The organism is Arthrobacter sp. TJ-263, from assembly GCF_058269155.1.
Window position 1 is genome coordinate 2,137,332 of sequence record NZ_JBZCNE010000001.1, and the last position, 56,319, is coordinate 2,193,650.

General features: G+C 67.2%; 54 protein-coding genes, 1 pseudogene and 1 riboswitch. Of the genes and pseudogenes, 23 read left to right on the top strand and 32 right to left on the bottom strand.

All coding sequences use genetic code 11. The features are described 5' to 3' along the window. The first annotated feature begins 130 nt into the window (after positions 1 to 130). On the top strand, positions 131 to 553 hold the full coding sequence (locus AC4D2F_RS10350; protein ID WP_490910456.1) for a MarR family winged helix-turn-helix transcriptional regulator: 423 nt from the start codon (positions 131 to 133) through the stop codon (positions 551 to 553). On the opposite strand, the gene dnaB is transcribed toward AC4D2F_RS10350, so the two are convergent. From dnaB to AC4D2F_RS10420, 14 genes are all read right to left on the bottom strand, one after another. Next, on the bottom strand, positions 550 to 1,926 hold the full coding sequence (gene dnaB, locus AC4D2F_RS10355; protein WP_394250533.1) for a replicative DNA helicase: 1,377 nt from the start codon (positions 1,924 to 1,926) through the stop codon (positions 550 to 552). The genes AC4D2F_RS10350 and dnaB overlap by 4 nt on opposite strands. A 756-nt stretch (positions 1,927 to 2,682) precedes the next feature. Next, complete coding sequence (gene rplI / locus AC4D2F_RS10360) at positions 2,683 to 3,132, bottom strand: 50S ribosomal protein L9 (protein ID WP_043442543.1); 450 nt, start codon at positions 3,130 to 3,132, stop codon at positions 2,683 to 2,685. A 15-nt stretch (positions 3,133 to 3,147) separates the two neighbouring features. Beyond that, positions 3,148 to 3,387 carry a 30S ribosomal protein S18 gene (gene rpsR / locus AC4D2F_RS10365; RefSeq protein ID WP_005273147.1) on the bottom strand — a complete coding sequence of 80 codons (240 nt, stop codon included), beginning with the start codon at positions 3,385 to 3,387 and terminating at the stop codon, positions 3,148 to 3,150. A 117-nt stretch (positions 3,388 to 3,504) separates the two neighbouring features. Continuing rightward, a complete protein-coding gene (locus AC4D2F_RS10370; protein WP_104167610.1) occupies positions 3,505 to 4,080 on the bottom strand; it encodes a single-stranded DNA-binding protein in 576 nt (191 codons plus the stop codon). A 60-nt stretch (positions 4,081 to 4,140) separates the two neighbouring features. Further along, entirely contained in the window at positions 4,141 to 4,446 is a 306-nt protein-coding gene (gene rpsF / locus AC4D2F_RS10375; protein ID WP_043442549.1) for a 30S ribosomal protein S6, read from the bottom strand. A 166-nt stretch (positions 4,447 to 4,612) separates the two neighbouring features. After that, on the bottom strand, positions 4,613 to 5,896 hold the full coding sequence (locus AC4D2F_RS10380) for a M18 family aminopeptidase (protein WP_490910457.1): 1,284 nt from the start codon (positions 5,894 to 5,896) through the stop codon (positions 4,613 to 4,615). Positions 5,897 to 5,971: 75 nt separating this feature from the next. Then, positions 5,972 to 6,676: a response regulator gene (locus tag AC4D2F_RS10385; protein WP_104167608.1), complete on the bottom strand. Its 705-nt coding sequence runs from the start codon at positions 6,674 to 6,676 to the stop codon at positions 5,972 to 5,974. Next, complete coding sequence (locus tag AC4D2F_RS10390; protein ID WP_490910458.1) at positions 6,624 to 7,946, bottom strand: sensor histidine kinase; 1,323 nt, start codon at positions 7,944 to 7,946, stop codon at positions 6,624 to 6,626. The genes AC4D2F_RS10385 and AC4D2F_RS10390 overlap by 53 nt, the downstream gene beginning before the upstream one ends. Positions 7,947 to 7,980: 34 nt before the next feature. Then, positions 7,981 to 8,868, bottom strand: coding sequence for an ABC-2 transporter permease (locus tag AC4D2F_RS10395; protein WP_104167606.1), 888 nt, complete (start codon positions 8,866 to 8,868; stop codon positions 7,981 to 7,983). Between the two features lie 2 nt (positions 8,869 to 8,870). Further along, on the bottom strand, positions 8,871 to 9,818 hold the full coding sequence (locus AC4D2F_RS10400) for an ABC transporter ATP-binding protein (RefSeq protein ID WP_490910459.1): 948 nt from the start codon (positions 9,816 to 9,818) through the stop codon (positions 8,871 to 8,873). A gap of 165 nt (positions 9,819 to 9,983) precedes the next feature. Further along, on the bottom strand, positions 9,984 to 10,769 hold the full coding sequence (locus tag AC4D2F_RS10405) for an ABC transporter permease (protein WP_181033661.1): 786 nt from the start codon (positions 10,767 to 10,769) through the stop codon (positions 9,984 to 9,986). A gap of 89 nt (positions 10,770 to 10,858) precedes the next feature. Then, positions 10,859 to 11,848, bottom strand: coding sequence for an ATP-binding cassette domain-containing protein (locus AC4D2F_RS10410; RefSeq protein WP_104167603.1), 990 nt, complete (start codon positions 11,846 to 11,848; stop codon positions 10,859 to 10,861). A gap of 34 nt (positions 11,849 to 11,882) precedes the next feature. Further along, positions 11,883 to 13,097, bottom strand: coding sequence for an MFS transporter (locus tag AC4D2F_RS10415; protein ID WP_490910460.1), 1,215 nt, complete (start codon positions 13,095 to 13,097; stop codon positions 11,883 to 11,885). A 176-nt stretch (positions 13,098 to 13,273) separates the two neighbouring features. Then, on the bottom strand, positions 13,274 to 14,956 hold the full coding sequence (locus AC4D2F_RS10420; protein WP_104167601.1) for an ABC-F family ATP-binding cassette domain-containing protein: 1,683 nt from the start codon (positions 14,954 to 14,956) through the stop codon (positions 13,274 to 13,276). A 274-nt stretch (positions 14,957 to 15,230) separates the two neighbouring features. Here AC4D2F_RS10420 and AC4D2F_RS10425 point away from each other — a divergent pair, with 274 nt between their 5' ends. From AC4D2F_RS10425 to AC4D2F_RS10450, 6 genes are all read left to right on the top strand, one after another. Beyond that, positions 15,231 to 16,547, top strand: a complete 1,317-nt coding sequence (locus AC4D2F_RS10425; RefSeq protein ID WP_490910461.1) for an ABC transporter substrate-binding protein — start codon at positions 15,231 to 15,233, stop codon at positions 16,545 to 16,547. 59 nt (positions 16,548 to 16,606) lie between these two features. Beyond that, positions 16,607 to 17,737, top strand: coding sequence for a carbohydrate ABC transporter permease (locus tag AC4D2F_RS10430; RefSeq protein ID WP_490910462.1), 1,131 nt, complete (start codon positions 16,607 to 16,609; stop codon positions 17,735 to 17,737). Beyond that, on the top strand, positions 17,734 to 18,636 hold the full coding sequence (locus tag AC4D2F_RS10435) for a carbohydrate ABC transporter permease (protein ID WP_104167598.1): 903 nt from the start codon (positions 17,734 to 17,736) through the stop codon (positions 18,634 to 18,636). The genes AC4D2F_RS10430 and AC4D2F_RS10435 overlap by 4 nt, the downstream gene beginning before the upstream one ends. After that, on the top strand, positions 18,636 to 20,093 hold the full coding sequence (locus tag AC4D2F_RS10440) for a GH1 family beta-glucosidase (protein ID WP_104167597.1): 1,458 nt from the start codon (positions 18,636 to 18,638) through the stop codon (positions 20,091 to 20,093). The genes AC4D2F_RS10435 and AC4D2F_RS10440 overlap by 1 nt, the downstream gene beginning before the upstream one ends. Before the next feature lie 42 nt (positions 20,094 to 20,135). Further along, the gene (locus AC4D2F_RS10445; protein WP_104167596.1) at positions 20,136 to 21,155 is read left to right on the top strand and encodes a LacI family DNA-binding transcriptional regulator; all 1,020 of its coding nucleotides are present in this window, start codon (positions 20,136 to 20,138) and stop codon (positions 21,153 to 21,155) included. Between the two features lie 118 nt (positions 21,156 to 21,273). After that, entirely contained in the window at positions 21,274 to 22,341 is a 1,068-nt protein-coding gene (locus tag AC4D2F_RS10450; protein WP_490910463.1) for a Gfo/Idh/MocA family protein, read from the top strand. A gap of 67 nt (positions 22,342 to 22,408) precedes the next feature. On the opposite strand, the gene AC4D2F_RS10455 is transcribed toward AC4D2F_RS10450, so the two are convergent. Further along, positions 22,409 to 23,137: a winged helix-turn-helix domain-containing protein gene (locus tag AC4D2F_RS10455; RefSeq protein WP_490910464.1), complete on the bottom strand. Its 729-nt coding sequence runs from the start codon at positions 23,135 to 23,137 to the stop codon at positions 22,409 to 22,411. 426 nt (positions 23,138 to 23,563) lie between these two features. On the opposite strand from AC4D2F_RS10455, the gene AC4D2F_RS10460 reads away from it, so the two are divergent. Together AC4D2F_RS10460 and AC4D2F_RS10465 are read left to right on the top strand one after the other, a co-directional pair. Then, the gene (locus AC4D2F_RS10460) at positions 23,564 to 24,007 is read left to right on the top strand and encodes a MarR family winged helix-turn-helix transcriptional regulator (RefSeq protein WP_104167593.1); all 444 of its coding nucleotides are present in this window, start codon (positions 23,564 to 23,566) and stop codon (positions 24,005 to 24,007) included. 217 nt (positions 24,008 to 24,224) lie between these two features. Next, positions 24,225 to 24,794 carry a P-loop NTPase family protein gene (locus tag AC4D2F_RS10465; RefSeq protein ID WP_490910465.1) on the top strand — a complete coding sequence of 190 codons (570 nt, stop codon included), beginning with the start codon at positions 24,225 to 24,227 and terminating at the stop codon, positions 24,792 to 24,794. A 197-nt stretch (positions 24,795 to 24,991) separates the two neighbouring features. Here AC4D2F_RS10465 and AC4D2F_RS10470 read toward each other — a convergent pair whose 3' ends face one another. The 4 genes from AC4D2F_RS10470 to gcvP are packed head-to-tail and all read right to left on the bottom strand — an operon-like array spanning position 24,992 to position 31,181. Further along, positions 24,992 to 25,801, bottom strand: a complete 810-nt coding sequence (locus tag AC4D2F_RS10470) for a methylenetetrahydrofolate reductase (protein WP_490910466.1) — start codon at positions 25,799 to 25,801, stop codon at positions 24,992 to 24,994. Positions 25,802 to 25,807: 6 nt separating this feature from the next. Further along, positions 25,808 to 27,181, bottom strand: a complete 1,374-nt coding sequence (locus tag AC4D2F_RS10475) for an L-serine ammonia-lyase (RefSeq protein ID WP_490910467.1) — start codon at positions 27,179 to 27,181, stop codon at positions 25,808 to 25,810. Beyond that, entirely contained in the window at positions 27,178 to 28,311 is a 1,134-nt protein-coding gene (gene gcvT / locus AC4D2F_RS10480) for a glycine cleavage system aminomethyltransferase GcvT (RefSeq protein WP_490910468.1), read from the bottom strand. Before gcvT ends, AC4D2F_RS10475 begins: the two co-directional genes overlap by 4 nt. Before the next feature lie 8 nt (positions 28,312 to 28,319). After that, complete coding sequence (gene gcvP / locus AC4D2F_RS10485) at positions 28,320 to 31,181, bottom strand: aminomethyl-transferring glycine dehydrogenase (protein ID WP_490910469.1); 2,862 nt, start codon at positions 31,179 to 31,181, stop codon at positions 28,320 to 28,322. 155 nt (positions 31,182 to 31,336) lie between these two features. Continuing rightward, a riboswitch (glycine riboswitch) is annotated at positions 31,337 to 31,440 on the bottom strand. 214 nt (positions 31,441 to 31,654) lie between these two features. Between gcvP and AC4D2F_RS10490 the strand changes: the two genes are divergently transcribed. From AC4D2F_RS10490 to AC4D2F_RS10500, 3 genes are all read left to right on the top strand, one after another. Continuing rightward, positions 31,655 to 32,707: an SGNH/GDSL hydrolase family protein gene (locus AC4D2F_RS10490; RefSeq protein ID WP_490910470.1), complete on the top strand. Its 1,053-nt coding sequence runs from the start codon at positions 31,655 to 31,657 to the stop codon at positions 32,705 to 32,707. An 88-nt stretch (positions 32,708 to 32,795) separates the two neighbouring features. Beyond that, positions 32,796 to 33,827: an LLM class flavin-dependent oxidoreductase gene (locus tag AC4D2F_RS10495; RefSeq protein WP_104167586.1), complete on the top strand. Its 1,032-nt coding sequence runs from the start codon at positions 32,796 to 32,798 to the stop codon at positions 33,825 to 33,827. A 217-nt stretch (positions 33,828 to 34,044) separates the two neighbouring features. Continuing rightward, positions 34,045 to 34,479, top strand: coding sequence for an Hpt domain-containing protein (locus AC4D2F_RS10500; RefSeq protein ID WP_104167585.1), 435 nt, complete (start codon positions 34,045 to 34,047; stop codon positions 34,477 to 34,479). Here AC4D2F_RS10500 and AC4D2F_RS10505 read toward each other — a convergent pair. Both AC4D2F_RS10505 and AC4D2F_RS10510 read right to left on the bottom strand, forming a co-directional pair. Beyond that, a complete protein-coding gene (locus tag AC4D2F_RS10505; protein WP_490910471.1) occupies positions 34,449 to 35,234 on the bottom strand; it encodes a response regulator transcription factor in 786 nt (261 codons plus the stop codon). The genes AC4D2F_RS10500 and AC4D2F_RS10505 overlap by 31 nt on opposite strands. 102 nt (positions 35,235 to 35,336) lie before the next feature. Then, positions 35,337 to 37,583: a putative bifunctional diguanylate cyclase/phosphodiesterase gene (locus tag AC4D2F_RS10510; RefSeq protein WP_490910472.1), complete on the bottom strand. Its 2,247-nt coding sequence runs from the start codon at positions 37,581 to 37,583 to the stop codon at positions 35,337 to 35,339. A 157-nt stretch (positions 37,584 to 37,740) separates the two neighbouring features. Here AC4D2F_RS10510 and AC4D2F_RS10515 point away from each other — a divergent pair, with 157 nt between their 5' ends. Continuing rightward, positions 37,741 to 38,526 (top strand): class I SAM-dependent methyltransferase, encoded by a 786-nt coding sequence (locus AC4D2F_RS10515; RefSeq protein WP_490910473.1) that lies wholly within the window; start codon positions 37,741 to 37,743, stop codon positions 38,524 to 38,526. 73 nt (positions 38,527 to 38,599) lie between these two features. After that, positions 38,600 to 39,001 carry a DUF7793 family protein gene (locus tag AC4D2F_RS10520; RefSeq protein ID WP_104167581.1) on the top strand — a complete coding sequence of 134 codons (402 nt, stop codon included), beginning with the start codon at positions 38,600 to 38,602 and terminating at the stop codon, positions 38,999 to 39,001. Between the two features lie 67 nt (positions 39,002 to 39,068). Here the strand turns inward: AC4D2F_RS10520 and AC4D2F_RS10525 are convergent, their stop codons facing one another. Then, positions 39,069 to 40,139, bottom strand: coding sequence for an ATP-binding protein (locus tag AC4D2F_RS10525; RefSeq protein WP_490910474.1), 1,071 nt, complete (start codon positions 40,137 to 40,139; stop codon positions 39,069 to 39,071). 103 nt (positions 40,140 to 40,242) lie between these two features. Here AC4D2F_RS10525 and AC4D2F_RS10530 point away from each other — a divergent pair, with 103 nt between their 5' ends. The 6 genes and pseudogenes from AC4D2F_RS10530 (at position 40,243) to otsB (ending at position 45,493) form a co-directional block, all read left to right on the top strand. Further along, entirely contained in the window at positions 40,243 to 40,569 is a 327-nt protein-coding gene (locus AC4D2F_RS10530) for an ArsR/SmtB family transcription factor (RefSeq protein WP_490910475.1), read from the top strand. Beyond that, positions 40,566 to 40,973 (top strand): toxin-antitoxin system YwqK family antitoxin, encoded by a 408-nt coding sequence (locus tag AC4D2F_RS10535; RefSeq protein ID WP_490910476.1) that lies wholly within the window; start codon positions 40,566 to 40,568, stop codon positions 40,971 to 40,973. The genes AC4D2F_RS10530 and AC4D2F_RS10535 overlap by 4 nt, the downstream gene beginning before the upstream one ends. 268 nt (positions 40,974 to 41,241) lie before the next feature. Next, the gene (locus AC4D2F_RS10540) at positions 41,242 to 41,679 is read left to right on the top strand and encodes a VOC family protein (protein WP_104167577.1); all 438 of its coding nucleotides are present in this window, start codon (positions 41,242 to 41,244) and stop codon (positions 41,677 to 41,679) included. Positions 41,680 to 41,890: 211 nt separating this feature from the next. Next, positions 41,891 to 42,787 (top strand): ketopantoate reductase family protein, encoded by an 897-nt coding sequence (locus AC4D2F_RS10545; protein WP_490910477.1) that lies wholly within the window; start codon positions 41,891 to 41,893, stop codon positions 42,785 to 42,787. 61 nt (positions 42,788 to 42,848) lie between these two features. Then, the gene (locus AC4D2F_RS10550) at positions 42,849 to 44,057 is read left to right on the top strand and encodes a cysteine desulfurase-like protein (protein WP_490910478.1); all 1,209 of its coding nucleotides are present in this window, start codon (positions 42,849 to 42,851) and stop codon (positions 44,055 to 44,057) included. 719 nt (positions 44,058 to 44,776) lie between these two features. Next, positions 44,777 to 45,493, top strand: a pseudogene (gene otsB / locus AC4D2F_RS10555) (trehalose-phosphatase). 37 nt (positions 45,494 to 45,530) lie between these two features. Here otsB and AC4D2F_RS10560 read toward each other — a convergent pair. Further along, positions 45,531 to 45,902 carry a recombinase family protein gene (locus AC4D2F_RS10560; RefSeq protein ID WP_490910479.1) on the bottom strand — a complete coding sequence of 124 codons (372 nt, stop codon included), beginning with the start codon at positions 45,900 to 45,902 and terminating at the stop codon, positions 45,531 to 45,533. Positions 45,903 to 46,208: 306 nt separating this feature from the next. On the opposite strand from AC4D2F_RS10560, the gene AC4D2F_RS10565 reads away from it, so the two are divergent. Further along, the gene (locus tag AC4D2F_RS10565; protein ID WP_490910480.1) at positions 46,209 to 46,826 is read left to right on the top strand and encodes a hypothetical protein; all 618 of its coding nucleotides are present in this window, start codon (positions 46,209 to 46,211) and stop codon (positions 46,824 to 46,826) included. Positions 46,827 to 46,899: 73 nt separating this feature from the next. Here AC4D2F_RS10565 and AC4D2F_RS10570 read toward each other — a convergent pair whose 3' ends face one another. The 5 genes from AC4D2F_RS10570 to AC4D2F_RS10590 all read right to left on the bottom strand — a co-directional run bounded on the left by AC4D2F_RS10570 (position 46,900) and on the right by AC4D2F_RS10590 (position 49,980). Then, positions 46,900 to 47,583 (bottom strand): hypothetical protein, encoded by a 684-nt coding sequence (locus AC4D2F_RS10570; RefSeq protein WP_490910481.1) that lies wholly within the window; start codon positions 47,581 to 47,583, stop codon positions 46,900 to 46,902. 57 nt (positions 47,584 to 47,640) lie between these two features. Beyond that, positions 47,641 to 48,132, bottom strand: coding sequence for a DUF421 domain-containing protein (locus tag AC4D2F_RS10575; protein WP_490910482.1), 492 nt, complete (start codon positions 48,130 to 48,132; stop codon positions 47,641 to 47,643). 42 nt (positions 48,133 to 48,174) lie between these two features. Further along, positions 48,175 to 48,582 (bottom strand): four-helix bundle copper-binding protein, encoded by a 408-nt coding sequence (locus tag AC4D2F_RS10580; protein ID WP_490910483.1) that lies wholly within the window; start codon positions 48,580 to 48,582, stop codon positions 48,175 to 48,177. A gap of 176 nt (positions 48,583 to 48,758) precedes the next feature. After that, positions 48,759 to 49,196 carry a DUF1622 domain-containing protein gene (locus AC4D2F_RS10585; RefSeq protein WP_490910484.1) on the bottom strand — a complete coding sequence of 146 codons (438 nt, stop codon included), beginning with the start codon at positions 49,194 to 49,196 and terminating at the stop codon, positions 48,759 to 48,761. Positions 49,197 to 49,557: 361 nt separating this feature from the next. Then, positions 49,558 to 49,980, bottom strand: coding sequence for a hypothetical protein (locus AC4D2F_RS10590; RefSeq protein WP_490910485.1), 423 nt, complete (start codon positions 49,978 to 49,980; stop codon positions 49,558 to 49,560). Positions 49,981 to 50,391: 411 nt separating this feature from the next. On the opposite strand from AC4D2F_RS10590, the gene AC4D2F_RS10595 reads away from it, so the two are divergent. Together AC4D2F_RS10595 and AC4D2F_RS10600 are read left to right on the top strand one after the other, a co-directional pair. Further along, positions 50,392 to 50,958 carry a hypothetical protein gene (locus AC4D2F_RS10595; protein ID WP_490910486.1) on the top strand — a complete coding sequence of 189 codons (567 nt, stop codon included), beginning with the start codon at positions 50,392 to 50,394 and terminating at the stop codon, positions 50,956 to 50,958. Positions 50,959 to 51,132: 174 nt separating this feature from the next. Next, entirely contained in the window at positions 51,133 to 51,741 is a 609-nt protein-coding gene (locus AC4D2F_RS10600) for a flavodoxin family protein (protein ID WP_490910487.1), read from the top strand. Positions 51,742 to 52,020: 279 nt separating this feature from the next. Here AC4D2F_RS10600 and AC4D2F_RS10605 read toward each other — a convergent pair whose 3' ends face one another. From AC4D2F_RS10605 to AC4D2F_RS10620, 4 genes are all read right to left on the bottom strand, one after another. Beyond that, positions 52,021 to 53,361: an APC family permease gene (locus AC4D2F_RS10605; protein ID WP_490910488.1), complete on the bottom strand. Its 1,341-nt coding sequence runs from the start codon at positions 53,359 to 53,361 to the stop codon at positions 52,021 to 52,023. 56 nt (positions 53,362 to 53,417) lie between these two features. Further along, entirely contained in the window at positions 53,418 to 53,915 is a 498-nt protein-coding gene (locus AC4D2F_RS10610) for a hypothetical protein (RefSeq protein WP_490910489.1), read from the bottom strand. Positions 53,916 to 53,986: 71 nt separating this feature from the next. Continuing rightward, complete coding sequence (locus AC4D2F_RS10615; protein ID WP_490910490.1) at positions 53,987 to 55,057, bottom strand: hypothetical protein; 1,071 nt, start codon at positions 55,055 to 55,057, stop codon at positions 53,987 to 53,989. Positions 55,058 to 55,157: 100 nt separating this feature from the next. Continuing rightward, on the bottom strand, positions 55,158 to 56,048 hold the full coding sequence (locus AC4D2F_RS10620; protein WP_490910491.1) for a metallophosphoesterase: 891 nt from the start codon (positions 56,046 to 56,048) through the stop codon (positions 55,158 to 55,160). Positions 56,049 to 56,319 lie beyond the last annotated feature (271 nt).

Sequence of the window (56,319 nt, forward strand, 5' to 3'; positions counted from 1 at the left end):
GAGCAACCTTCTTGCCCGTAGTGCAGGAATTATAATAAGCCTGCTGTCTATTTCGGGTATTGTTATCTAGAGTAAGTAGCAGGAACGAGCGGATTCACCCGCTGACGACCGAGGGGAAGGACACGCTATCGTGCCTGAGTTGAACGATTGGTCGACCAGCCGCCTGTTGACGACCGCGGCCCGCATTGTCGAGCATTCCTGGAACGAGAAGCTCCTGAGCATCGGCATCACGCACGCGGGTCTCACGACGCTGGGAGTACTCGAACGTGAAGGTACCCTCACCGGCGTGCGACTCGCCCAGCTGGTCCACGTCCAGGCGCAGACGGTGGGGCGTACGCTCGATCGCCTCGAGAAGCGGGGCCTCGTGACCCGGCTCCGTAATTCCGCCGATCGGCGCAGCCAGCGCATCACGATCACGTCGGCCGGGCTGAAGGCCCTGGAGCGGGCGAAGAACATCGAGAACGAACTGATGGCCGAGGACGGCCTCGCCTCCGAGGACCTGCGCGATCGCCTCAAGACGGTCATCCTCGAGCTCGGACCCAAGAAGGACTAGTAGCCCCCGCCGTCCGCGGCCATGTTGTTGAAGCGTGAGTAGTGGCCCTGGAACCCGACGACGAGCGTCTTGGTGGGACCGTTACGGTGCTTGGCGACGATGACGTCGGCCTCACCCGCGCGCGCCGACTCCTTGTCGTACACGTCGTCGCGGTGCAGCAGGATGACCATGTCGGCATCCTGCTCGATCGACCCCGACTCGCGCAGATCCGAGACCTGCGGCCGCTTGTCCGTCCGCTGCTCGGACCCACGATTCAGCTGCGACAGCGCCACCACCGGGACATTGAGCTCCTTCGCCAGCAACTTCAGGGCACGTGAGAACTCCGAGACCTCCTGCTGACGGGATTCCACCCGCTTCCCGGAGGACATGAGCTGCAGGTAGTCCAGCACCACGAGCTTGAGGTCGTGACGCTGCTTCAGCCGCCTGCACTTGGCCCTGATCTCCATCAGCGACATGTTCGGGCTGTCATCGATGAACAGCGGGGCGTCGTTCATGCGCCCCATGGTGGTGGCGATCTTCCCCCACTGCTCGTCCTTGATCGTGCCCTTGCGGAGATCCTGCAGCCCGATGGTGGCCTCGGCGGAGAGGAGGCGCATGGCGATCTCGTTGCGGCCCATCTCGAGGGAGAAGAAGACCGTGGTCATGTTGTGCTTGATCGCTGCCGACCGGGCCCAGTCCAGGGCGAAGGTCGACTTGCCCATCGCGGGGCGGGCGGCGACGACGATCATCTGGCCGCCGTGGAGTCCCTGCGTGAGCTCGTCCAGTTCGTAGAAACCGGTGGGCACGCCCGTCATGCCCTCGCCCTTGTGGCCGGCCGACTCGATCTCGTCGACCGTGCCCTCGATGATGTCCTTGAGCGCCACGTAGTCCTCGGCGGTGCGGCGTTCCGCCACCGCATACACCTCGGCCTGGGCGGCATTCACGAGGTCGTCCACCTCGCCGTCGTTGGAGTAGCCGAGCTGCACGATCTTGGTACCCGCGTCGACCAGCCTGCGCAGGACGGCCCGCTCCCGCACGATCTCGGCGTAGAAGCCCGCATTGGCCGCCGTCGGCACGGACTGGATCAGCGTGTGGAGGTAGGCAGGGCCGCCGATGCGTGAGATCTCGCCGCGCTTGGTCAGTTCGTCGGACACCGTGACGGCGTCGGCCGGCTCGCCACGGCCGTAGAGGTCGATGATGGCCTCGTAGATGCTCTCGTGGGCGGGCCGGTAGAAGTCCACGCCGCGAAGGACCTCGACGCAGTCGGCGATCGCGTCCTTGGACAGCATCATGCCGCCGAGCACGGACTGCTCCGCCACGAGGTCCTGCGGCGGCGTACGCGAGAATTCGGGGCTCCGGGTGTCCGATGATGAGTCTGCATGTGCGAGGGACACTGAGGGGCCTTTCTCCTACTGTCGAAGCGGTTGCGCCGAGGCGTCAACCGGACACCCGGGGCGGGTCCGACAGGAACAGGCCTATCACCCGACACCCTCACTTTTGGGAATCCCCCGCAACGCTAGTCCCCTCCCGGGACACCGCCAAGCGCTGTGCCAACAGGGGCTGTGGGTAAGTGTGAATAAGCTGTGGATTGCACGGCATATCTTGTGCACAGGATGGGGACAACCCTGTGGACAAGAAAACATCTCGAGCACGAATCAGCGTCTGACCTGCGACGATGTTGTCCACGGCCTGTGGACCGAGATTGGTTGTGAGACATCGGTCATCCACAGGACTGCTGTTGACAGGACCGCCGCGGGCGTTGTTCCAGTGGCGTGGCCGCATATATACCCGCAGTGCCACCCTCGGGAAACTCACAGATCCGGGAAGTTCCGCGCCGGCGCAGGGCATATACCCCGGAGTGTACTTCCCGAGCCGGTCCGGACCGGGTGGGTGGAGTCGCGGGCAGGCATGGATCCGGAGCCGGAACGGGAAACATGCTCTCGTGCGAATGGTCGGAAGAGACCCGAAACGGCAAGGAGCCCCCGCCGTGATGGCGGAGGCTCCCTGATGGATCCGGTAACGCTGGTGCGGCGCTGCTAGCGCTGGGCGGCCTTCCCCGAACTCGCTTCGCTCGTCCGGGGACCCCTGGCTGCCTAGCGCCAGGCGGCCTTCCCCGAACTCGCTTCGCTCGTCCGGGGACCCCTGGCTGCCTAGCTTGCGACGACGTCCAGGTCGATGACTGCTGCGACGTCCTCGTGGAGACGGACATTGGCCTGGTACGAGCCGACCGACTTGATGTGCGCCGGGAGTTCGACCTTGCGCTTGTCGATCTTGCCGAGGCCTGCGGCCTCGACGGCCTTCGCGACGTCGTCGGCCTTGACCGTGCCGAACAGGCGGCCGGAGCCACCCGCCTTGACGGTCAGGGTGACGGGCTTCGCCGACAGTGCGGCGGCCTGACGCTGGGCGTCCTCGAGCGATGCGTGCTCGCGGGCGGAGCGGGCAGCCTTGATTGACTCGACCTGCTTCTCGCCACCCTTGCTCCACATCAGGGCGAAGCCGCGGGGCAGAAGGTAGTTACGTGCGTAACCGTTCTTCACCTCGACGACGTCGCCTGCGGCACCGAGTCCGGTGACTTCCTGGGTCAGAATGAGCTTCGACATAGTGTGTCCCTTTCCCTAGCCGCGGCCGGCGCCGGAGTACGGCAGGAGGGCGACTTCGCGGGCGTTCTTGATTGCCTGGGCGATCTTGCGCTGCTCCTGGACGGTCACACCGGTGACGCGACGGGCACGGATCTTTCCGCGATCGGAAATGAACTTACGCAGCAGGGCTACGTCCTTGTAGTCGATGACGGTGACGTCAGCGGCCTTCAAGGGGTTGGACTTTGGTTTGGGCTTACGGAGTTCAGCCTTAGCCATCGTGGTGCTCCTTTGGATGGTGGAGCCCGCAGAACGATTCTGCGGGATGGGACGTGCCAGTCACCTGTCGGTGACCGCGGCAGCAGTTCCGGGAACGGAACTGCTGCCTGGAGGTGCCTAGAAGGGAGGCTCGGAGTCGGGGCCGTTACCCCAGCCCTGCGAGTTTCCACCCGAGGGAGCGCCCGAAGGAGCACCCCAGGGGTCATCCGCGGGCTGCTGGGCCTGCTGGCCCCCGCCCCAACCTGATCCTGAGTTCGAACCGCCGGAGTTGCCCCCGGAATTGCCGCCGGAGTTGCCCCCGAAGCCGCCGCTGTTCCCGCCGCCGGAGCGCTGGGTACGGGTGACCTTCGCGGACGCATAGCGCAGGGATGGACCGATCTCGTCCACCTCCAGCTCCATGACGGTGCGCTTCTCGCCCTCTTTGGTGTCGTACGAACGTGACTTGAGTCGGCCCTGGGCAACCACACGGGTTCCCTTGGTCAGGGTCTCGGCGACGTTCTCCGCAGCCTCACGCCACACCGATGCCCGGAGGAACAGCGTTTCGCCGTCCTTCCAGTCGTTGGTCTGGCGGTCGAACGTGCGAGGAGTGGACGCGATGGTGAAGTTGGCCACCGCTGATCCCGACGGCGTGAACCGCAGCTCGGGGTCGTTGGTGAGGTTGCCGATCACCGTGATGACTGTTTCGCCTGCCATGGTGCCTCCTTGAGTCACTTCCCGCCGGAGCGGGATGAATGGATGAGGGATCTACCGAGATTACTCGGCGGAAACCTTCTGCTCCTCGGGGCGGATGATCTTGGTGCGCATGATCGTCTCGTTGAGGCTCAGCTGGCGGTCGAGCTCGGAAGCCACGGCCGGGGTCGCGGTGAAGTTGACGACGGCGTAGATGCCTTCGGTCTTCTTCTGGATCTCGTACGCAAGGCGCCGGCGTCCCCAGATATCCACTTTGTCCACGGTGCCGCCGCCGTTGCGGACGACATTCAGGAACTTCTCGAGTGTTGGGTCGATGGAGCGTTCCTCGACGTCGGGGTCGATGATTACCATCAATTCATATGCACGCATGTGTGAACCCACCTCCTCTGGGCTGAGCGGTCGCGGTCTTTCCGCAACAGGAGGTTCTTTTGCGTTGGTCCGGCCACCGTCCTCGGTACTGACCGACGAACGGCTGTGGCACAGACGTCTCAATGCTACCGGACGGACCGGCCGGGACGAACTCGGGGGGAGTCCCCTACTGCCCGCCGCGGAAGAACGCGCCGCTGACCTGTGCTAGGTACCCGGGATCGTCGACGCCGCAGAGTTCACGCGCCGAATGCATGGACAGCAGCGGCACCCCGACGTCGACCGTGCGGATGCCGAGCCGGGTGGCGGTGAGCGGTCCGATCGTGGAGCCGCACGGCATCACGTTGTTGGACACGAACTCCTGGTACGGCACGCCGGCGGCGCGGCAAAGTGCCGCCCAGTACGCGGCGCCGGGGGCGTCGGTGGTGTACCGCTGGTTGGCGTTGATCTTCAGCAGCGGACCACCGTTGAGGACCGGCAGGTTGGCGGGGTCGTGCCGCTCCGCGTAGTTGGGGTGCACGGCATGGCCGGCGTCGGCGGAGACGCAGAAGGACACCGCGAGGGCCCGCAGCCGCTCCTCCGACCCGGCGCCGAGCCCCAGCGAGATCCGCAGGAGCATGTCCTCGAGGAAGGGGCCGCTGGCGCCGGACCGGGAGCCGCTGCCCACCTCCTCGTGGTCGAACGCCGCGAGGACGGCGATCGGTCCGTGCGCAGGCCCGTCCGACGACGCCCCGATGAGCGCCGTGAGCCCGGCATGGACGGAGGAAAGGTTGTCGAGCCGTCCGGAGGCGAAGAACTCCCCGTGTGCGCCGAAGACGCGCGGGTCCTGCGTGTCGGCCACGACGACGTCGAAGCCGCCGACTGCGCGCGGGTCGACGCCGGCGCCGGCGGCGAGGAGTCCGAGGAGGTCGGCACCCGCGGGCTCTCCGAGGCCCCAGACCGGGTTCATGTGGCGCTGCTTGTCGAGGGCCAGGCCGTCGTTGACGGCGCGGTCGAGGTGGATCGCGAGCTGGGGGAAACGCAGCATCGGCCCGGTGGACACGAGGTGTTCAGTGCCGTCGTGGAGGGTGAGCCGGCCGGCGAGTGCGAGTTCGCGGTCCAGCCAGGAGTTCAGGAGGGGGCCGCCGTACACTTCCACGCCGGCCTGCAGCCAGCCGTACTTCCCGGTGGTGGGCCTGGGCTTGAGCTTGAACGACGGCGAATCGGTGTGCGCGCCGAGGATGTGGAAACCGGTCGTCGGACCCGCCGCCGACGGCACGGTCCACGCGATCAGGGCGCCGTCGCGGATGACGAAGAAGCTCCCGGCCCCTCCCTCCCAGGGGTCCTGTTCCGCCAGCTGCCGGAATCCTGCGGCCACCAGCCGCCGGCCGGCCTCCGCCACTGCGTGGAAGCTCGACGGCGACGCCGAGACATAGGCTCCGAGGTCCTGGATGTGCGCGGGTGCTGGGCTCATCCCCCGATTCAACCAGATGCCGTGAAGGGCGTGATCCGGACCCGCGCGCAGCAGGACCCGCTCGGACGGTCTCCCTCAGTGCGCAGGACCCGGCACCACGATGGCGTTCTCGTACGCGTACACCACGGCCTGCACGCGGTCCCTGAGGTCCAGCTTCGTCAGGATCCGCCGCACGTGCGTCTTGATGGTCGCTTCCGACAGGAAGAACCGGGCCGCGAGTTCGGCGTTGGACAGGCCCTCGGCGATCGCCTCCAGCACCTCCCGTTCGCGGGGCGTCAGCTCGGCGAGGCGCCGGTCCGGTGCCGCCGTCGTCCTCTGCACCGGTGGGAGGGACCGCACGTAGGTCTCGAGGAGCCGCTGCGTGACGCGCGGCGCGACGACGGCGTCCCCGCTCGCGACGACGCGCACCGCCTGCACCAGCCCCTCGGGCGCCACGTCCTTGAGCAGGAACGCCGAGGCGCCGGCCTGCAGCCCGGCGAAGGCGTACTCGTCCAGGTCGAAGGTCGTCAGGATGATGATCCGCGCGGACGATCCCGACGATGCGATCCGGCGCGTCGCCTCGATGCCGTCCCCCTGCGGCATCCGCACGTCCATCAGCACGACGTCGGGCGACAGGTCGGCGGTGAGCCGGACGGCCTCGGCCCCGGTGGACGCCTCCCCGACGATCTCCAGGTCGGGTTCGCCCTCGAGGATGAGCCGGAAGCCCATCCGCAGGAGCGGCTGGTCGTCAGCGAGCAGAACCCTGATGGGCGTGGTCGGTGTGTCGTGCTGCGTGGTCATCTTTCTCTTTCCCCCGTTGATTGCCCGGTCCGCCGGAGGCGTCGGGAACTGTCAGCCACACCTCGACGAGCCAGCCGCCCGAAGGACGGCCGCCGCACTCGACGGTGCCGGCATAGATGGCGGCACGCTCCCGCATGCCGGCGATGCCCTGGCCGGAGCCGAGCGAGGCGACGGGCCCCATGGCACCCCGTCCGTCGTCCGCCACGCGGAGCTCCACCGCGTCCCCGGTCCGGGCGATCACGACGTCGACCAGCGTGACGCCCTTGCCGTACCGCAGGACGTTGGTCAGGGACTCCTGCAGGATCCGGTACACCGTCAGCTGGAACGCGGGATCCTCCGGCAGCATCGGCCCCGTCGTGGTCACCCTCAGCGGCAGGCCCGCGGCGCGGAAGCCGTCCAGCAGTTGCGCCAGCGAACTCGACGCCGGCAACGGCTCGAGGGACCCGCTCACGGCCTCGGTCCGCAGGACCCCGAGGACGCGACGCATGTCGGCGATGGCCGTGCGGCCCGTGCCCGACAACTCGCCGAGCACCGCCGCCGCTCGCTCGGGATCGCGCTTCATGACGACGGCGGCGCCGTCGGACAATGCCACCATGACGGTCAGTGAATGCGCGACGACGTCGTGCATCTCCCGTGCGATCCGGTTGCGCTCCCCCGCGGACGCCAGCTCGGCGTTCCGGGCGGCCCACTCGCGCAGGACGCTCTCGTGCTGGCGATCCCGACGCACCGTGACCCCCACGCCGACGGCGACGGCGAGGAACATCACGATGAATCCGCTGAGGAGCCAGATCACGCCCGGCGCGTCGCCGAAGGTGCTGACCGGGATGAGGAACAGGGCGCTCACCGACAGGACCGTCGCCACCGCGGCGGCAACGAGCGCCTGCCGCAGCGGGTACGCCACGGCCACGGTGTAGAGGGCGAACATGGTGGCGACCCCGCTGCTCCCGGCGCCCTCGGTCAGGATGCTGACCGGGACGTCGAGGACCGCGACGAGCGCAAGGACGAGCAGTGGCCGGTCACGGCGGAACGCCAGCGCGGTGGCGGCCAGCACCACACCGGCCACGCCGAGCCAGTTGTCGTCGTCGAGGACGACGAGAACGGCGTTCGGGAAGGCGAACAGGACGAACACCAGGACGACGACGGCGTCCATGGCCCGCGGATGGCTGCGGAAGAACCGCCGGAAGGGCCCCAGCCGCCGGGCGTTGAGCTCGGTGAAGGAGACCGCAGCCGTTCGTTCCGCGGTCTCCCCCACCAAGGGTCGGTCAGTCATGGCTTCGCGTCACGGGCGCCGGCTGGAAGGCGTCCTAGACATCCCGCGTCCTGGTGACCAGCAGGGAGGCCACCAGGAGCACGAGCGCCCAGGCCCCCATGACGAGACCACCCTGGAACTGGGTCAGGGCGTCGCTCTCGGTCGAGATGGCGATCAGCTGGTTACCGGCGTTCGTGGGGAGGAAGCGGGCGGCATCGGGGATCCAGTCGGCCAGGCCGGACAGCAGGTTCACGATGATCACGGGAACCACGAAGAACAGGGCGACCGCCGTGACCACGCCGCCCGCTGTGTTGCGGAGCAGCGTCCCGATGCCCATCGAGATGATGGCGATGAACGCCAGGTAGCTGCCGGAGTTCAGGATGCTGGGCAGGACGCCCTCGGTCGTGATGGCGAAGTCCAGGTCCTCCCCGGCGAGGATCGGCTGGGCCACGAGATAGGAAAGGAAGGCGGACACGGCGCCGACGACGAAGGCGATGATCGCGATGATCGCGTTCTTCGCCAGCAGGGCCGGGGCGCGCTTTGGGACGGCGACCATCGTGGACCGGATCATGCCGGTGGCCCACTCGGAGGCGATGAGGACCACGGCGAGGGAGGCGATCAGCAGTTGCCCGAAGATGAGCCCGGAGGACGGGATCTCCCAGGCCTGACTGGCCGGGTCGAAATCGGCGGGCGGCCCGCCCTGGCCGCCCTGGGGGGCACCGGAGGACCCGAGGTCCTGCTGCGTGATGGAGATGGCCCAGGCCGCGAGGGCAGCGAGCCCCACCATCACGACGACGGTCGAGACGATCAGGATGACGGTCGAGGGGACGGTGGTGACCTTGATCCACTCGGACTTCAGGACGCGGCCGAAGTTCACGCCGGGACCGGGTTCGGCCTGCTTGTGCGACTGCCGGGCGGGAGCGGGGGGTGTCGAGGTGGCCATGGTCAGCGTCCTTCCACGAGCGCGGGGGCCTCGCCGGCGGCGGGCAGGGCATGCGAGTGGTACTCGACTTCGGTCTGGGTGAGCTGCATGTAGGCGTCCTCGAGGGACACCTGCAACGGCGTGAGCTCGTACACCAGGACGCGCTCCCGGAGGGCGACCTCCGCGATACGGCGGGGCTCGACCCCGGTGATCTCGACCAGTTCGGGCTCGAGCACCTGGGAACTGACGCCCTCCCCGGCGAGGCCGCCGAGCAGGTCCTGGGGGCGGTCCGCCCGCACCCTGACCCGGGCCTTGCCCTGCCCGTCGATGATGGACTGGATGGGGGCGTCGGCGATGATCCGGCCGCGGCCGATCACGATCAGATGATCCGCCGTCAACGCCATCTCCGACATCAGGTGCGAGGACAGGAAGACCGTGCGCCCCTCGGACGCGAGCCCCTTCGCCAGGTGACGCACCCACTGCACGCCCTCCGGGTCCAGACCGTTCACGGGCTCGTCGAGGATGATCGTGTGCGGGTCCCCCAGCAGCGCGGCCGCGATCCCGAGTCGCTGGCCCATGCCCAGGGAGAACCCGCCGACCCGCTTCTTCGCCACCGGGCCGAGTCCGGTGAGCTCGATGACCTCCCTGACCCGGCTGTTCGGGATGCCGTGGGTCGCCGCCATGGCCCGGAGGTGGTTGTAGGCCGAACGCTTGGTATGGACGGCTTTGGCGTCCAGGAGCGCACCCACCTCCCGCAGCGGGGCCCTGTGCTGGGCATAGGGCCGCCCATTGACGGTCACGCGCCCGCCGGAGGGGTTGTCGAGCCCGACGATCATGCGCATCGTGGTGGACTTCCCGGCACCGTTCGGGCCGAGGAAACCGGTCACCTTACCGGGCTGCACGGTGAAGGAAACAGCATCGACCGCCACCTTGGCGCCGTACCGCTTCGAGAGGGCCTGAGCCTCGATCATTAGAGTGTCCTTCGTGATGGTTCCACGTCCGGGATGCCGCGGGCGCGGCTCCCCTACCAACAGTAGGCGTGGGGCCGGTGCGGGTCACCGGCCCCAGGGATGATCGCGGAGAGTGCGGCAGTACCTCTTTCGGACGACGCCGGCGACGGACGGACGCAGCGTTCGCTAGCGGCTGCTGATGGACGCGAACTTCCGCACGCTGAGTGGCACGAAGACCACGAGCATGAGAGCCGCCCCGATCAGCACGGTCAGGAGGGCGTTCTGCATGGGCCACACGTCGGGCGTCGGGACGGTCCCCGTGTTGCCGAAGAGTTCACGGACCGCCTGCACCAGCGCTGAGACCGGATTCCAGTTGGCGAAGGTCTCCAGAGGCCCCGGGAGGTTCTGGGACTGGACGAAGGCGATGGAGATGAACGTGAGTGGGAACAGGATCATGAAGGAGGCGTTGTTGATGACCTCCGGGCTCTTCACCGACATGCCCAGCAGAGCCATGACCCAGCTGAAGGCGTAGGAGAAGAGCAGCAGCAGACCGATGCCGGCGAGCACGCTGGTCAGCGGGGTGTTGACGCGCCAGCCGACCAGGAAGCCCGTGCCCATCATGATCAACACGGAGAGCGTGTTGAGCACGAGGTCGCTGTTGGTCCGTCCGACGAGGACGGCCGACGAGCTCATGGGCAGGGTGCGGAAGCGGTCGATGATGCCGTCCTTGAGGTCCTGGGCCATCGCCGAGCCGGAGAACGTGGACCCGAAGATCACCGTCTGGGCGAAGATGCCGGCCATCAGGTACTGCGTGTAGTCGCTGCCCTCCACCTGGATGGAGCCACCGTAGATCTGGCTGAAGAGCAGCACGAACATGATGGGCTGCAGGACGGCGAACACCAGCATGTCCGGCGAGCGCTTCAGTTTGATGAGGTTCCGCTTGGTGACGGTCCACCCGTCGGAGAACCACATGGCCAGCTCGGATGACCGGTCGGAGGGCGTGCCCTGCGGCGTGGATGGACCCTGGTTCTCGGGCTGCCGGTCCTCGGGGGCAAGGACGCTCATGCTGCCGCCTCCTTCTGGGGCGCTGGCTGGTCGGTGTCCTCGGCGCGGTGACCCGTCAGCTGCAGGAACACGTCGTCGAGGCTGGGACGCCGCATGCCGGCGTCGTGCAGCTGGATGCCACCCTCCCCGAGTTCGGACAGGATGTACTGGAGGGCCCGCGGGCCCTCGGTCACGGCCACCTCGATGCTGCGGCCGTCGGCACCGACCACGGGCACGCCCTCCCCGTGGCGAGCGAGGATCCCCGCCGCGGCGCCGGCGTCGGCTGCCTCGACGAGCGACACGACCACGCGATGCCCGCCGATCTGCGCCTTCAGCTGGTCCGAGGTGCCCTCGGCGATGGTCCTGCCGCCGTCGATCACCGCGATGTCGTCCGAGAGCTGGTCCGCCTCCTCGAGGTACTGCGTGGTCAGCAGCAGCGTGGTACCGTCCTTGACGAGGTTCTGGATGATGCCCCACAGCGAGATCCGGCTGCGGGGATCGAGCCCCGTGGTCGGTTCGTCGAGGAAGAGGATCTTGGGGTTGATGACCAGCGCTCCGGCGAGGTCGATCCGGCGCCGCATGCCGCCGGAGAAGCCCTTGACGGGGCGGTTGCCGGCCTCCGTCAGCTCGAACTGGTCGATCAGCTCCTGCGCCCGGCGGCGCGCTTCACGGCCGCCGAGATGGTACAGCCGGCCCACCATCTCGAGGTTCTCGAGTCCGGTCAGGTTCTCGTCCACGGCTGCATACTGGCCGGAGACGCCGATGATGCGGCGTGCTGCCTTCGGATTCCGGCGGACGTCGATGCCGTCGATGTGGGCCGTGCCCGCCGTCGGCTGGATGAGTGTGGTGAGGATCTTGACCACGGTGGTCTTCCCTGCACCGTTGGGCCCCAGCAGGGCCTTGACTGTTCCCTGAGGAACGGAGAGATCCATGCCGTCGAGCGCATGTACGGGCCCGCTCTTCGATGAATAGGTTTTCTTCAGACCTTCTGCCTCGATAATCGCCATGAGGAAAAGGGTAGAACTTATCCTTCAGCGTGACCTAGGGAATTCGGTCAGGACTTGTCCGCAATGCCTCGGTGGCGGCGGTCCGCTCACGGGCGGCCGGCGCGACGAGGAAGGACGCCAGCACGGCCACCCCCACGGCGAGCAGCGCCGTGCGGATCCCGACGACGTCGCCGAGGAAACCGAGGAGCGGCGGGCCGGCGAGGAACGCCGTGTACCCGATGGTGGACACCACCGAGACCCGTGCCGCGGCGTGCTCGGGCTCGTCCGCTGCGGCGGACATGCCCATCGGGAAGCCGAGGGCCGCTCCCGCACCCCAGAGGATGGCGCCGACGGCGGCCAGCGGTACGGAAGGGGCGACGACGAACAGCACGAGTCCCACGAGGGAGGAGCCCAGGCCGGCCTGGAGGACCCGCACGCGGCCGAACCGGTCGATCAGGGGACCGCCGACGAAGCGCAGCGCCGTCATGGCGGCGACGAAGACGGCGAACATGACGGCGCCGGTGCTCTCCGCGGTCCCCAGTCCGTCCACCGTGGCTTTCGCCACCCAGTCGTTCGCGGCGCCCTCGGTCAGCGCGGCGCCCAGCACCACGAGGCCGATCAGCAGGGTCCGGGGCTCGCCCCATGCGCCGAGGCCCCTCCCCCGGGATCGCCGCGGCGCATCGGAGGCGGCCTCGCCGCTCGCGGTGTCCGGCAGGAAGTACCGCGGCGTCCACAGCGACACTGCGAGGCTGAGGACGGCGACGGCGGCGAGGTGCGTGGACAGCGGTACGTCGAGCGCCGACAGTCCCGCACCGATCAGGGCGCCCACGAAGGCTCCGCCGCTGAACGCGGCGTGGAAGCGCGGCATGATGGTCCGCCCGACCCGGCGTTCGACGTCGGCCCCCTCGATGTTCTGTCCCACGTCCCAGAGGGCGATCCCGCTCCCGAACAGGAACAGCCCGACCGCGACCACCGGCACCGAGACGGTCACGAGGCCGAGCGCGACCGCGACCGCCGCCAGGCCCGCCGCGGTTCCCCCGAGGCGGACGGTGTTGCCGGTGCCGAAGCGGGCGGCGGCGAGGCCGGCCAACGGCAGGGACAGCACCGAGCCGATGGCCCCGATGAGCAGCAGGGTCCCCGTCTGGCCGGCGCCCAGGCCCAGGGTGCTCGAGGCGGCGGGGATCCGAGCGGCCCAGCTGGCGAACACGAGACCGTTGAGCCCGAAGATCGCATAGGTGGCGAACATGGCTGCTCGGACGGGGGGCTTCATTCTGCAACCGTAGGGGGCGCTGCCGCGCACTTCAAACGCACGCCGTCCGCGCCTCCCCCTCGCCCCGTGCCACCCCGATGCACTTAACGTCCGATCACCCCGACGGCGCCGCCACTTATCCACCGGTTGGGGATAACCCTGTGGAAAGCGTGTGGAGGACGTGTGGACGAAGGGTCCTAACGGGCGCGGACGACCCTGCTCTCATCCCACACGGGCTCCTTCGTCTCGTACACCTTGCCGTCGGAGCCGAAGACCAGGAAGCGGTCGAAGCTCCTGGCGAACCAACGGTCGTGCGTGACGGCGATGACGGTCCCCTCGAAGGCGTCGATGGCGTGCTCCAGGGCCTCCGCCGAATGAAGGTCCAGGTTGTCCGTCGGCTCGTCGAGCAGCAGGAGGGTGGCCCCGGAGAGTTCCAGCAGCAGGATCTGCAACCTCGCCTGCTGGCCGCCGGACAGGGAGTCGTACGGCTGCTCCGCCTGCGCGGCGAGCCCGTAGCGGTCCAGCACGGCGGACGCAGCCTCCCGACCCAGCCCCGACCGGTGCTCGTCGCCGCGGTGCAGGATGTCCACGAGGGTCCGGCCGAGGAGGTCCGGGCGGGAGTGCGTCTGCGCGAAGAACCCGGGGCGGATCCGCGCACCCAGCTTCACGGAGCCCTCGTGCGGCACGGCGGCGATGTCGACGTCGGACACGGGCTGGTGCTCCTTGTCCGGGTCGGACCCGCCGGCGGCGAGCAACCGCAGGAAGTGGGACTTGCCCGAGCCGTTGGAGCCGAGCACGCCCACGCGGTCCCCGAACCAGATCTCGGTGCTGAAGGGCTTCATGAGGCCCGTCAGTTCGAGCTTCCGGGCGACGACGGCGCGCTTGGCGGTCCGCCCTCCCGCCAGCCGCATCGACACGTTCTGCTCGAGGGGGATGGCCTCGGGCGGGCCGGCTTCGAGGAACTTCGCCAGCCGTGTCTGCGCCGCGTGGTACCGGTTCGCCATGTCCGAGCGGAACGCAGCCTTGTTCTTGTACATGTTGACGAGTTCCTTGAGCTTGAGGTGCTCCTCGTCCCAGCGCTTGCGGAGTTCCTCGAACCGCGCGTTGCGGTCCTCCCGCGCCTTCAGGTAGGTCTCGAACCCCCCGCCGTGGGTCCACGACGAGGCCCCGAGGACTCCGGGTTCCAGCGTCACGATGCGCGTGGCCGCATTGGCGAGCAGCTCGCGGTCGTGGCTCACGAACAGCACCGACTTCTTCGACTCCCGCAGCTTCCCCTCGAGCCAGCGTTTGCCGGGCACGTCCAGGTAGTTGTCGGGCTCGTCCAGGAGCAGGAGCTCGTCGGGACCCGAGAACAGAGCCTCCAGCACGAGCCGCTTCTGCTCTCCGCCCGAGAGGGACGACGCCGCACGGTACTGGGCGCGGTCGAACGGCACACCGAGGGCGGCCATCGTGACCTCGTCCCAGGTGGTCTCGAGCTCGTAGCCGCCTGCGTCACCCCAGTCGGCGATCGCCTGCGCGTACGTCATCTGCGTCGGCTCGTCGTCGGCCTCCATCATCGCGAGTTCGGCGTCCTCGATCCGCTGCGCAGCCGCCGCGAGCAGGGGCGGCGCGGCGGAGACGAGGAGGTCGCGGACCGTCGAGTCGTCACGGACCTGACCGACGAACTGCCGCATGATGCCCATCGTCCCCGACCGGCTCACCGCCCCCTCGTCGGGTGACAGGTCGCCGGACACGATGCGCAGGAGGGTGGTCTTGCCCGTGCCGTTCGGGCCGATCAGGGCCGTCTTGTGGCCGTCGCCGACCTTGAAGGCGACGCCGTTGAGCAGTTGCCTGCCGTCGGAGAGGAAGTAGTCGATACCGGATACGTCGAGATGTGCCACGTTCCAAGTGTTCCATCCGGCGACAAGTCGACATCGTTCCGGGCGTCCTGGTACCGGGAGGCCGGCCGTCGGGACATGCGCAGCCGTGGCCCACCCGGTCGACGCCGGCGAGGCAACCGCCGGCGTCCTCCGGACACCATCTCCCTATCTGACCGAGTGTGAGAGAGCGCTCTCTTGACGGGTGTGACAAACAGCACATACAGTGATGCGACATCCCAGAGAGCGCTCTCACGCCGCCGGCGTCGGTCGCTCCGACACACACAAAGGAGTGATCGTGGAACTCTCGCGACTCAGGAAAATCACCGCCCTCGCCGGCGTCGCATCCCTGGCCATGGTGGCATCGGGCTGCAGCGGCGGCAGTGACGAGGCCGCCAGTGCCGACAACCCCATTACCCTGACCGTCACGACCTTCGGCCAGTTCGGCTACGACGATCTGTACGCCGAGTACGAGGAGCAGAATCCCGGCGTGACCATCGAGGCCAACAACATCGACGGCAGCGCCAACGCCCGCACCGACGCCTTCACCAAGCTCGCCGCCGGCTCGGGTCTGAGCGACGTCGTCGCCGTCGAGGAGGGCTGGCTCGGTTCGATCATGGAGGTCTCGGACCAGTTCGTGGACCTCAACGAGTACGGCGTCTCGGACGTCAAGGACAACTGGGTCGACTGGAAGTTCGAGCAGGGCACCGACCCCGACGGTCGCGTGATCGGCCTCGGCACGGACATCGGCCCGCAGGCCCTGTGCTTCAACCGTGAGCTGTTCGAGGCAGCAGGCTTCCCGACGGACCGCGAGGAGGTCGCCGAACTCTTCGGTGGCGACGACGCGACGTGGGAGACCTATTTCGATCTGGGCCGCCAGTACAACGAGACGACGGGCAAGGCCTGGTACGACCAGTCGGCGTTCGTCTGGAATTCGATGGTCAACCAGATGGAGGAGGGCTACTACACCGCTGACGGTGAGCTGAACGTCGAGGGCAACGAGGCGATGCGCGCCCAGTTCGACCTCCTCGCGGCAGGCACGGCCGACGGCCTGTCAGCGAACCAGAAGCAGTTCGACTGGGGCAAGGGCAAGGCCTTCGTGGATGGTTCCTTCGCCGTGCACGTCTGCCCGGCCTGGATGCTCGGAACCATCAAGGAGCAGCTGGAAGCCGCCGGTGGCGGCCCCGAGACGGGCTGGGACGTCGCCGATGTCTTCCCGGGTGGTGCGTCCAACTGGGGCGGCGCCTTCCTCTCCGTCCCCGAGAGCTCCGAGCACCCCGCTGAAGCCGCGAAGCTGGCCACCTGGCTGACAGCTCCGGAACAGCAGGTGAAGCAGTCCGCAGCCGCGAACAACTTCCCGAGCACGCTCGAGGCCCAGCAGAAGATCGTCGAGGACGCCGTGCCCAACGAGCTCTTCAACGACGCTCCGTACGGGGAGATCTTCGCATCGCGCGCCGAAGGCGTCGTGGCCCAGTTCAAGGGCCCGCAGGACTCGGAGATCCAGGAGAACGTCTTCGCTCCGGCCCTGAAGATCCTCGACTCCGGTGCAGGCACGGCCGACGAGGCCTGGGATGAAGCCGTCTCCCTCCTCAATGACCGCGTCGTGAACAACTAGCAGCACCGGCCGCGGGGCCTCCGTCAGCACCGGAGGCCCCCCCTGGAGTCTGGAACCTCATGACCACGACACTGAACCGCCCGGCAGCCGGCAGCCCTGCCCCTGCGAAACCCACCCTCACCTTCCGTCAGCGACTGAACGTCTTCGACATGAAGGCCTCGCCCTACCTGTACATCTCACCGTTCTTCATCCTCTTCGCCCTGGTAGGCCTCTTCCCTCTCGGCTACACCTTCTTCGTCTCGCTCTTCGACTGGCACCTGCTCAAGGGGCAGGGCGAATTCGTGGGCCTGCGGAACTTCCAGGAAGTCCTCCAGGACCGCTTCTTCTGGAACTCGCTGTTCAACACGATGAGCATCTTCCTGCTCTCGACCATCCCGCAGCTGATCGTCGCCACTGCGATCGCGGCGGTGCTGGACCAGCACATCCGCGCCAAGACGTTCTGGCGCATGAGCATCCTGCTTCCCTACATCGTGACCCCCGTCGCCGTCGCCCTGATCTTCTCGAATCTGTTCGGTGAGCAGTACGGGCTGATCAACAACATCCTGGAGAGCTTCGGGATCGACCGGATCCTCTGGCTGAACGAGACGTTGCCGAGCCACATCGCGATCGCCACCATGGTGAACTGGCGCTGGACCGGCTACAACGCCCTGATCCTGCTGGCAGCCATGCAGTCCGTACCCCGCGACATCTACGAATCCGCTGCGATCGACGGAGCCGGAACATTCCGCCGCTTCTTCAGCATCACGCTGCCGAGCATCCGGCCCACCATGATCTTCGTGGTGATCACCGCCACGATCGGCGGGCTGCAGATCTTCACCGAGCCCCGCCTCTTCGATCCGCGGACGTACGGGGGAACGTCGGCGCAGTTCCAGACAACGGTGCTCTACCTCTACGAGATGGCATTCCAGCGGTCGAACTTCGGCAAGGCATCCACCATCGCGTGGCTCCTGTTCCTGATCATCGTCCTGTTCGGTCTCGTGAACTACCTGATCTCACGGAGGATCGCCACCACCGGCGACGACCGTGGATCGGGCAGGAAATCCCGCCGGCGTCGTAGGCGCTCCGCACCTCCGGCGCTGGTGCTACCCGCCGTCCGTCCGCAGCCACCGGCACCCGTTGCCGAGCCTGCACCGGAATCCACTGCATCGGCCGGTACATCACAAGGCAAGGACGAGAGGACCACGCGATGACGGCCATCGATACCAGGCAGCGCACGACGACGGCAGCACCCGAGCGCCGGGGACGTGGCCTGCGGCGCGGTCTGCTCGGCAACGGCCGCAGGCCGGGGTTCCTGACCTATGGACTGCTGATGGCCTTCTTCCTGGCCTCCGCCTACCCCCTCTGGTGGTCCGTGATCATCGGCAGCCGGTCCAACGAGGCGCTCGGCCAGACGTGGCCACCCCTGCTCCCGGGCGGTAATTTCTGGACGAACGTCGGCGAGGTCTTCGACACCGTCCCGTTCTGGCTCGCGCTCGGCAACAGTGTGCTGATCTCGGGGATCATCACGGTGTCGGTGGTCGTGTTCTCGACCCTCGCCGGATATTCATTCGCCAAGCTCCGCTTCCGCGGCCGCAACGGGCTCATGGTCGCCGTGATCGCGACCATGGCGATTCCCACCCAGCTCGGGATCATCCCACTGTTCATGCTGATGCGGACGCTCGGCTGGACCGGTGAGATCGGCGCCGTCGTCATCCCCACGCTCGTCACGGCGTTCGGCGTGTTCTTCATGCGCCAGTACCTCGTGGACGTCATCCCCGACGAGCTCATCGAGTCCGCCCGCATGGACGGCGCGTCCATGATCTCCACCTTCTGGCACGTTGCACTGCCTGCAGCACGCCCGGCGATGGCGATCCTCGGCCTGTTCACCTTCATGACGGCCTGGACCGACTTCCTCTGGCCGCTGCTGGTGCTCGGTCCTGGCAACCCCACTCTGCAGACGGCGCTCAGCCAGCTGCAATCGGCCCGCTACGTGGACTACTCCATCGTCCTCGCCGGCGCCGTCATGGCCACCCTCCCGCTCCTGGTGCTCTTCGTCATCGCGGGACGTCAACTCATATCCGGAATCATGCAAGGAGCAGTGAAGGGCTAATGCCACTCGACGCAACACACCACCAGCCGGTCCCACCCAGCGCAAGGACCTGGCCCGAGGGCTTCCTCTGGGGCTCGGCCACCGCCGCGGCCCAGGTCGAAGGCGCCAGTCACGAGGGCGGCAAGGAGGACTCCGTCTGGGACGCCTTCGCTCGCCTCCCGGGCGCCATCGCCAACGGCGAGACCCTGAAGGACGGCGTGCAGCACTATCACCGCATGCCGGAAGACGTGGCGATCATGAAGGAGATGGGCCTGGGCTCCTACCGGTTCTCGACGAGCTGGTCCCGCGTCCGGCCGGGTGATCGCGGGCCGAACGCCGAGGGCCTGGACTTCTACTCACGGTTGGTCGACGAACTCCTCACCGCCGGGATCCTTCCCTGGTTGACCCTCTACCACTGGGACCTGCCCCAGGCGCTCGAGGAGAAGGGCGGCTGGGCCGATCGCGATACCGCCTACCGTTTCGTCGAGTACGCGAACGACGTGTACTCGGTGCTCGGTGACCGCGTGCAGCACTGGACCACGTTCAACGAACCGTTCTGCTCGTCCCTGCTCGGTTACGCGGCCGGCGTGCACGCCCCGGGACGTCAGGAACCCCGGGCGGCCGTCGCCGCGATCCACCACCAGCACCTCGCCCACGGGCTCGCCGTCAACGAGCTGCGGGGGCGCGGTGCCCAGCAGCTCGGGATCACCCTCAATCTCAGCAATTCGATCCCCCGGGACCCGTCCGATCCCGTCGACCTCGATGCCGCGCGCCGGTTCGACTCGCTGCAGAACAGGATCTTCCTCGATCCGATCCTCCGCGGCGCCTACCCGGAGGACACCCTCGACGACCTCGAGCAGTTCGGCCTCCGGGACGTCATCCGGCCCGGTGACCTGGACATCATCGGCGCTCCGATCGATTTCCTGGGCGTCAACCACTATCACGACGACCTCATCAGCGGTCACCCCGCGACCGAGCACGATGACGGGCACTCCGGCGGTGCGACCCGCCCGACGTCGTCGTGCTGGATCGGGTCCGAGGACATCACGTTCCCGAGCCGTGGCCTGCCGCGCACGGCCATGAACTGGGAGGTCAACCCGGATGGGCTGCGCACACTCCTGGTGCGCCTCGGCGAGGAGTATCCGACCCTCCCGCCGCTGTACATCACGGAGAACGGCGCAGCGTACGACGACGTCGTGACCCCCGACGGAGCGGTCCACGACGCCGAGCGGACGCAGTTCGTCCTCGACCACATCACAGCCGTCGGCGAGGCCATCGACCAGGGCGCCGACGTGCGCGGCTACTTCGTCTGGTCGCTCCTCGACAACTTCGAGTGGTCCTGGGGGTACGGCAAGCGCTTCGGGGTGGTCCGCGTGGACTACGACACCTTCGAGCGGACGGTGAAGGACAGTGGACTGGCGTACGCCCGAGTCATCGCAGCGGCGAAGTACCCCGACCTTGCACCGGCGAACGCCTAAAGTAGCCCTCACGGCATACTTTTCGACGTTCCGGAGATGACGATGACGCAGGACGCAGGAAGGACCCGGCCGGCAGCCACCCTCGAAATGGTGGCTGCCCTGGCCGGGGTCTCGCGGGCGACCGTATCCCGTGTCGTCAATGAGAGCCCGAGCGTGGATCCGGAGCTGGCGCAGTCCGTGAAGAGAGCCATCCTCGCCCTCGACTACACGCCGAACCGTGCGGCGCGCTCACTTGCCAAGCGCCGGGCGAACGCCGTCACGCTGATCGTCCCCGAGTCGACGTCGAAGGTCTTCGCCGATCCTTTCTTCGCGTCGGTGGTCCAGGGGATCGCCCTGTATCTGGCTGATACCGACTACACGCTGAACATGGTGATCTCCTCGGAATCCAAGCCGGGAAAGACCCGCAGCTTCCTGCTCGGCGGCAACGTCGACGGTGTCCTGGTGGTGTCGCACCACAGCGGCGACCACTCCTGGACGCACCTCTCCGATTCGCTTCCCATGGTGTTCGCCGGACGGCCCCTGATCGGCGGCATGGAGAGCTACTACGTGGAAGTCGACAACGAACAGGCGGCGTACAGCGCCACCCGGCAGCTGACCGACAGCGGCCGGAAGCACGTGGCCACCGTCGCAGGACCACAGGACATGCCTCCGGGCCTGGACCGGCTCGCCGGCTGGCGCACCGCGGTCCGGGAGGCCGGCCTCGACGACAGCCTCGTGGAGGTCGGGGACTTCACGCTCGCCTCCGGCGCCCGGGCGATGCACCGGCTGCTGGACCGCGGGATGCCCATCGACGCCGTGTTCGCGGGCAACGATCAGATGGCGGCCGGCGCATACACCGCGATCCAGGGCAGGGGCCTGCGCATCCCGGAGGACATCGCCGTGGTCGGCTTCGACGATGATTCCTTCGCGACCTCCGTGACCCCAGCCCTGACGACGGTGCATCACCCCATCGTCGAACTCGGCAAGAAGATGGCTGAGACCCTGGTGAGCCTCATCGAGGGCAGGCCCACCGACCGCGTGACAGTGTTGCCCACCTCACTCGTGATCCGCGAGTCCGTCTAGTCCTTCCGAAGCACCTCCACCGTCCTACCGTGTGCATCGCGCGTGCCGCACGTGGGCTCCTGCCTCCATCACCTCCACATCCATCAAGCACGTCCATCAAGCCCTGAAAGGCACTCCGATGCTTCCTGCTCCCGTCAGCACGATTGCCCCGTCCACCGCGACAGGACGTCCCATCCGCTGGGGCGTCATTGCCACCGGTTCCATCGCCGCCCGGGTGGTGCAGGACCTCGCCCTCCTCGACGACGCGGTCCTCCATGGGGTCAGCTCTCGCAGCGAAGCTTCCGCCCGTGCTTTCGCCCTCCGGTTCGGGTTCACGAAGGCCTACTCGGACACCGGTGACACTTCGGGCTACGAACGCCTGCTCGCCGACCCCGCCGTCGACGTGGTCTACATCGCCACGCCCCACGCCCAGCACCACAGCATCGCCCTGGCCGCGCTGACAGCCGGGAAGCACGTTCTCTGCGAGAAGCCCATCGCCATGGATGCCACGCAGGCCCGCGAACTCGCCGACCTCGCCCGGGCCCGCGGACTGTTCCTCATGGAAGCCGTCTGGACACGGTTCCTGCCGAGCTTCCGCCGGGCCGTCAAGATCCTGCGGTCGGGTGAGATCGGCGAACCCCGCTGGTTGCAGGCCGACGTCGGCTTCGCCCCCGCGTTCGACCCGGCGTCGCGGACGTGGGACCCGGCCGCCGGCGGTGGTGCACTCCTGGACCTCGCGGTGTATCCGCTGACCTGGGCACTCGGAGCCCTCGGCGAACCCCGCACCCTGAGGGCCACGGGCGTCCTGACCTCCGACGGCATCGACCTGCAGAACGCCGTCACCCTCACCTACGACGGCGGTGCGCAGGCCCAACTCATCACGTCCATCGGCGCCGAATGCCCAAGCATCGTCACCGTGGGAGGCACGGAAGGGTGGCTTCGCTCCTCCGCGCCCCTGTTCAACCCCGCCGAGCTCATCATCCAACCCCGGCAGGGCACGCTACGGACGGAGCACTTCGAGACATTCGGGAACGGGTTCGGCTATGAGCTGCGGGAAGTGACCCGTTGCCTGCAGGCCGGGATGACCGAGAGCCCCCACATGACCCCCGCGGAGTCGGTGGCCATGATGGAACTGCTGGACGAGGCACGCCGTCAGATGGGTCTGCACTATCCCAGCGACCCCGAACTGGTATCCGCGCGTTCCTAGCACCAGCCGATGGAGGACCGTCCGGCCCGCCCGATACCATCCATGGCCAGGACGAACCTCGCAGCACTCAACGTCGCGCGTCCCCCGGCATCATCCGGTACCCGACGCCCCGGACGGTGCGGATGAAGCGGGGGTTGCTCATGTCCTCGCCCAGTTTCTTGCGCAGGTTGCGGATATGTACCTCGACGAGGTGGTGGTCCTGGCTCCAGCCGTCCCCCCAGACGCGGTTCAGGAGCGCCTCCCGCGTCCAGACGCGCTGCGCACCGCTGAGGAGGGTCTCGAGCAGGTCGAATTCGATCCGGGTCAATGCCAGCTCCCGGCCGGCCAGGGTCACCGTGCGCCCCTCCACGTCCATGGTGAGCTCCTCGTGCTGCAGCAGGTCGTTGCCCGGCGCCTCGGGTTGCTGAGGCAGCGCGGTGCGGGGGCGGCGGAACATCGCCGAGACGCGCGCCGAGAACTCCCGCGGGCTGAAGGGCTTCCCGATGAAGTCGTCCGCACCGATCTCCAGGCCGATCAGCCGGTCGATCTCGTCCTGCCGGGCGGTCACCATCACGATGTACGCGTCGCTGAGGGACCGGCTCTGGCGGCAGACCTCGACACCGTCGAGGTCCGGCAGGTTCAGGTCGAGGGTGATGAGGTCCGGCCGGTGCTCCTTCAGGGCGGCCAGGCCCTCGAGCCCCGTGGACGCTTCGATGACCCTGAATCCGTTCATGCGAAGGGTCGTCGCCAGCAGTTCCCGGATATCCAGATCATCCTCGACGATGAGCGCGGAGCGCTGCGACGTGGAAACGGACATGGGACAAGACTTTCACACAATTCCGCCCGTCGGCGCGGACGAATTGATCGTCCCGTGAACAGACCGTGAGGAAACGTTGAGACGCGGCAGTAGCGTGCCGGGATACGACCGACCACGCTCCGGACCATTCAGGTGGGACACGTCACCCTCCCGGCTGCCCGGGATCCCGTCCTGCGCCCTGATGGGCCCAGGGGCGGGCCGGGTCGCCCCGAGATCCCCGCTTTCAGCAGGCGCAAGCCTCGCCCCCTCGACTTTCTTGCCCGAAGCTTCGGACGGGCCGACGGGAAAACTTGAAGATCGAAGCGCATAGTTGACCTAAGGCAGTCGACCCCGTTCCCCGTTCCACCGGTCGGTTGCGATGACACCGCGCCCGCCGGCACTGCTCAGCACCGGAGGGGCGTCCCCAAATCTTCGGGAGGAGATCGCATGTCTGAATTGGAAGAGTGGTCGACCAGCCGCCTGCTCACCACCGCCGCCCGCCTCGTGGATCACGCGTGGAACGAGAGGCTGCTCGACATCGGAATCACCCATGCCGGCTACACCACCCTCGGCGTCCTGTCCCGAACGGGCACCATGACGGGCGCCAAGCTCGCGCTCGCGGTCCACGTCCAGGCCCAGACGATCGGCAAGACCATCGAGAAGCTCGAGCGCCAGGGGTTCATCTCCCGTATCCGCGACAGCATCGACCGCCGCAGCCAGCGCATCACGATCACCCCGGCCGGCGTCGAGGCACTCGCCAAGGCCGAGGACATCGAGCGCACACTGATGGTCGGCGAGGGGCTCGAGTCCTTCGAACTCCGCAAGCTCCTGCGCGGCATCATCGGGGAACTCGCTCCTCAGCGTCAGAAGCCGGCCGCGGCCGCCGTCTGACGCCCCAGCCAGGAAACGCACTCGAAGCGACCGCCTGAATGGGCGGTCGCTGTTCGCGTCCTCCCGACCGGGACGGCGTGACCGGAGAGAGACAGGTCGGCCTCACGGGGACTGCTGCCGACTCGGCAGGATCTTCGTTGCTGTCGACGGGGTGGAGCCGGGCTCAGGTCGGTACGACGTCCTCGTTCCAGTTGCCGAGGGCACTACGGTGGATCCCATGACGGGTGTACCGGCCCAACGGGTTCTGTTCCATGGTGTGACCGGCAGCGGGAAGAGCTCCGCCACCCACGCCTATTCCGCCGTTACCGGCATCCCTGAGTTCTCGGCCGACGACGACCTCGGATGGCTCCCCGGCTGGGAGAACCGCCCCATCGAGGACCAGTACCGGATCGCGGCCGGCATCGCCGCCCAGGACCGATGGGTCCTGGACAGCGCCTACTCGTCCTGGCGGGACCTCATCCTCGCCCGCACCGAACTCATCGTGTTCCTCGACTACCCCCGGTGGCTCTCCCTCGGACGCCTCATCCGCCGGACCATCCGCCGCATCGTCCGCAGAGACCCGGTGTGCAACGGCAACACCGAAACCCTCCGCCGCGCCCTCGCGAAGGACTCCATCATCGGCTGGCACTTCAGGACCTTCACCCGGAAACGGGACGCCATCGGGAAGATCAGGGCCGACCCGTCGATGCCTCCCGTCCTGTCCTTCCAGCGACCACGCGACCTCGACGCCTGGATCGCAGCAGGCGCGCACGCGCCACCGGCTGTCCGCCCGACGCGCCAGGGATGAGCGCCGGCATCACTGTCGAGCCCTAGTCACCGGACCGGGCACACCAGGACCGGCTCGACAGCCATCCCTGGTCTGCCCGCCAAGCCCAGCAGGACGTCCTGGCCATCTCAGACCTCACGGCCGAGGAGTACCGGACCCCGGACACCGCCGCCTCCATGCCCGACCACTTCCTCCTCGAACACGGCCGGCCCTGACCATCACGCCAGTGGCGCTCGTGCCATGCCCGACCGCTCGAGCCCCGCGAGGTCGTTGAAGCTGTACACGTGGAGCCCCTCGTAGCCCGCGCCGTCGAGCGCCGCCACCAGGGGCGCCGGGTCGTAGGACGCCGAGGACAGCAGCTGCCGCACCACGGACCCGGTGTCGGCCCCACCGGCGGAGCGCCGGAGGAACCCGATCGACGATCCCACCCCGATCGTGCCGGCCAGCCGGAGCAGGCGGCTGATGCGGACCGGTCCGGGGACGCCGGCCCAGACCGGCACCGTGATTCCGTCGCGCCGCAGCCGCGGCAGGTAGGCGCGCAGGGTGTCCGGGGAGAAGCAGAGCTGGGTGACGCACCAGGACGCGAACTCCTGCTTGGCGCGCAGCGTCCTCGCCAGCTCGTCCTCGGCGGTTCCCGGGTGGCCCTCGGGGTACACCGCGATCCCCATGCGGAGGGCGCCGCCGGAGAGATCCGCGATGTCCTCCATGAGTGCGCCGCTCCAGGCGTACGGGCCTGCCGCACGGGCGGCGTCCCCGCCGACCACGAAGACGTCCCGGATCCCTGCGTCCGTGCAGCGCTGGACGTGCCCGGCCAGCTCCGATCGGCCCGCCACGGAGCGCGCGGCGAGATGCGGGACGGCGGTGTATCCGGCTGCCGCGAGCCCCACGGCGGTGTCCACGGCCTCGCCGGGACCGTGGTGCGGCAGGCAGGTCACGGTGACGACGGCGGGGGCGGGCAGGTGCGCCCGGAGCCGTTCCTCCAGGCCGTCGCCGGGGATGACCTCGATGCGGACCGGGAGCTCAGGCACGCGCGCTCAGCACTCCACGACGTTCAGGGCCAATCCGCCGCGCGCTGTCTCCTTGTACTTGTCCATCATGTCGGCGCCGGTGTCGCGCATGGTCTTGATGGCGACGTCGAGCGAGACGTGGTGCTGCCCGTCCCCCCGGACGGCCATCCGCGCGGCGGTGATGGCCTTCATCGCACCGACGGCGTTCCGCTCGATGCACGGGATCTGCACGAGCCCGCCCACGGGATCGCAGGTCAGCCCGAGGTTGTGCTCGATCCCGATCTCGGCGGCGTTCTCGACCTGCTCCGGAGTCCCACCGAGCACCTCGGCCAGCGCTCCGGCCGCCATGGCACACGCCGAGCCGACCTCGCCCTGGCAACCCACCTCCGCGCCGGAGATCGACGCGTTCTTCTTGAACAGGGAGCCGATGGCCGTCGCCGCGAGCAGGAAGCGGACCACGCCGTCGTCGTCGGCTCCCGGGACGAAGTCCGTGTAGTACTTCAGGACGGCCGGGATGATGCCCGCCGCGCCGTTGGTCGGTGCCGTGACCACGCGCCCGCCGGCCGCGTTCTCCTCATTGACGGCCAGCGCGAAGAGCGTGACCCATTCCATCGTGCCGAGGCGGTCGGTCGGATCGTCGGCCTTCTCGAGCAGCTGCCGCTGCCGCTCCGCCCTGCGCCGGACGCTCAGCCCGCCGGGCAGGATGCCGCCCGTCGTCGTGCCGCGCAGGATGGTGTCCTGCATGACCGCCCAGATCGCGAGCAGCCCCTCCCTGACCTCGGCCTCGGACCGCCAGGACAGCTCGTTCGCGAGGACGACGTCCGAGAAGGACCCGCCGGTCCGCCGGCAGAGCTCCACCAGCTGGTCGGCCGTGTCGAACGGGTGGGACACCGGGACGGGCTCCACGGCCGCCGTCTCCGAGCCGATCTCGTCCTCGTCCAGGACGAATCCTCCTCCCACCGAGAAGTATTCCCTGGACAGAATGGGCTCGTTATCGGCAATATATGCCGAGAAACGCATGCCATTGGTGTGGTAGTCGAGCCGCTGTCCGCGGTGCAGCAGCACGTCCGTCTCGGGGTCGAAGGTGATCCGGCGCTCACCCGCGAGGTTGAGGGACCGGCACTCGCCGATGTAGGCCACCCGGGCGTCCGCCGACGTCGGGTCCACGAGATGCGGCTGGTCACCCTCCAGGCCGAGCAGCACGGCCTTCACCGTGCCGTGGCCGTGGCCCGTCACGCCGAGGGAGCCGAAGAGATCCACCTGCACGCGCTGCACGTCGGCCAGCAGTCCCTGGGTGCGGAGCATCTCGGTGAAGCGGTAGGCGGCGGTCATCGGTCCCCCGGTGTGCGAGCTGGAGGGGCCGATGCCGATCTTGAAGAGGTCGAAGGCGCTGATGGTCACTGCGGTGTACCGGCAGGCTTCTCGCGCCGGTAGAACGGCGTGGGGATCACGGTGAACGGTTCCGGGCGGCCCCGGAGGTCCACCTGCACCTCGGTGCCGATCGCGGCGAACGCGGCGTCCACGTACGCGAGCGCGATCGGGTAGCCGAGAGTGGGGCTCGGCAGCCCGGAGGTGACGGTGCCGACGGCGGTCCCGTCGACGACGACGTCGTACCCGGCGCGGGCGGAACGGCGCCCGACGGCGCGCAGCCCCACGAGGCGGCGGGCGGGCTCCGCGGCCTTGAGGGGTTCGAGCACGGCGCGTCCCACGAAGTCGTCGGCCTTCTTGGTGCTGACCACGGGGCCGAGGCCGGCCTCGAAGGGGCTGATGTCGAGGCCGAGTTCGTTGCCGTACAACGGCATGCCGGCCTCCAGCCGGAGCGAGTCCCGGGCCGCCAGGCCGCACGGCAGGAGCCCGTGGGCGCCCCCGGCCTGCAGGACGGCGTCCCAGAGGCGCACCGCGAAGCTGGTGCCGATGAAGATCTCGAAGCCGTCCTCCCCGGTGTAGCCCGTGCGGGCCAGCAGGACCGGGAGATCCGCGAGTTCCACCTCGACGGCCGCGTAGTACTTCAGCTCGCGGATGGTCGCCGCATCGTCCGGGCGTGCCAGCTCGAGGAGGACGGCCTCGGCGGTGGGACCCTGCACGGCGATGAGGGCCGTGGTGTCGGACTGGTCCTCGACGGTCACGTCGAAGCCTGCGGCGCGGTGCCGGAGCTCCTCGGCGACGACGCCCGCGTTGGAGGCGTTCGGCACCACGAGGAAGGAGTCCTCGGCGAGCCGGTACGTGATGAGGTCGTCGATCACCCCGCCGTCGGCGGTGCAGATCAGGGAGTACTTGGCCTTCCCGACGGCGATCACCGCGAGGTTGCTGACGAGGGCGTAGTTGAGGAACGCGGCGGCCTGGGGTCCGCTGACGAGGACCTCGCCCATGTGGGACAGGTCGAAGAGACCGGCCGCCCGGCGGACCGTGTGGTGCTCCTCGAGTTCGCTCCGGTACTTCAGGGGCATCTGCCACCCGCCGAAGTCGGTGAAGGACGCCCCGTGCGCCTCGTGCTGGGTGTACAGGGCCGTGTGTTTGCTCTGCTCGCTCATGGGGATTCCTAGTCTTCGAAGGCTTCGATGGGCGGGCAGGAGCAGACGAGGTTGCGGTCGCCGTGGGCGCCGTCGATCCTGCGCACCGGCGGGAAGTACTTGTCGTGGTGCAGCGAGCGCAGCGGGTACGCGGCGAGTTCGCGCGGGTAGGCCTGCGTCCACTCGTCGCTGACGAGGACGCGCGCGGTGTGGGGTGCCTGCCGGAGCGGGCTCTCCTCGATGCTGAAGTCGCCGGCCGCCACGCGGTCGATCTCGCCCCTGATCGCGATCATGGCATCGACGAAGCGGTCCAGTTCGGCGAGGTCCTCGGATTCCGTCGGCTCCACCATCAGAGTCCCGGCCACGGGGAAGGACAGCGTGGGTGCGTGGAACCCGTAGTCGATGAGGCGCTTGGCGACGTCCTCGGCGGTGACGCCGGTGGCGGCCGTCAGCGGGCGGAGGTCCAGGATGCACTCGTGGGCCACGAGCCCCTGCGCCCCGGTGTAGAGCACGGGGAAGTGCTCGGTCAGGCGCGCCGCGACGTAGTTGGCGGCGAGCAGGGCATGCGCGGTGGCGCTGGTGAGACCCTCGGAGCCCATGAGGGCGATGTACGCCCAGGAGATGGGCAGGACGCCGGCGGAGCCGTACATCGACCCGGAGACCGGTGTGCCGCCTGCCGCGCCGGGCCCGCCGTCCGTGGCGATGTCGCGGTTCGCGTCGCCGGGCAGGAACGGCGCGAGGTGCGCGGCGACGGCCACGGGACCGACGCCGGGCCCGCCGCCGCCGTGCGGGATGCAGAACGTCTTGTGCAGGTTCAGGTGGGAGACGTCGCCGCCGAACTCACCGGGCTGTGCGAGCCCCACGAGCGCGTTGAGGTTGGCGCCGTCGATGTAGACCTGGCCGCCGGCCCCGTGCACCTTCTCGCAGACCCAGCGCACGTCCTCCTCGAACACGCCGTGGGTGGAGGGGTAGGTGATCATGATGGCCGAGAGGTTCTCGGCGTGCTGCTCGATCTTCGCGAGGAGGTCGTCGTGGTCGATGTTGCCGTTCGCCGCCGTGCCCACCACCACCACCTTCATACCCGCCAGCACGGCCGATGCCGCGTTGGTGCCGTGGGCCGAGGACGGGATGAGGCAGATGGTGCGGTTCTCGTCGCCGCGCGAGCGGTGGTAACCGCGGATGGCCAGGAGACCCGCGAGCTCGCCCTGCGAGCCGGCGTTGGGCTGGAGGGAGACCTGCGCGTACCCGGTGATCTCCGCGAGCCGCTCCTCGAGGTCCGTGATCAGCTCACGCCAGCCCTCGGTCTGGCTCTCCGGGGCGAACGGGTGGATGGACGCGAACTCGGGCCAGGAGATGGATTCCATCTCGACCGTCGCGTTGAGCTTCATGGTGCAGGAGCCCAGCGGGATCATGGTGCGGTCCAGGGCGAGGTCCCGGTCCGAGAGCCGGCGCAGGTAGCGCAGCATCGCGGTCTCCGAGCGGTGCAGCGAGAAGACCGGGTGCGTCATGAACGCGGACGTGCGGTGCAGGTCCGCGGGGATCCGCCCGTCGTGCGCCGCAGCGGACTCGGCCATCGTTCCCCCGAAGACGGCCGCGACGGCGGCGACGTGCTCCGGCGTCGTCGTCTCGTCGCAGGAGATGCCGAGGTGGTCGGCGTCGATGCGGCGGAGGTTGTAGCCGGCGGCCTCGGCCGTGTCGGCGTACTCCGCCGCCTTGCCCGGGACCCGGATCAGGAGGGTGTCGAAGAAGGCGTGGTGCACCACGGTGGTCCCGGAGCCCTTCAGGGCGTCGGCGAGAGCGACGGCGCGCCGGTGCGTGGTGCGCGCGATGGCCTTGAGCCCCTCGGGGCCGTGGTAGACGGCGTACATCGAGGCGACGATCGCCAGCAGCGCCTGCGCCGTGCAGATGTTGCTCGTGGCCTTCTCGCGGCGGATGTGCTGCTCGCGGGTCTGCAGGGCCAGGCGGTAGGCGGGGGCGCCGTCGGCATCCTTCGAGACGCCGACGAGGCGGCCGGGGAGCATACGCTCGAGGCCCTTGCGGACCGCCATGTACGCGGCATGCGGGCCGCCGAAGAAGAGGGAGACGCCGAAGCGCTGCGCGGACCCGACGGCGATGTCGGCACCCTGCTCGCCCGGGGCGGTGATGAGCGTCAGGGCCAGGAGGTCGGCGGCGACCGTGACGAGGGCGCCCCGCTCCTTGGCCGCGCTGATGACGGCCGCGTGGTCGCGCAGGGCGCCGGAGGCTCCGGGCTGCTGCAGGACGACGCCGTTGATGTCGCCGTCGGGCAGGCCCGCCGAGAGGTCCACCACCTCGACGTCGAACCCGAGCGCCTCGGCGCGGCCGCGGACCACGGCGACGGTCTGCGGAAGGGCGTCGGCGTCGATCACCGTGCGGCCCTTGTTCTTCCCGGAACGGCGCATGAGCAGGACGGCCTCCGCGACGGCGGATGCCTCGTCGAGCAGTGAGGCGTTGGCGATGTCGAGGGCCGTGAGGTCCTGGACCATGGTCTGGAAGTTGAGGAGGGCCTCGAGGCGGCCCTGGGAGATCTCGGGCTGGTACGGCGTGTAGGCGGTGTACCAGGCGGGCGATTCGAGGACGTTGCGGCGGATGACCGGCGGCGTGACGGTGTCGAAGTAGCCCTGCCCGATCATCTGCACGGCGGTCCTGTTCCGGCCCGCGATCCGGCGGAGCTGCGCCAGGACCTCGGTCTCGCTGAGGGCGGCCGGGAGGCTCAGCGCCCTGTCGAGGCGGATACTGGCGGGGACCGCCAGCCCCACGAGCTTGTCGAGGCTCGGGTAGCCGAGGACCTCGAGCATGTGCCCGGCGTCCGAGGTGCGTGGGCCGATATGGCGGTCGGCGAAGGTCGACGCGATGTCGGGGGAGGCAGTCATGGGAACTCCGTACGTCAGATGAGGGGCGCGGGCGCGCGGGCCTGGTCGGGTTCCTCCCCGCTCTGTAGGGGACCTGAGAGTTTCCGCAGGGCTCTGCGCCTGCTTGCACCGTCGGTGAGCGCCGGACGCCGTCCGGGGCTGCTTTCCAGAGTTGCCTAGCCGCAGCGGTACTTTCGCCTGAGAGATTCCTGGGGAGGATTTGCTCCTACGGCGCCTGCCGGTGTGTGGGTCAACGGCAGAACTCTCCCGCTGCAGATCGATGGCGTATTCAGTTGGGTCGTGCGGCATGTGAGCCGTCCCACAGCGTACCGCGCGCCCCGGATCGGAGGCAAAGGCCGCCGCGACGGCGGAACCCTACCCCGCCGCACCGGATCCGCGGAAGGGTGGTGCCTTCGGCACCAGGTTGGGCCTCCCGCCGTGGTCGACGCGGGACTAGCGTGGTCACAACAGCCCCATCCGCACCAGGAGCATCAATGACGATCCCGCGCCTCCGTTCCGCCCTCGCCTCCCTGGCCCTGCTCGCCGCCGTCGTGGTGCCCGCGCCGCCCGCGAGCGCAGCACCTGCCGCGTATGTCGCCCTCGGCGATTCGTACTCGTCGGGCACCGGGACGCGCAGCTACCTGGCGGACGGGACGAACTGCCAGCGGTCCGTCCACGCGTTCCCCGTCCTCATCGCGAGCGCCAGGGGGTACGCCCTGGACTTCCGCGCGTGCTCCGGCGCCACCATCCCCGATGTCGCGGCCGGTCAGCTCGGCGCACTGACGCCTGCGACGGCGTACGTGTCCGTGAGCGTCGGCGGTAACGACGCCGCGTTCGTCGCCGTCCTGACGGAGTGTGCGAAGCCGGCCTGGATGAGCAACTGCACCGCGGCGATCGACCGGGCCCAGGGCATCATCACCGGGCAGCTCCCCGGCCGCCTCGCGTCGCTGTACGGCCAGATCCGTGCCCGGGCACCCCAGGCGTCCGTCACCGTGGCGGGCTACCCGCGGATCTTCAACGGCGAGGACTGCAACGCGGCCACCTGGTTCTCGCCCACGGAGGAGGCACGCCTCAACGCGACGGCGGAGCTGCTCAACCGGACGACGGCGGCGGCGGCCGCCGCGGCCGGCTTCACCTTCCGGGATCCGTCTGCGGTGTTCGGGGGACACGCGGTGTGCGACGACGTCGAGTGGCTGAACGGTCTCGCGAACCCCGTCTCCGACTCCTACCATCCCAACCGCTCCGGCCATGCCGTCGGCTACGCGCCCCTGATCGGCCCGGCGCTGACGGGCGCCCCGGTGGCCGTCACCGCGGCCACGCTGCAGGCCGCCGAACTGTCAGCTCCCGCACTGGCCCGGGACCAGCGCACGCATGCCGCGCAGGATGCCCGGATCACCCCGGAGCGCTTCGTCCTGCCCGACCTGAAGTCCCCGGCCGCGCGGGCTGCCGCGGCACGTGCCGGCGTCGACCTCGGGGATCCGGCGAGCATCGCCCGGGCGGACCGCGCGGCAGAGGCCCTGCAGACCGGTGGCGGCGGGTCCAAGTAGATACATATGCATGGAATAACACCGGTGAGGAGCCTGTTCTACCAGCAGGCCCAGGGCGGGCCCGCACGCTGAGCACGGGAGCATCACCATGGCACGCGAACTGGAACTCGGACTCGACACCTTCGGGGACGTCACGCGCGGCGAGGACGGCACCCCCGTCCCGTACCCGCAGGTCATCCGCGACGTGATCGCGGAGGCCGTCCTCGCCGACCAGGTCGGCGTCGACTTCATCGGTCTCGGCGAGCACCACCGGGACGACTTCGCCATCTCCGCCCCCGAGACCGTCCTCGCGGCGATTGCCGGGCAGACGGAGCGCATCCGCCTCGGTTCGGCCGTGACGGTGCTCAGCTCCGACGACCCCGTGCGCGTCTACCAGCGCTTCGCCACCCTCGACGCCGCCTCGAACGGCCGCGCGGAGGTCATCCTCGGGCGGGGCTCCTTCACCGAGTCCTTCCCGCTCTTCGGCTACGAACTCTCCGACTACGAGCGATTGTTCGAGGAGAAGCTCGACCTGTTCTCGGAGCTCATCAAGGAAGGGCCGGTCACGTGGTCCGGCAGCACCCGCCCGGGCCTGAAGGACCACGAGGTCTACCCGAAGACCGAGGGTGGGCACCTGAAGACGTGGATCGGCGTCGGCGGGAGTCCCGAGTCCGTGGTGCGGGCGGCCCGCTACGGCATGCCGCTGATGCTCGCGATCATCGGCGGAGACCCCGCGCGCTTCGCCCCCTACGTGGACCTGTACCACCGCGCCCTGAACCAGCTCGGCCGGCCTACGCTGCCCATCGGTGTCCACTCACCCGGCTACATCGCCGACTCCGACGAGCAGGCCCGCGAGGAGCTCTGGCCGGACAACCGGATCATGCGCGACCGCATCGGCCGGGAGCGCGGCTGGGGTCCGACGACGCGCGAGGAGTTCGACCACGAGGCGGACTTCGGTTCCCTGTACGTCGGGTCGCCGGAGACCGTCGCGCGGAAGATCGCCGCGACCGCGCGGACCCTCGGCATCGACCGCTTCGACATGAAGTACAGCGCCGGACCACTGCCCCACGGGAAACTCATGCACAGCATCGAGCTCTACGGCACCAAGGTGATCCCGATGGTGCGGGAGATGCTGGCGTAGGCACGGCGCGGTCGGGGCCGACCGACCTTCGCCCTTTCTTCGGTCTTCTTTCGCACTTCCGGCACGGCGTGTTTGAGCGGCGAGGGCCAGAGTGGAACGCAGGAGCACAGGTCTCCACGATCCTCCCGCCGGTTCCGGTCCGTCCACCGGAACCGGCGGGCAGCCTCGATCGGGATCCGTTCCCCACCAGGCCCGGCGGCAGCGAGAAGGAGCAGGCGTGACCACGATCCACCTCCCGTCCCTTCCGGCCGCGGTCCGGACGACGTGTGACGCCACCACCTCCCGCCCAGCCACCGACAGGAGCGACGGGCCACAGCCTCCCGCGCTCGATCGGCGGACCCTCGAGAACCTCGGGGACGAACTCTCCGACCCGGCGGGCGCCATGGAATTCGCGCAGCTGTTCACGCAGATGCTCCCGCAGCGGATCGATGCCGTGGAGGCGGCCCTCTCTGCGCGCGCCACGGACGCGGCCGTCGTCGCCCTGCTCAGCCTTAAGGCGAGCGCGTCCATGGTGGGCGCGCGCCGGCTCGCGGAGGAATCATCCACGGCCCTGGAGGTCGTGGGGGAGCCCTCCGGGCACGAAGCGGCGGTCGCGCGGCTGCGAAGCCTCGCGGCGGACTTTCAGTCCGCGCTGGGCGGCATCATCCGATAGCCGACGCCGCGTACCGTCCGGATGAACCGGGGCGCCTTGGTGTCCTCGCCCAGCTTCTTCCGCAGGTTCCGGATATGCACTTCGACGAGGTGCTGGTCGTTGACCCACCCGTCACCCCAGATCCGTGCCAGCAGGGTCTCGCGCTGCCAGACCCGGCGGGGTCCGGAGATGAGCGTGGCCAGCAGGTCGAACTCGATCCGCGTGAGCGGGACCTCGACGCCGTCGAGCAGTGCGATCCGGCCCTCGGTGTCGATGCTGAGGGGTCCGTGGGTCAGCATCCCCGCCACCGGATCCGCTGGGACCGGGAACGCCGCCGCCGTCGGCTGCGGTTCCGCGTCCGTGCCCAGCAGCGGCTGGGCGGAATTCCGCACCGTGCTCCGCGGCCGCCGGAACATCGCATTGACCCGCGCCCCGACCTCACGGGGGCTGAACGGCTTCACCACGAAGTCGTCCGCGCCGATCTCGAGCCCGATGAGGCGGTCGATCTCATCCTGCCGCGCCGTGATCATGATGACGTAGGCGTCCGTCAGCGGCCGTATCTGCCGGCACACCTCGACGCCGTCGATGTCGGGGAGATTCAGGTCCAGCGTCACGAGGTCCGGCTGACGGTCACGGACGAGCGCGACGCCCTGGCGCCCGTTCTCTGCCTCGATCGTGGTGAAGCCGTTCATGCCGAGCGTCATGACCAGCAACTGCCGCACATCGGCGTCGTCTTCGATGATGAGCGCGACACGCGCGTCGGGGTCAGGTGTCATGGCTAACACATTGCCAGATATCGGCGCCCGGACCGAGTGCATCGGAACCGTTCTGCACAGTTTCTACCGGGCGCGTCCGCCGGCCCCCGAGGACCGCAGCCATCAGCGGCCCGCCGCCACTGTGCGGGCCGCGAGCCACGGTCCGATGTCGGACCCCGGGAGGGGCATGGCGAGGTGGAAGCCCTGCCCGGAATCGCATCCGCGGTTGAGCAGCTCCTCCCGGGTCTCCTCGCTGTTGACGCCCTCGGCGACCACGCGGAGGCCCAGGCTGTGCGCCATGTCGATGATCGACCCGACCAGCGCGCCTGCCCGCGCGTCGCCCCCCATCGCGGTGACGAACGAGCGGTCGAGTTTCAGTTCGTCGACGGGAAGGTCCCGCAGGTAGGCCAGGGAGCTGTAGCCGGTGCCGAAGTCGTCGATCGAGATCTGGACGCCCACGGCCCGCAGCTCCGCGAGGAGCCCGGCGGTCCCCGCGGGCGTGGACATCAGGACGTCCTCGGTGATCTCGAGCATGAGACAGGACGCCGGCACGCCGTGCTCCTCGAGCAGGTCAAGGATCTCGTGCGGGAGGCACGGCAGAATGCAGGAACCGGACATGTTCACGGCGACGACGACGTCCAGACCTTCCGCGCGCCAGCGGGCGACGCGCTGGACGGCCCTCCGAAGGACGAGCGAGGACAGCTGCGGCATCAGGCCGGCATCCTCGGCGAGCGACAGGAACGCGCTCGGTGGCAACTGCCCGCGGGTCGGGTGGTTCCACCGGACGAGGGCCTCCACGCCGATCACCTCCTGGTCGGCCAGGCGGACCTTCGGCTGATAGTGCAGCTCCATCTGATCCTCCGCGAGCGCCGTCCGGATCTCCTGGACGGTCCGCAGCCGCAGTTCGCCGTCGTCGTCGTCCGTGGCGTCGTACACGTGGCAGCCGCTGCGCTGCGCCTTCGCCCGGAACATGGCGATATCGGCCTTCCGCATGAGCAGGCTGATGTCGGTGCCGTGCCGGGGCGTCAGGGCGATCCCGATGCTGGCGCTCACCTGAAGGGCGGTGGTACCGATCTCCACAGGGCTGGAGAGTTCGGCGCCCAGCCTCTTCGCCGCGGCTACGGCGTCGTCCTCCGTCGCGCCACTGAGGAACACGGCGAACTCGTCGCCGCCGAGCCGCGCGAGCAGGTCCCCGGGGCGCAGCTGCTGACGGAACCGTCGGCTGACCTGCACGAGGAGCGCGTCCCCGACGTCGTGCCCGAGGGCGTCGTTCACGTGCTTGAAGCGGTCGAGATCGACGATGAACAGCGCACCGGTGCGGCCGTCGGCCAGCCGGTCGGGCACATCGGTCAGCAGGGCGCGACGGTTCGGCAGCTTGGTGAGCTCGTCCGTGCGTGCCAGCGCCATGAGCATCCGGTTCCGGAAGGCGAGGGGCACGGACGCCAGGCCCAGCGAGGCAGCCGCGAAGATCACCGCGAGCAGCGGGATGTCCAGCCGGGAACCGATGACGAGCACGGCGAGCGCCGCCGCCGTGGACACCAGGGGTGCCGCGAGCTCCGGGACGCCGCGGCTCCTGCGGGCCCGCCCGGTTCCTGCTGCGCCGTCGACCCAGGCAGCCACGGCCACCACCCCGGTCACCCAGCCGGCATCGATGAGCGAACCGGCGCTGTAGTCTTCGATGCCGAGCGCATAGGCGACGTCGGCGGCGGAGAAGAGGATCATCCCGGCGATCAGGACCGGCCAGCGCGGCCCGATGTCGAGGCCCCTCGACGCGAGGACCCCTCCCACGGCGGTGATCACCAGCAGATCGAGGAGCGGGTAGGCGACGGTGATGGCCACCTCGAAGGCCGTGCCGCCGGCAGTGCCGGTCTGCAGGATCGGCGCCAGCAGCAGCGCCACGAGCGAGGCTGCCGCGAGCGCTCCGACCAGGCTGTCCAGCAGGATGGGCCACATCAGGCCGCGCAGCTTCCGCACGAGCACGACCGCGAGAGCGCCGAGCATCAGCGGATAGAAGGCGAGGTACGGAACGTCCGCCAGGGAGATGAAGCCGAGCGAGTCGCCTCCGTCCAGCGATGCCAGGTAGTAGGCGTCGCCGGCGGTGTAGGCGAGGACCGCCCCGCCGCCGAGCAGGACCTGCGGTTCGGCGAATCGGGTCCGTACCGCAGCACTGATGCACAGGCCTACGGCGGAGAGTTCGGTGAGGATGCACAGCCAGCCGTCGGAGAGAGGCTCGAACGTCGTCGGATCCCCCAGCAGGAGGCTCACGGTATAGAGGACGAGCAGGCTCACCATCACGGCGGTCAGGACCCGGGTGTGACCCCACTGCTCGCGGCGGCGCACGACGGCGGCAAAGGGCGTGTCGCGCCGCATCAAGTCCCCATCCTCTGCGCTGGCCATGGCGTTCATGGCAAGGGCCAGCATAGGCAGGCCGCCACCCCGGCCGGACCCGATCCGGTGCGTCCTCGCCGCATCCTGTGGAAATCCTTGGTTGACCCTGTTGTGCGGGGACCGTCTGTACCCTCGACCTATGCTGCGAATCATCCGCCAACTCCTGATGGTCCCCGAGGTCGCGCTCCTGGCGCGGCGCACTCCCCGGGACCCGGCGAGGGCGTGGGAAGGCTACTGGCACGGAGTCCGGGCAACCGGCACACAGGGCGAGGTGCTCTGGGACACGGACATCGGCCCCGAGGCGGAGCAGTACGCGCAGTCCATGGAGGCGTCCATGGACTGCGCGCTCCCGGTCCTCGACGTCGGATGCGGGAACGGACGCTGGACGCGCTGGCTCGCCCCCCGCTTCCCGGCCGCCGTCGGCGTGGACATCGCGGAGAGTGCCGTACAGCGGGCGCGGCAGGAGACCGGGGACGGGCATGCCATCACCTTCCGAGCCCTCGACCTCACCCTTCCCGGCAGCGGCCATATGCTCCATGAGGAATACGGGGACATGAACGTGTTCGTCCGTGGTGTCTTCCATGTCCTGAGGGGCCCGCAGCGCGACCAGCTGGCGCAGAACCTGCACGCAGTGGTGGGCCGGCGCGGACGCGTCCTGCTCACGGAGACGAACTATCGCGGCAGCCCGCTCTCCTACATGCAGAGCCTCGGCGCGATGCCGGGCAGGATCCCGCTTCCGCTGCGCAAGGCCATCGGCGGCATTCCCGTGCCGGGCCGTTTCGGCCCGGAGGAACGCCGTGCAGCGTTCCCCGAGGCAGCCTGGCAGGTGGTGACCGATGGACCGGTGACCATCGAGGCGGTGCCGATGGGCGGCGACGGGACCACCGGTATCCCCGGATACTTCGCTACGATGAAGACTCGCTGATCCTCGGTCTCACGGGGTGAACCCAGGGCCGGCCCGGCCCGGAAGGCATCAGCGGTCTGCTCAGGAGGCCCCCTTGCCCGCACAGCGTATCGACGGCGACAAAGCCGGCCTGGAACTCCTGCCGAACGGCATCCTCCACCTGGAGTGGGATCGGGACTGCACCATCACCGCCACGGACGCCGAGGCCGCCATGCGGGCGGTCGACTCCCTCGCCGAGGCGGAGGGCCACCCGATGCTCGTGGACATGGAGACCACGCGAACGGTGACGCGCGACGCGCGGGCCGTCTTCGCCACCCCCTGCGCGGCGTCACGGATCGCCCTCCTGGGCTCCTCCCCCGTCGACAGGATGATCGCCAATTTCTTCCTCGGGGTGAACTCCCCACCCTGTCCCACGCGGTTCTTCACCTCCCGCCACCTGGCGGTGGCCTGGCTGCAGAGCGGAGCGGGGGAGCAGGAGCACCCGGCGAGCGCCTGACCCGGCACCGGACTGCGTTCCGGCCTGGTGCCTCGCGGCATTCCCGGGGGTTTGTTCGAGGGTTGCCTCAGAGGGGTACGGCGATGTCGGCCCCGCCTTCGTGGGTGAGCCGCGTGCGCACCTGCACCACCGACGGAGCGGCGATGAAGCCCCCCGCGACTAGGGCCTGGCCCTTCGTGAAATGCAGGGCGTCGTCGAGGTGCCCGGGCGAGACGTAACCGAAGACGGAGGCCAGTTCGGCAAGATCCCGCGGCGATGACATCTTCATGAGGACGAGGTTGTCGCACTGGCTCAGGACGTTGACAGGGAGTTTGGACGGTCGCTGGGTCGACAGAAGAAGCCAGAGCCCGAACTTACGCCCCTCCGCGGCGATCTGGGTGATCCGTTCGGTGAGCGCGCGCTGGACGGGCGTGATCGGGTCCGGGCTGCAGAGGTTGTGGGCCTCGTCGATCACGATGAGGATCGGGCGACGTTCCTCACGGTTCTTCCACAGGTGATCGAGCACGCTGAGTGCCGCGACCTGCGGTTCGGCCGGAAACCGGAAGCCGCCCAGATCGAGGACAGTCGCGCGTGGGCGTTCGTCGATGACGTCTTCAGCAGACCGGCCGCCCCACGCCCAGAGGTCCCATTCGAGGACGCCGAGATTCTCGATGCGCATCGCGAGATTCCGCCCCGAGGCGGAGTCCTTCGCCCGCAGCTGACCGACCAGATCGGTGCGGTCCTTCACGTCCACCTCGCTCTCGAGGTGGACGAGGACGTTGTACTCCTCGCGGTCCAGGACCGGATCGAGACCCAGGACGGCGGCGCGCGACTCCAGCGACTGGTCCAGGAACCGCACCCGGACATAGTCGGACCCGCTCCCCGTGGCGCGAAGGACGCGCACATCATCGAACGCGTCCGAACTCCCGTTGAGCGGCGCCTTGAGTTCTCCCAGGCGGACGAAGTCCGCGTTCGGATCGAGGACGAGGAGCGGCAGCCGGGTGCCCAGCAGCAACTGTTCCAGGACGACACCCAGCGCGTAGGTCTTCCCCGACCCGCTCTGCCCGCACCAGAACGTGTGGCGGTTGAACCGCCGGGCGTCGAGTTCAGCAGGCGTACGGCCGCCGTCGAGGGTGCCGATTCTCAACTGATGGGACATCTTCTCTCCAACGTTCGTCGGTTCCGGACCCGCCCATCCAACGCCCCCTCACCGACTACTGTCCTCCCACGAACCGGATGATCAGGGACCTTCCTCTTCGTTCTTGACAGGCAACCTGATGGTTACCTACCTTCGCGATATGAGTGATGCGTTCCGGGCGATTGCAGATCCCACCCGCCGCGCCCTGATCGAAGCCCTCCACGAACGCAACGACCAGAGCCTGTTCGAACTGTGCACACGGCTGATGTCCGGTCGGGCCACGGTCGTCACCCGCCAGGCCGTCAGCAAGCACATCGCCGTACTGGAAGAGGCGGGCGTGGTCAGCGTCCGCAAGATCGGGCGCACCAATATCCACCACCTCAACACCGCGCGGTTGACCGAGATCGCCGCGTGGCTCGCGACCCACATCGACGATCAGGAGCAGGAATGAGCGACAGCGAGACGCGGAACGAAGAGGATGCCTCGGGGCGCCGCACCGGCCGCTGGGAGGAGCGTGATCCTCACGGAGGCATGATCGTCGGCACCTACGTCGAGGGTGAACGAGTCGGCGAGTGGACGCACTACTTCGCGGACGGGCGGGTGCGGTCGGTGAGCCAGTACGCAGCAGGAAGCCTCACCGGACCGGTGACTTGGTACCGCGCGACCGGCGGGCTGCTGCAAAGAGGTGGGTTCCTCGACGGGGAGAAGCACGGCTTCTGGCAGCGCTGGAACGCGGCAGGGGCGATCATCGACGAGGGTGAGTTCGACCTGGGCCGCAAGATTGGCCAGTGGACCTACTTCAACCCGGACGGAACGGTGAAGCGCACGACGCTGCACCGCGGTCGAGCGACCTAGCGAGGATCGGTGGGCGACAGACCGAGCGGGGAACACGTCACGAGATGTCGGGTCACCCCGGGAAGCAACGGCACGGCTCATCGATCCGATGCGTCATGTCTGAACTCGTGCACAAGCGTGATGATCAGCACGCCGGGTCTGCGCGCCCGCAACACCGACAAGCATCCGGCCTGGATGACCGTGCTTGAACCCCTCGTCGCCGATCGGCCGACGGGCAGGGCGAGAAACTGCCCTGCAGGCCAGTGCGCCTGTCGGTAGCATGCGAAGCATGACGATCAAATTGGAGAACGTCGGTATCGCCGTCCGCGACATCGACGCGACGATCGCGTTCTTCACCGATCTGGGCCTCGAGGTCGTTGGCCGCGACACGATCAGCGGCGACTGGGCCGATACCGCCGTCGGCCTCGACGGCAACCACGCCAAGATCGCCGTACTCAGAACGCCGGATGGTCACGGTCAGCTCGAGCTTTTCGAGTACCTTCACCCCGACGCGATCGAGACGAACCCAACCCTTCCCAACGAGATCGGCATGCACCGCATCGCGTTCTCCGTGGATGACATCGACGCAGCGCTCGAGGTAGCTGCGCGGCACGGCTGCCATCCGCTTCGGGGTGTGGCGACATATCGAGATGTCTACAAGCTCACGTACGTGCGTGGCCCGAGCGGCATCCTGGTGATGCTTGCTGAGGATCTGAAGAGGGACTGACGGTCGTTCGCCCGATGTACGGGTTACCGAACCACGCCCACAGCTCGTTCGCGATGCGACGGCGGGTCTGAACCTCGTGCTCGGCTGGGATTGTTCTCCTCGTCATAGGACATAAGCGACACCGATCGGTCACAGTCAGGACGGACACTCGCCGTGCAGATCATGGTGAGGTGTTCATCATGTTGTTCGTCATCAAGGAGAAGGAGTTGTTGTGCGGATACTCGTCGTAGGGGCCGGAGCCACAGGAGGCGCCTTCGGAACCTTGCTGCAGGAAGCAGGGCGGGACGTCACCTATCTCGTCCGTGAACGGAAAGCAGAAGCCTTGCGCCGCGACGGATTGCGATTCGTGTCCCCTGATGCCGACCGAACTCACCCAGTGCAGGTCCTCACAACCGCCGACACGGCGCCCGTCTTCGATCTCGTGCTCATCACGGTCAAGGCGACAGCCTTCTCCTCCGCAGTCATCGACGTCCACCCGTTCATCGACGCGAACACGCGCATCCTCCCGATCCTCAACGGCATGGCGCACATCGACCAGCTCCAGGCGGCGTACCCGGGACAGGTACTGGGCGGTCTGGCCCGCATCGTGGCGACCCTCGACGGAGACATCGTCCACCAGAAGACGCCGATGAGCTCACTCACGGTGGGCTCCCTGACAGACGCTCCGGTCGCGGACGATATCCGGAACGCCCTTGACATCCCGGGCATCGACTTCTCGGTCGCCGATGACGTGGTGGGCGCGCTGTGGGACAAATGGGCGTTCATCGCCGCTGCCAGCGTCATCAACTGCCTGTTCCATGCTCCCGTGGGCCGCATCCTTGATGCCGGCGGCGAAGGCGCGATACGCGCGGCGATCGACGAACTCGAGGCCGTCGCCACACGGGCCGGGCACCCCGTGTCGGGTCCGGCGCACCGACAGGCAGTGGCGCTCCTGACCGAACCCGGATCGTCCTTCACCACATCGCTGTACCGGGACCTCACCGCAGGACTGCCTTCAGAGGTCGACCACATCCTCGGCGACTACGCACTCCGGGCCAAGGCGCTGCAGCAACCCACTCCGCTCCTCGACCTGACCCTCATCGCGATCAGAGCAAACCTCTTGAGCTGATCCACGACGGCTCTCGCCCGCGCCGTTGTCCGGATCGACCCCCACCTGAGAAAGTAACGACATGACCCTGGACATCGCAGCCTTCCGCGCGCACTTCCCCGCCCTGCTCACCGGCACCGCGTATTTCGACGGCCCCGGCGGAACCCAGGCCCCCACCGTCGTGGGAGCTGCGATAGCCGACGCCATCACCGGGCCGCTGTCCAACCGCGGCTTCGGTATGGGCTCGGAGAACAACGCCGAATCGGCGGTCGGCGCATTCCGCGTGGCGATGGCTGACCTGCTGGGGGCACATCCTCGCGGTGTCGTCTATGGGCGAAGCGCAACGCAGCTCGCCTATGACTTCTCCCGCCACCTCGCCAAGACCTGGCAGCCGGGTGATGAGGTTGTAGTGTCACGCCTGGATCATGACTCCAATATCCGCCCCTGGCTGCAAGCAGCCGCAGCGGTCGGCGCCACTGTGCGCTGGATCGATTTCGACCCGGACACCACGGAGATCGACGAAGCGTCCGTCGCAGCCGCGATCACCGAGCGCACGAAGCTGGTAGCGATCACCGCCGCGTCGAACCTGCTCGGCACCAAACCGCCGGTGCGCCGCATCGCCGATGCCGCTCACACGGTCGGCGCGCTGGTCTATGTGGACGGGGTGCACTACACCGCTCATGCGGCGGTCGACGTGAAGGCGTTGGGAGCCGACTTCTTCGCCTGTTCGCCCTACAAATTCCTCGGGCCTCATTGCGGTGTTCTCGTGGCCGACCCGGATCTGCTGGAGTCACTGCAGCCGGACAAGTTGCTGCCGTCCACGAACGAGGTTCCTGAGCGGTTCGAGTTCGGTACCCTCCCGTACGAGATCATGGCCGGAGCCACGGCGGCCGTGGAGTTCCTCGCCGGGATCGCCCCCGGCGCCGCAACCGGCCGCCGTGCGCACCTTCTCTCATCCGCTCACATGGTCGATGAATACGAGCTCGCGTTGCGCTCCCGGATCGAGGCAGGGCTGGCCGAACTGGGTGACGCCGTCACGCTGCACTCAAAAGCCCAGGATCGGACACCGACACTGCTGGTGACGTTCCCGGGCCGGTCCTCCACGGACGCCTACCGGTTCCTTGCGGAACGGAACATTCTCGCGCCGGCCGGCTCGTTCTACGCGTACGAAGCCTTCCGTCGTCTCGACCTCGAGGACAGCGCAGCCCTGCGGATCGGTTTGGCGCCGTACAACAACGACGATGACGTCGACCGCCTCCTGGCCGCGCTCGGCGAGTTCGTTGCTTCATAGCGCGGGGTGAGGGTCTTCGCGTTGCACGGATTGTGCGCCGAACCGGCGACGACGAGCAGGATGTCGCCGGTCCGGCTGTGTCGTATCAGGATGCGTCGGTGATTCCCATGCTGAGGTAGCGGTCCACCGTCGCCCGGCTGGCACCGATGAGCTTCCCGATGTCCGCCGGAGCAAGCCCCTAGGCGCTAAGATCCTGTACTCGCTTCACCGTGGCATGGTCAGTCGTGACTTCTCGAGCGGCATCTATCACTGCGTATTGATGGGGTAGCCCATGTCTTGTGAACTCGTCTCGCCGCGTCCTTTTCGGGCACAGCAGTCGTGGTCTCCTGACCACATGGGCACGGCACAAGCTTCCCCTCGTTTCGCTGCTTGTCCCGCACACACGTGGACAGCAGGAGCCAGTGGCCCGCCTGCACACCCCCACCACGTCACCAATGCGAGAGGTCACCTCGGGTGAGCGGTGGACGGGCGCAGTTTCCCCGAGTGGCGGGGCGGTCTCACCCGACTTCAGCTCCTGCTGGTAGAGGTCATCCACCTGCGGGCGGGTGGAGCCCGAGGGGTGGAGCTCAAGGCCGTCCACCTGTGGGTGAACCAATCACTGGTCGTTCGAATGTTTCGTCGCCGGTTGGTCCGTCGTGCGCGCGGTCTAGGGTGAAGATATGGACGCAGCGACCGCAGTGATGCAAGCCCTGACCACAAGCGAGCAAGCTGGGTTGATCATGGACTTCGACGGGGTTCTCTCGCGGATCACCGACAATCCGGGTGCCAGCGAGCTCCTGCCAGGCACCGAGAAGATACTCGCTGCTCTGGCCACTAAGCTCTCGGTCGTCGCCCTCCTCTCGGGGCGGCCTGCCGCGTTCCTCACTGAGCGAGCAAGCATCCCCGGGGTGGAACTTTACGGTTCCTACGGGCTGGAGAGCGTTACCGAGAACGGCATCCAGGTCGTACCGGAAGCCCGGCCGTAGATGACCGTTGTTGAGGAAGCCACCCGAGTGCTGCACCAGGAGCTGGAAGGTGTCGAAGGTGTAACCGTCGAAGAAAAGTCCCTCGCAGTGGCCGTGCACTGGCGGCTCGCGCCGGACCAGGACAGAGCTATGAAGCTCATCGCCCCACTCATGCAGGGTGTGATCGACACATACGGGTTGCGCCACGAGCCCGGCAAATTCGTGGAGGAGCTCCGAATGCCCCTGGATCAGGACAAGGGCACCGCTCTTCAAAAAATCATCAGCACCCAAGCCCTCCAGACAGTCGCGTACGCAGGCGATGACCGAGGAGACCTACCAGCCTTCGAGACAGCAACCGCAGCAGGCGGGTACGCGCTTGTCGTCGACGGCCCCGACATGGCGCCGTCAATCAACAACATCACCGGTGCCCACTTCAACGGACCGGAACACTTCCAGTCCTGGCTGCACCAGCTCAATGACGCCCTGCACTAGCAGCGGACCTCCACGAAGGATCGACTGTCTCCGACGGTCAACGCACCGCCCCGGCAGTAGTGGCTAGGAAAAAGCTCGGTCCGGTCTGTCCACGAATCAGGACACCTCGTTCACTCCTAAGCTGAGATAGCGGTACACCGTCGCCCGACTGGCGCCAATGATCTTCCCGATATCGGCTGGAGCAAGACTGTGCCCTTTGAGGTCCCGCGCTCGCCTGACCTTTTGCATGATCTGCAGTTACTTCCCGCCGGCCAGCTTTCCGCCCGTACTCGGCCACCGCCATGCCGGCCCTAGTCCGCTCAGCGAGCTGGTCCCGCTCCAGCTGCGCGAACGCGGACATGACAGTCAGCATCGCCCGACCCATCGGCCCGGTTCTGCTGATGCCTTCGGTGACGCTGCGGAAGTGCACCCCCCGTTGCTCCAGGTCATCAATGAGGGCCAGCAGATTCCGGGTGTTGCGTAGCGGTACGTTCGCATTCGCTACTGGCTGTTCTGCCCGCGAAGGTGCGACTGGTCGGCGCCGTTGCGGTTCTGGAGATAACGATCAACATACGTTCGTTGCGTGCTGCAAGCAGTGCCTGCGAGAGTTGTAAGCATACTGATATTTGCGAATCGTCAAGTATCAGATGCGAACGCTGCTTTGAGGACGGCCGGAATGACGAGAGGGCCGACAACGGCTCGAGCACGGATCAAACCTCACCTTAAGGAGCACATCGTGGCACAAGGAGACTCATCGGGTGCGAGCACCCCGAAAAGCCGGCGTAACGACGTCGTAGCCGCCGAGAGGGATCGCTTCGGTGGCATTAAGTTCGGGTCGGCGTTCTTCGGCTGGCTGACCGCAATCGGTTTGACCGTGATCCTCAGTGCTCTCGCCGCGGCGATCGGCGTCGGCGTCGGGGCAGCTAATACGAGCAGTGCGAATGACGCCGCGAACCAGGCACAGCAGAACGCACAGACCATCGGCGTAGTCAGCGGGATCGTCCTGGCGATCATCCTCTTCGTCGCCTACTACTGTGGCGGCTATGTCGCCGGCCGCATGGCGCGGTTCGACGGCGTGAAGCAGGGCGTGGCCGTATGGCTGTGGGGCATCATCATCGCGATCGTCCTTGCGATCCTCGCTGCGGTGGCTGGCGACCAGTTCAATGTGCTGTCCAACCTCAACGGCGCTCCGAGCATCCCCGTGGACGGCAGCGCACTTACGGCTAGCGGCCTGGTCGCCCTCGCGATCGCAATCCTCATCCCACTGATCGGTGCGGTCCTCGGCGGCAAGGCCGGCATGAGCTTCCACCGCAAAGTCGATCAGGCAGGGATTGATCACCAGCTTGGACGCTGAACTCAACCAGGTGAGCCTCAGGGGCGGACGCCTGAAGGAGGTGCCACCCGATCAGAGTGGCACCTCCTCGACGTTAACGCGGTTCCCCAGAGGCCTGGTTGGTGTCGCGCAGGAAGAAGGCACCGAGTGATCCAGCGAGCGTGGCGAACACCGCCACCGAGTAGACGGCGAGCAGCACCTGCAGGATGCGTGCGAAGGGTGTTGTTGGTGTCAGGCCGCTACCGGTAATTGTCGCCATCGCTGATTCGAAGAGCGCGTCAGCGTAGGAAGCGTGCGTTCCGGTGGCATAGAGCAGCTGACTGGAGGCGAGAATGACCACCGCGGTCACGGCCACCAGCCACCCGATGCGACTGGACAAGAGTCGGCTAGCGGACCGCGATCCGCGCACACCTGCGGAGACGATGCCCCCGAACCGCGCGAACCGGGCCAGCCGGACAAAGCGCAACGCCTGTAGTGCCCGGAAGAATCGAAGGAAGGGCACCAGGAGGAAGACGACCTGCCACCAGTTCTTCTTCCAGAACGCGGGGCTGAATCCGGCGATGTAGGCCCGCAGTAGGAATTCGGCGACGAAAATTGCCCAGAACACCCACCCCAGAACGGTGAAGGTAAGGACTGTTCCTGTACTGGTGGCGAGGATCTGCCCAAGCACGACGAACAGGAAGATGACGCCCAGGATGCCCATCGGCTTGTCCAAGCGTGTCGCCATGACTTCCGCGCGACGAAGACCGGCCTCCCGAACCGCGGTTGGTTTATCCATTAGTTGTCGTCCCTTGAGCGTCATCCATCCGTCGTGACTCCGGACGGCGCGGGGCCATCAGTGGTCCGTGTCGGCGTAACCGGTGATACCACTCATGGCGGACCCGCTCCCGAGTTTGCTGGTGGGGATGACGCTGAGTTTTCCGTTGGTTTCCAGGACGACGGCGGCAATGGACGAGAGATCGCCTGAACCGGTGCCCCGCACCGCTTGCATGACTTCTGATTCGCTCAAGCGATTACGGTGCAATTCCTCGTACTTTAGGCGTCCGTTGATCACAAGGGCGGTGGGTTTAGCTGTGATGGCGCTGCGGGCGCCCGGCCAGCGCGCGGACACCCATGCGACGACGAACTGCAGCCCGGCCAGGAGGGCAAGGGCGGTCAGTCCCTCTGCGTAAGCTACATCGGAGCTAAGCAGGATTGTCGCAAGGGTCGAGCCAAGAGCCACGGTGACAATGAAGTCGAAGGCATTGAGCTGACTCAGCGTTCTCTTGCCGGACAGACGAAGAGCTCCTATGAGCGTCGCATAGGACACCGCTCCAACGATGAGCACCCGTAGAATGTCCGCCCACGAGTCAAACCACACTGACGACCCCTAGCCCAGTGACGTCAGCAGCGCATCGCATGCTTGCTCGCAACGCCGGCATGCTTCAGCGCAAATCCGGCAGTGCTCGTGCATGGAAGCATGCTCGGAGCACGTTTCCTCGCAGGCCTTGCATGCAGCGTGGCATGCTTCGAGTACTGCGCGGGTCAGGTTCGCGTCATATCCGGTGCGTCGGGAGAGGATCCTGCCCGTTGTGGCGCATATGTCAGCACAGTCGAGATTTGTCCGGATACAGCTGGCCAGATCAGCGATCATCTTCTCGGCGAGACAAGCGTCCGCGCAGGCTGTGCAGGTCTGGGCGCAGGCGAAGCAGGCCTCGATACACTCAACGAGCTTGTCGCGGTCAATACCTCCGAGATCCTGTGGGTACGTGTCGAGCATCGCGCGGGTGTCATCCATTGCTTTTCTCCTTCAGGTCCGTGTCGTGGGTTTATGGGATCCGTGCTTCCAATGCGCAGCAGCGACGTCTATTGGCTGCCGAGGTTGTGGGCACCACATCGCAGGTCTCGTCACTGCATTGCTTTCAAGTCTTACGGTGACGTGGATCGTAGTGCTGGCGGAGCTGTACTGCCCTCTCAGTTCGTCCTGGTCACCGCGGTCCCCCTTTCCTGCTCCGTTGTGGGCCCCTGATCCGAGTTCTCGCTCTCGGGTCGGTTGGGTGCGGGTGATGATTCCTTCTGCCATGGCCACCGTCCGGTGATCTCGAGCTCGAGCGAGAAACTGAGGAATGTCCGGATGAGGACAAGCAATGCCAGGACGCCGACCGAGGTGAAGGTCGGGGTGACAGCAACCGTTCGGATGATGTCAGCTGCGACGAGTAGCTCAAGCCCGAGGAGGATGGACCGTCCGAGCCGTCTGCGGTACGCATGGTAGACGCCGTCCTTGCTGTTGTTCCGTCGCACCACTCCGCTCAGGGCCACGAGGGTTGCCACGATGGCGCCAATAACGATTGCGGCGACGCCGGCTGCGTCGACGGCTATACCCACGGTTTCCATAAGGTGCTGGAAGTTCATGACTGTCGGCCCTTCCAAGAGTGACGGCACGGTTTCCAGTCTCAACCCATCAGGTTGCGCGGTTGGCTACGCGCCTCGGTGCTGAAGGTGCGGAGCTCCTCCTAGACAGCAGGTGTCGGCTGCATCCTGGGGATACCGCTTGATGGTGTGCTGCCACCACCCCATCCTCCTGTGCAACGTTGTTCCGTCGGCGTGCAGGGCTGCCGGTGTCGTAGAACCTGTGAGGGCAGAGAGATCGGACCATGAAACGGGGCCTTTCGACGCCTACGGCGGTGAACTACTCGGGCCTCAAGGCCTCGTTTCGTCGCATCCCTGTCAGATTGCGGCCGGCCTCAGGTCGGCCGCACGTCGTTGGGCGGTACTAGGGAAGGTCCTCGACGTCGTCGGCGACGACGACGAGTTCCTGCTCGTATTCCACGACGTAGGTGGACTCGTCGTCATCGAAGGTGAATCCTTCTTCTTCCAGATCGGTGAGGATGAAGTTCCTTACCGTGCCCGTCACCTGGACGTTGTCGCCTTCTTCGACTTCTTCACCCAGCCCGGTGCCGACGATGAGAGTTTCGTCTTCTCCGACGCTGAAGACATTGGGGCCGACCACTTCCTGAACTTCGGTCTGCAGGGTGACGGTCTCGCCGAGGATGGCTGCTTCGGCGGTGGGTCCCGCCTCTTCGGCTTCCTGAACGACGGTCTCCTCGGCGCAGCCGACGAAACTCAGGGCGGCGAAGGGCAGGAGCGCGGCGAGAGCGAACTTCCGGGCGAACAGGTTCTGCTTCTGGGTGGTCATGGTGTCTCCTTCAAGCGGGCGAGCGGTGACGTGGCCGCCTTCCCGCTGTGGTTGGGTATGGCTGTATACGTCTCTTCGACCGTAAGGACCCTTACCGTTCCGGGTCCACCGCCGTTACATGACCGACATCGCGCTGTGACCTCCTCACGGGGACAGCGTTACGTTCGCGACGGATCGTGACCTGTCCGCGATCTCCGGGTCCAATCCCTCGACCTTCAGGCATTCCGGGTGGGCCGGGGTTGTGGCAGCCCTATAGCGTGTGGTCCTGCCGAGCGTCGCGGGGGAGCGCATGTCGGATGTGGTTGACCGGCGGGTGCGGTCGTCGACAAGGTGGATGGACACCTTCACACCAATCGAGGACGGGACTGCAGGAACAGTGGTGCAGTCGGGTCCTCAGGATCGAGGAACATCATGCGTTTCGAAGACAGCAGGCTGACTCGCACGATCACTACCGGAGTAGTACTCTCTGCCGCACTCTGGGGCATCACTGGATGCTCGACTACCGAGGACGAACTGCCTGTTATCGTCGAGACGACGCCGGAGGCCGGGGTAGCGGGTGAGGACTCGGGGTCCGAGGATTCGTTCGCTGATTACACGGGAGTGTATGACCGCGAGTTCTACGATGACGTGGAGTTCTACGTGGGTGAGGAAGTCACCGTGGCCGCCATTGTCGGTGAAGTCATCTCTCCGAACGTCTTCACCATCGTCGATGCAGTCAACAGCGACCAGGAAGCCGCGGACGTAGTCGACATCGACGAGGTGGTCATCGAGCCGCTGCTGATCGTCCATGAGCAGGAGATTTCCGGGCTCACCCCAGGTCAACCCGTCGGGGTCGTCGGAGTTGTCCGCGAGGAGTTCCGTGTCGAAGCGATCGAGGGGGATCTGGCAGTCGAACTGAATGAAGACGACTTTGCCGAACGTGAGGAAAAGGCCTACATCGAAGTCACCGAGGCCGCACCAATGGCCGCTGGAAGCTGACAAATGAACGGACCCGCCCAGGTGCATACCGCCAACGTCTCAGCCAGCTCCTCGGACTCAGCTTTGTGAGCGTCTTGCTGGTGCTCCTCACCCGACCAGCAGATTCGATAAGCTGAAAAACACGCCGTGTCATCGGTGTGGGATTGATCGTCCCGGCGAAAGGAACACCCTGTCATGGCTGATCTGTCCGCTCTCGCTCTTGTCTGCACCCTCACCCCATCACCGGACCCCTCCAGCACTGAACTCATGGCCCAGCACATCCTCGATGAGTTCAAGGGCCACGGGGTGCGAACCTCGTCGCTGCGGGTCGTGGACTACGACGTCAAACGCGGTGTCAAGACCGACATGAGCAACGGAGACCAGTGGCCGATCATTCGGGAGCAAATCCTTGCCGCGGACATCCTGGTCCTGGCCACCCCGATCTGGATGGGACACCCCTGCAGCGTCGCCCAGCAGGTGCTCGAACGCTTGGACGCCGAACTGTCCGAAACCGATGATGAAGGCCGGCCCAGCATGTACGGGAAAGTCGCGACCGTCGCCGTCGTCGGCAATGAGGACGGCGCCCATAAAACCATCGCCGACATGATGCAGGGACTCAACGACGTCGGCTTCACCCTCCCCGCGCAGGGTGGCACCTACTGGGTCGGCGAGGCCATGCAGACCGTCGACTTCAAAGACCTGGCCCAGGTCCCCGATCCCGTCGCATCCACCAACACCGGTCTCGCCCGCAACGCCACCCACCTCGCTGCCTACCTCACCCGCGAGCAATACCCCGCCGCCTGACCCCGCGACGCCGCACGCACATCCCGCACCCCCCACCCAGGGGCCATCATCGCCATGGAGCCGACCAGCGATGCAGGTCCAGGCGCTGTCCGTGCACTCGAACAGCTGTGCCTGATACTTTGCGGTCCCTCCCTAACCCTGACGACAGTCCGGTCAAGGAATCTTTTGATGAGAACGCCTGTAGGCAGTCCGAAGTCTGGGTAGTGCACGTACACCGTGTTCTTCAAAGCATCTGAAGGTTCCAAAGGTTTGGGATGACAGCGCGAAATTTCGTACTCGTCAGGCAATGTTTCGCCGGTTGTGGTGGCGGACCAGTAACCATTGCATGGTGATGAGTGCCAGTGCGACGGCGGTGGTGATGATTAGTGTCGTCGAGTTGGAGCGGGCCGTGATGAGCAGGAAGGGTATGAGCACGGCGAGGTCCAGGACGATGGCGAGTCCAGGAATCCACGGCTTCGCCTCGATGTCTTCCTTCAGGTGCCGGATGACGCCCCAATGGATGGCGATGTCCATGGCGAGGTAGAGGATCGCGCCGAGGGATGCAATCTGTGAAAGGTCGAAGAACGCGGCGGTGACGATGGCCAGGCCCGCGGTGATGAGCAGGGACTGGTGTGAGGTGTGGTGTGGGAGCCCGGGTGCCTGCCCCATGTCCCGCAGCATGTCGTAAAGCTTGGACACGGAGAAGAGGCTGGCGATGAGGCCCGAGAGTGTCGCGATGACAGCAATGACGACGGTCAGGGTCACGCCCCAGGATCCGAAGGACGGCTGGGCTGCTTCGGCGAGGGCGTAGTCGCGGGCATCGATGATTTGGGGTACGGAGAGCGCTCCAGTCACCGCGACGGTGATGAGCAGGTAGAGAACCGTGCACAGGCTGAGCGCGATGATGATGGATCGGCTGATGGTGCGTTCGGGCTCGCGGAGGTCGGCGCCCTGGTTGGTGATCGTGGTGAAACCCTTGTAGGCGAGGATGCAGAGGGTGACTCCTGCCAGGAAGCCCAGCCATCCGGCATCGGGCGGTGTGCGAGACGATGGTGTGAATAGGGTGCCGAGCGAGCCCAGTCCTGCGGCGAGGATCCCGCCGATCGCGAGCACCGCGATACCGATGATCTTCAGTGCTGCAGTGATCGTTGCGGACCGTTCCACCCACTGATTCCCGATGAGGTTCACCAGGGCTGCTGCCACGATGGCGAGCACCGCCAGGACCGGTACCCAGATCACGGAATCCTGCATGCCAAAGGGCCGGAGTACATAGGTTCCGAAGGTCCTGCCGAGGAGGCTCTCCGCGAGGACCATGGAGACGTACATGAACAGCGAGAAGGAACCGGCGATGATTCCCGGACCGTAAGCCGCTTTCAGGAGCATGGCGATTCCGCCCGATGAAGGATTGGTAGCCGAGTAGCGGATGTAGGAGTAGGAACTGAAGGCGACGACGACGGCTCCGGCGAGGAACGCCCAGGGCACGTACCCGCCGGCAAGCTCTGCGACCTGACCCACGAGGGCGAAGATCCCGGCACCGATCATCACCCCTGTACCGAGAGCCACCGACCCCACGAGGGACAGCTTCTGCCCGCCGCCGTCCTCGCCCTGATCCTGCACCTGCACCTGCGAGGTCTTCTTCATCCCATCGTCTCCGTCCTGCCCCGTGTGTGCGTTTCGCCCGCGTCGCCCTGGTCGCGCTACTCGGGAAGGTAGGGCTCATAGCGTTCGAGGGTGCCGTCCACGACCGGAATGGACAAATCTTCTGTCCCCTCGGTGGTGGTGGCGGTAATGGGGGTTCTGGCCCCTGGTGCGTCGCCGACGGTGTCGAAGACGACCTCGTTGGTGTCGAGGGGGTACTGGCTTTCGGCAGGGACTGTGATGAGGACTTCGTCGTCGTCGTCGCTGATGGTGACTTCCACGGCTTCGTCCGATTCGTTGTTCAGTGTCCCTAGGAGTCGACCAGGCTGGCCCTCGTCCCGGGCGACGAGGAGGAAGCTGCGCAGCTCTATCGAACCAACCACTCCGTCCTCGCCGACGGCGATGGCGTCCCAATCCTCTTCCGCCGCGGAGTAGCAGCCCGTGAGGCCGAGGATTGCGACGAGGGACAGTGATGCTGCAACCTCGAACCGCTGTCTGCGTTTCGTCCTGCCGCTGGTCATGCTGCTGGTCGTGGTGCTCGTTGGGTTTTTCGACATCGGTGTGTCTCCTGGCAGTGGTAGGTGGGGATTAAGTCTGCTCAGCGGGTAATCGTTGTTCCCTTGGGATATCACCCACTGTCGGATTTGGTTTTCTTGTTCTCGAACTGGCGTCGTTGGTGTTCTCTGCCACTGTAGGTCGCACGTTGGACGGCGGTGCCGCCGTCGAAGTTCGAACCGAGGGCACCGGCTAGGGTGCCCAGGGAGGCGGAGAGCCAGCTGAGGTTCGCGTACTCGACGATCGACACGGGGTGGCCCAGTTGGGCTTGCATGTAGTGCCCGGGGATGACAGCCAGCGAGCCGAGGAACACGGCGGTATAGAGTCCCGCGTACATCACGGCGACGCTGATCAGGACGGTGACGACGGTCGCTGCGTTGTCCAGACCGGCGGGGGTGCCGTTGGGGCTCGTCCTGGTGGTGGACCACAGACCGTTGTGGACGATGAGCCACGTCGTCAGAACACCGATCGTCAGGACGCTGATCATCGACAGGCGCAGAGTGCTCGAGGAATCGGCCATGTTCCAGATCGAGGCGTAGAAGATGCCGAACGCGCCGGTCGCCATGGCCGCAGCGGCGGCGCTGGAGAGGGATCCAACGAGCCTGCCGGGACGGTTACTGCGCACCATGCCGGCCAGCAGGCGCCCTGCACCGCGCTTGCCCTGGATCGTCCTGTAAGCCCTGTCGGTGTTCGTGTCGTCCTGCGTGTCAGGTGGTGTGGCGTCGGTGCTCCCGTCCGGGGTATCCGGGCTTCCTATCCGGGTGACAAGGCGTTTGATGGTCCGGATCAGTTCCTCGAGCAGTGCTTGACGGACCCTCAATGCGCCGAGGGCCGGCAGGGAGACAAGAGCCGCTCCCGAGGAGATGCTTGATTCGGTCAGCAGGGTCTGATGGTCGTGAACTCTCGGAAGGTCGGTGACGTAGACGACCAGGTCCCAGTGATGGGCTTCCCTGAGGTCCTCGGCCCGGTCCATGAGAGGCACGGTTCCGTCGTCCTCCAGCGGGAGCTTCTGCTCGCTGACGTCGACGTCCCAGGACCGCGTCGAGCCGCTCCACCTGTTCAGCGCGTCCTGAAGGGATGTATCCATCTCTCGGGTGAGGTGTTCGGGTAGTCCCGGATCCGCCATCAGGCCGATGGCCACCATGCTGCACCGTCCTTTCCTGAGGTCCTGTGTCGACGTTCGTTCGATGGATTCCTGCTGGTCGCTATCTGGTCATGGTCATCCCTGGTGGGGGGGGACAGGGTCAGGTGGCGGGGGCTGGTTGCAGGTCGAAGAGGACGAGTTGCGGTGGGGCGCTGATCCGCATCGGCAGGTTGCTGAAGCCGATGCCGCAGGTGACGAATAGGGAATTACCCGCGGCACCGAAACTCTCGGGGGCGAAGCCGTCGGCGACCATGGTCTCGTTCGTGGTCCAGGCAAGCCATGACCACTGCGGAGTGCCGGGGACGGCGATCTGCCCGCAATGGGTGTGGCCGGCGACCGCCAGAGGCGCGCTGCCCTCCGGGAGGGCCGGGAAAGTTGTGGGATTGTGCATCATCACCAGGCGCGGGGCCCCGTCAGGGACTGTACTCAAAGCCTTCTCGACATCGGCGAGACCCTGGTAGGCCGGGCCGACTCCGACGATGTGCAGCGTCTCATCGGTACCGTCCGCACCTGTGATGACCAGCGGCGCCGAGGCGTTCTGCAGCACGGTGACCCCGTGTGCGCTCAGAGCGTCAGCGAGCTGGTCGGCGGCGTTGACGAGGTAGTCATGGTTCCCTAGGACCGCGAAGGTAGGGATGCCGGCCTCCAGCGCCGGTGCCAACAATTGCAGGACCTCATCGATTTTCTCCTGGTTCGGGGGGTCCTCGCTGTACACGAAGTCCCCAGCGATGAGCAGGGCCGCAGGCTCCTCCTCGACCGTTCTCTCGATGATGCGTTCGATCATCCCCGTGTTCGCGAACCACATACCGACCTGAAGGTCGGCGATGACAGCGATCTCGGTACCCTCCGCCTCGGGGGCCAGCCCGGGGATAGTTGCACTGTGTCGCTCTTCGTCAAGGATCAGACGAGGCTCGACCGCGAAACCGTAGGCAATCATCAAGCCCACAAGGACCACGATGGTGAGCACCGTATTCTTCAGCGCGCGTTTCACGTTCTCTCTCCGATCCGCTTGTTCCCGCCGGATGTTTCTGGCCCTTGCCTATCGACTCCCCATCGATCGGGCGAGGTCTCGCTGCCACCGACGGGTGGTGCAGCAGGCCGCACCATGCCGTAAATACCGCCATACCGCAGGTACTCCGTGACGGCGGCGCCGGCCACGCGAGGACGGTGGCCGGCGCCGCCAGGGGGCAAGAACCCGTGGAGGGGTCTTTGCGGCGTCAGGGGTTAGGAGTCGGAGGCGACGGAGTCGTCGATCTCGGTGG

Bases quoted from the DNA above. Each gene is read 5' to 3' on its own strand.
- rplI (WP_043442543.1), bottom strand. From the start codon at position 3,132: ATGTCGAAGCTCATTCTGACCCAGGAAGTCACCGGACTCGGTGCCGCA.
- rpsR (WP_005273147.1), bottom strand. From the start codon at position 3,387: ATGGCTAAGGCTGAACTCCGTAAGCCCAAACCAAAGTCCAACCCCTTG.
- AC4D2F_RS10370 (WP_104167610.1), bottom strand. From the start codon at position 4,080: ATGGCAGGCGAAACAGTCATCACGGTGATCGGCAACCTCACCAACGAC.
- rpsF (WP_043442549.1), bottom strand. From the start codon at position 4,446: ATGCGTGCATATGAATTGATGGTAATCATCGACCCCGACGTCGAGGAA.
- AC4D2F_RS10380 (WP_490910457.1), bottom strand. From the start codon at position 5,896: ATGAGCCCAGCACCCGCGCACATCCAGGACCTCGGAGCCTATGTCTCG.
- AC4D2F_RS10385 (WP_104167608.1), bottom strand. From the start codon at position 6,676: ATGACCACGCAGCACGACACACCGACCACGCCCATCAGGGTTCTGCTC.
- AC4D2F_RS10390 (WP_490910458.1), bottom strand. From the start codon at position 7,946: ATGACTGACCGACCCTTGGTGGGGGAGACCGCGGAACGAACGGCTGCG.
- AC4D2F_RS10395 (WP_104167606.1), bottom strand. From the start codon at position 8,868: ATGGCCACCTCGACACCCCCCGCTCCCGCCCGGCAGTCGCACAAGCAG.
- AC4D2F_RS10400 (WP_490910459.1), bottom strand. From the start codon at position 9,818: ATGATCGAGGCTCAGGCCCTCTCGAAGCGGTACGGCGCCAAGGTGGCG.
- AC4D2F_RS10405 (WP_181033661.1), bottom strand. From the start codon at position 10,769: ATGTGGTTCTCCGACGGGTGGACCGTCACCAAGCGGAACCTCATCAAA.
- AC4D2F_RS10410 (WP_104167603.1), bottom strand. From the start codon at position 11,848: ATGGCGATTATCGAGGCAGAAGGTCTGAAGAAAACCTATTCATCGAAG.
- AC4D2F_RS10415 (WP_490910460.1), bottom strand. From the start codon at position 13,097: ATGAAGCCCCCCGTCCGAGCAGCCATGTTCGCCACCTATGCGATCTTC.
- AC4D2F_RS10430 (WP_490910462.1), top strand. From the start codon at position 16,607: ATGACCACGACACTGAACCGCCCGGCAGCCGGCAGCCCTGCCCCTGCG.
- AC4D2F_RS10435 (WP_104167598.1), top strand. From the start codon at position 17,734: ATGACGGCCATCGATACCAGGCAGCGCACGACGACGGCAGCACCCGAG.
- AC4D2F_RS10440 (WP_104167597.1), top strand. From the start codon at position 18,636: ATGCCACTCGACGCAACACACCACCAGCCGGTCCCACCCAGCGCAAGG.
- AC4D2F_RS10445 (WP_104167596.1), top strand. From the start codon at position 20,136: ATGACGCAGGACGCAGGAAGGACCCGGCCGGCAGCCACCCTCGAAATG.
- AC4D2F_RS10450 (WP_490910463.1), top strand. From the start codon at position 21,274: ATGCTTCCTGCTCCCGTCAGCACGATTGCCCCGTCCACCGCGACAGGA.
- AC4D2F_RS10455 (WP_490910464.1), bottom strand. From the start codon at position 23,137: ATGTCCGTTTCCACGTCGCAGCGCTCCGCGCTCATCGTCGAGGATGAT.
- AC4D2F_RS10460 (WP_104167593.1), top strand. From the start codon at position 23,564: ATGTCTGAATTGGAAGAGTGGTCGACCAGCCGCCTGCTCACCACCGCC.
- AC4D2F_RS10465 (WP_490910465.1), top strand. From the start codon at position 24,225: ATGACGGGTGTACCGGCCCAACGGGTTCTGTTCCATGGTGTGACCGGC.
- gcvT (WP_490910468.1), bottom strand. From the start codon at position 28,311: ATGAGCGAGCAGAGCAAACACACGGCCCTGTACACCCAGCACGAGGCG.
- gcvP (WP_490910469.1), bottom strand. From the start codon at position 31,181: ATGACTGCCTCCCCCGACATCGCGTCGACCTTCGCCGACCGCCATATC.
- AC4D2F_RS10490 (WP_490910470.1), top strand. From the start codon at position 31,655: ATGACGATCCCGCGCCTCCGTTCCGCCCTCGCCTCCCTGGCCCTGCTC.
- AC4D2F_RS10495 (WP_104167586.1), top strand. From the start codon at position 32,796: ATGGCACGCGAACTGGAACTCGGACTCGACACCTTCGGGGACGTCACG.
- AC4D2F_RS10505 (WP_490910471.1), bottom strand. From the start codon at position 35,234: ATGACACCTGACCCCGACGCGCGTGTCGCGCTCATCATCGAAGACGAC.
- AC4D2F_RS10510 (WP_490910472.1), bottom strand. From the start codon at position 37,583: ATGCGGCGCGACACGCCCTTTGCCGCCGTCGTGCGCCGCCGCGAGCAG.
- AC4D2F_RS10515 (WP_490910473.1), top strand. From the start codon at position 37,741: ATGCTGCGAATCATCCGCCAACTCCTGATGGTCCCCGAGGTCGCGCTC.
- AC4D2F_RS10525 (WP_490910474.1), bottom strand. From the start codon at position 40,139: ATGTCCCATCAGTTGAGAATCGGCACCCTCGACGGCGGCCGTACGCCT.
- AC4D2F_RS10535 (WP_490910476.1), top strand. From the start codon at position 40,566: ATGAGCGACAGCGAGACGCGGAACGAAGAGGATGCCTCGGGGCGCCGC.
- AC4D2F_RS10540 (WP_104167577.1), top strand. From the start codon at position 41,242: ATGACGATCAAATTGGAGAACGTCGGTATCGCCGTCCGCGACATCGAC.
- AC4D2F_RS10550 (WP_490910478.1), top strand. From the start codon at position 42,849: ATGACCCTGGACATCGCAGCCTTCCGCGCGCACTTCCCCGCCCTGCTC.
- AC4D2F_RS10570 (WP_490910481.1), bottom strand. From the start codon at position 47,583: ATGGATAAACCAACCGCGGTTCGGGAGGCCGGTCTTCGTCGCGCGGAA.
- AC4D2F_RS10580 (WP_490910483.1), bottom strand. From the start codon at position 48,582: ATGGATGACACCCGCGCGATGCTCGACACGTACCCACAGGATCTCGGA.
- AC4D2F_RS10585 (WP_490910484.1), bottom strand. From the start codon at position 49,196: ATGAACTTCCAGCACCTTATGGAAACCGTGGGTATAGCCGTCGACGCA.
- AC4D2F_RS10590 (WP_490910485.1), bottom strand. From the start codon at position 49,980: ATGACCACCCAGAAGCAGAACCTGTTCGCCCGGAAGTTCGCTCTCGCC.
- AC4D2F_RS10595 (WP_490910486.1), top strand. From the start codon at position 50,392: ATGCGTTTCGAAGACAGCAGGCTGACTCGCACGATCACTACCGGAGTA.
- AC4D2F_RS10600 (WP_490910487.1), top strand. From the start codon at position 51,133: ATGGCTGATCTGTCCGCTCTCGCTCTTGTCTGCACCCTCACCCCATCA.
- AC4D2F_RS10605 (WP_490910488.1), bottom strand. From the start codon at position 53,361: ATGAAGAAGACCTCGCAGGTGCAGGTGCAGGATCAGGGCGAGGACGGC.
- AC4D2F_RS10610 (WP_490910489.1), bottom strand. From the start codon at position 53,915: ATGTCGAAAAACCCAACGAGCACCACGACCAGCAGCATGACCAGCGGC.
- AC4D2F_RS10615 (WP_490910490.1), bottom strand. From the start codon at position 55,057: ATGGTGGCCATCGGCCTGATGGCGGATCCGGGACTACCCGAACACCTC.